The following is a 50,620-nucleotide window of genomic DNA, read 5'->3' as shown; positions in this document are numbered from 1 at the left end:
CCCTCACTCTCGGACTGTGGGCGGGGCCGCTCCTGGCCTCGCTGATGCACTACGAGAGTGACCGGATCACTGGATACCTGGACTCGCGGGCCGTTGAGGCCGACGGAACGAACGAGGGGACGAACTGATGGTGCAGCTCCGGGTGATGACCGACGACAAGCAGCGCGGGGAGGAGGTCCTGGCGGTGCTGCTGCCGCTGCTCAACGCGTGCACGGCCCTGCAGGCGAGCGAGCCGACCAAGCTCTCGCACCGGGGCGGCGGGCTCCGCGTCGTCCTGGACGTGCAGCTCGCCGGCGCGCCGACCGTGACGGTCGAGCGGGACGACGTCCCCCGGTCGAGTGGTCCGCGATCCCGTACGGGGGGAGCTCCGGCTCGTCGTCAACGGCGGCGTCTGGAGCTTCCGCCGGCAGGATGACACGGAGCCGTCGCGGGCGTTGTCGTCCTCGACAGGGGGGAGCCTCGGTACCGTTCCTCGGTGTGGGGCGTCCCCGTCATATCAGCGGATCGTCACGCGCCCGCCGGAGGCAGACCCGGCGGGCGCGTCTTCGTACAGCCACAACCCCGTTGACGACAAGGGAGATCCAATCGTGGCCAGTTCCGACGTTACAGTCCCCCGCCAGCAACCGGTTCCAGACGGTCCGGAGGGCGACGAAGGCGACGTCACGGTGATGGCCTGCCTCAAGGGCGGCTCCACCAAGACGACCACCACCAACTACCTCGCCTTCGTCCGGGCCCTGCGGCGTAAGCGGAAGACGGGTCAGGGCCGGCCGGTCAAGGTCCTCGATGCGGACACGGTTAGTCAGACCACCTTCCGCTGGGCGAAGAAGTTCAAGGACGAGCAGGCCGCGAAGGGAACCAAGCTGGAGTATCCGCTCGACGTCGAGCGGTACCCCTTCGAGGACCTGGACGACTACATCGCAGAGCTGCAGGCGGACGGGTACGACGTGTTCGCCGACATCGGCGGCGGCAACGTGGCGCTGTTCCACAAGGCGCTCAAGCACGCGAACCGCTTGATCGTCCCGCTCTCCCCCAGTGGGCTCGACGTCGACCGGGTGGCGCCCACGTTCACGGAGGCCGCCAAGATCTACGGCGACAACTCCCGGGGCGGCTTCGAGACGTACGTGCTGCTGTCCCGCAAGATCAGCGACAAGCAGTCGCGTGAGGCCCGGGTGGAGCTGGCCCCGCTGATCTTCCTGGGCAAGCCGGTCCGTGTCCTGGACACCGAGGTCGAGCAGCTCATCGAGTACACGCGCCAGCTCGGCAAGGTTCCGACGAACCTGGATGAGTACACCGACGTCTGGGACGAGATGATGCGGTCCGAGGCCCGGAAGCGTGCCGGCTTGACGGAGGTGTACCGATGACAACGGCAGAGGTGGCAGTGCCCGCTCAGGCGGGTGAGCTGACCTCGGTTGACCAGCTCGCCCCGGAGGAAGAGGCTGCGGTCCGGCTGCGCCGGGTGGAACGGGTCATGAAGAAGCCGCGGCGGCTGGCCAGGCTCGAACCGGCCCAGCAGCTGGAGGAATGCCTCAAGGTGCTGCAGGCGGCCGAGGCCAAGCGGGAGGGCACGGTCAAGGAGGCCCAGCTCCGGGCGGGCGCGGTGTTCTTCGACACGGCCGGGCCATACCTGATGTGGGTGAGGGACAACTCGCTGTACTGCCTGGACGACCCGACCCGGACGTTCGAGCGGTGGCTGGACATGATCTGGGGCTACAGCCCTAGCCAGTGCTACCTGTTCATGGACGCGGTGCGGGTCCGCATCGCTCTCGGCCTGGCGGGCAGTGACGAGTACGTATACAGGGGGACGGTCCTCACCACGAAGCACATCCGGGCCCTGGCGCCGGCGGTGAACGCGGAGCTGCCCGCTGCGGAGGTAGAGCGGCTGTGGGTAGACACCGAAGCACGCGACGGCAAGGCCACCGAGGAGGGCCTGCGGGAGACCTACCGCCAGCTCACAGCACCCGAACCGGCCTCGGCGCCCAGCGCGGCCGAGACCCCGGCGGGGACATCAGCCACCGACTCGAACACCTCGTTCGATTCCTCCGACCGGTCGGAGGAATCGAACACGTCTTCGGACTTGGAGCGGCTGGAACGCTGGGAGATCAACGAGAAGCTGCGCGGAATCCGGGCGGATCTTGAGGCCCTACAGGTCCGGTACAGCCAGCTCACGGACGGTGGGCTCGCCCCGCTCGACGCGGCGGACGCGGTTCGGGAGGCCAAGCACGTACGGGCGCTGGGACGGTGGTTCGACCGGCACGGCACCGTTCCCGTGGACTCCGTCGTCGAGGCGGAGATCGTCGAGGGCTGACCTCGACACAGCGAAGCGCCCGTCCCTGGGTCTCCCCTGGGGCGGGCGCTTCGGCTTGGGCTCAGCGTCGCGCGGCGTCGACCTGGTGGTGGCGGGCGTCGGTGACGATCTCGGCGTGGTCGAACGCCAGGGCCCCCGGCTCGGTCAGGGGGACCCACTGCACGGCGGCCGCGTCGTCTCCGGCCTGGGCGACGGTGCCCTCGGCTACGGTGACGGCGTAGGCGACGCTCACGTACCGGCCGCGAGGATCGCGGTCCGGGCGGTCGTAGACGCCGATCAGGTCGAGGTCCTCGGCGGCGACGCGGACGCCGGTCTCCTCCAGCAGCTCCCGCGCGGCGGCGGTGCGGGAGGTCTCTCCGGGATCGACGTGCCCGCCGGGCAGGGCCAGCTCGCCCTCGTGCGGCGGCCAGCCGCGCCGGATCAGGAGGACGTCGTCGCCGCGCAGGCAGACCACATCGGCGGTGTAGCGGATGGTCTCAAGGGTTTCGGTCATCAGGTCTCTCTCGTGGGTGTGTCGGGTTGGGAAGGGCTCAGCCGATGCCGGGGAACGGCTCCGTGCCCTTCATCAGGGCGGCGTCCATGACCTGGCCAGTGGGTGTGTCGGGTTGGGAAGGGCTCAGCCGATGCCGGGGAACGGCTCCGTGCCCTTCATCAGGGCGGCGTCCATGACCTGGCCAGTGGGTGTGTCGGGTTGGGAAGGGCTCAGCCGATGCCGGGGAACGGCTCCGTGCCCTTCATCAGGGCGGCGTCCATGACCTGGCCGACGAGCTTGGGGTCGGCCTGGGGCAGGGTGCCCGGCTCCTCGGCCGGGGCCGGGGCCGGCGCCTCGTCGCCGAGGACCTCGCCGGGCTTCCGGGTGTCCGTGATGACTCGCAGGATCAGGCCCATAGGGCTGTTGTGGTCCTCCGGGGTCAGCCGCTCCTCCCACGTCTCCAGCACGCGCAGGGCCAGTTCCTTGCGGAAGTCGGCGCCGGTGACGGGGTGTTCCGCGCGGTGGATCAGGTCGGTGAGCATCTCCGCGACGGGCTCGCTCGCCTCACGGAGCTGGCGGGAGAACTCGGCCTGCTGGCCGTCGAGCTGGGCCTGGAGCTCGCGCAGCTCGACCGTGAGCTGCGCGGTCCGCTCACGCTCCTGGTCGCGCTGCTGCTGATAGTCCTCGGCCTGGGCCTTCCACATGGCCGCGTCGCCCTCGGCCTCCTTGAGCCGGTACTCCAGCCCCGGGACCTTCCCGGCCTCCTCGACCTTGTCCTCGTAGTACCGGTGCGTGGTGCCGGTGATGATGCGAATCACTTCTCGGTCTCCTCGACCTCGGGGTGGGTGTAGCGGACGGGCTTGTTCAACCGGCGGGCGTACTCGATCTCGGCGCGGGTGCTGTCGCCGACGTAGTCGCCCACGACGAGTACCTCGTCGGCGGCGCGGATCTTCGCGCGGTGCAGGGCGTCGAGCCGGGGCTTGAGCGCCTCGACGGCGGCCGGGTCGGCCCACAACGGGTGGGACGTCTTGAGGTCGCACCCGGGGGCGAGCACGATGCGACCGGCGGCGGTCTCCTGGGCGTTGGCCTCGGTCATCTCGGCCATGAACCGGGTACTGCCGCACAGGACGACCACCTTGGGCTCCTCGGCGAGCAGCGCGAACACCCGGTCGTCGTACGCCCCGGCGGGCTCCTCGCCGGTCCGCGGGTTGGCCTGCAGGAAGTCGGCTAGCTCCTCGCCGCGCTCGGCGACGAGACGCTCGGTGTCGGCCCTGATGGTCTCCATGTCCTGTGCGGTGAGGTCCCACGGGGCCGGGTCGCCGTGGGCGGCGTCGAACTGGCGGCCCGCGGCCCGGCTGCACCACTCGCGCACCTGCTCCTCGACGGTGGGCTCGTACGGCGGCGCCTCCGGGATGAGGCCGGCGGTCTCGGCGGCCGGGACGATGTTGTTGTCCCACTCGCACTCGGCGTACTCGGGATCGGCCGCGTCGGCGATGTACCGGGCGCGGGCCTCGGCACCGTACCCGGCGGCGTCGAGGGCGTCCTCGTACTCTTGGCGGGGCGTGGTGGCCGCAGGGGCCGTGCTGGTCGCCCACGGGTCGTCAGTGGCCATGCTGGGGGTGCTCCTTGTCGGTATCGGGGTGGGCGGCCGGGCGCTGGGGGAGAGGCTGGCTGCGGCGGTAGGCGAACAGAGAGTCCAGCTCGACGAGCCGGACCCTGCCCTCGTACTGCACGTGCAGGACGCCGGATTCGATGAGCCGGTGTACTCGCTTGCGGTCGACGCCGAGAAAGTCGGCGGCCACACGCGGTGTGACGGTCCAGTCCGGGCCGAACGTCACCTCCGGCGGATCCTGGTCGCTGCGCTTCGAGCTCATCGCTCCCCCTTTCCTCGCCCGGCCATCCTCACGGGTAGTCACGGGTGGTGTCAGGCGCGGACGATCAGTTCCCCCACTCGTTCGAGGGCGTGTAGGTGTCGCCGTACGCCTCGATGCACCACTCGTCGGCCATGTCCTGGCGCCACTGCTCATCCGTCGTGGTGGTCTCGTCGTCCTGGGGCGTCGTGTCGGCCATGAATTACTCCTTGGTGTTGGCGGTGAGGGGAAGCTGGGGCAGTCCGGCATGTTCGATGGCGGCCGGGTCGTACGTGTGCGGGTCGAGGCGTCGGCGCTGCTCGACGGCCTCCGCGAACATCAGGCCGTAGGCAAGGGCCTGAGCCCGGGTGTCGTGCTCGATAACGGTGGTGGCCACAGTGGTGGCGCTGCTGAGCCGAACGAGCATCAGCTCGTGTTCGCGGTCCTCACGCAGCTGACGGGCGGCCCGCCAGTGCCGGGAGGACACGACGTAGACGAGCACGGTGCTGACGAACCAGAGGACTCCGGCCAGGGCCCACGATTCGGTGTAGGCCGCGGGGCCGATGACGGCGAACATTCCGGATGCGGTGAACGCCACGGCGGTTGTGACGGCGTCGCTATTGCGGTGTGCGGCGGAGACGCATCCGGCGGCGAACGACCCGGTCGACAGGGCGATCATCAGCACCATGTCGCCGATGCTGTGGGCGGCACCCTGCTCATGCCAGATTCGGGCCAGGGCAAGGGCGGTCGAGGTGGTGATGACCGGCACGATCCGACCGGAGTAGGCCGCGAGGAGGGTGAGGCCGGTGTGCTGGGGCGGCGGCGCGCTGGTCAGCAGGTGCTGGCTGTACCAGGCGGGGAGCTGGTCGGGGCGGGGCGTCACGGCTGGGGCTCCGTCCGGGACGTGTCGTCGGTGTCGGTGGTGGGGGGGGGTGTCGCCCGGGGCCGGGCCCGCCGTGGTGGCGGGCCCGGACTCGGTGTCCTCGGAGAACGGCTGGCGGGGTGTCACGGCTGGTCCGACCGGTGCCAGTAGTCGAGCTGGTAGGCGTTGAGGGTCGGCAGCGGGAGCACGGCGGACCCGGTCGCCCCGTCCTCGACCACCAAGTGGTCGCGGTCGAGCCAGTGGGTCAGGTACAGGACCTCCGGGAGGCCGGACTCGGCGGCCTCGGGCCTGCGGGTCCACACCTGGCCCAGCTCCGCGAGGATCGACGGGTCGTGCTCCTCGACGGCGGCCTCGACGAGCCGGTACGCGTCCTGCGGGGCAACGCGCCTCCACAGCACGAGTCCGCGGGCGCGGCTCTCCATCCAGCGGTTGGCCTCGGTCTCGCTGCCGAGGGCGTCGGCGAGCGTCGTCACGCGAACACCCCCTTCGAGGTCGAGGTGCGGCGGTCGCGCAGCAGCTGCCACCCGGAGTAGGCCCCGGCGGCGAGCACCCACACGGCGAACGCGGCGGTGAACGCGGCGTACTTGACGCTGGTCACCACCGACTCGCCGAGCGGGGCCTGCAGCGGGCCCGTGAAGGCCAGGGCGCCCCCGTAGGCGAGCCCGGAGACCAGGGCGACTCCCTGCGGGCCGAGGCCGTGCTGCAGGGCCCACAGGGCGCCGAGCAGGGCCGCGAGCAGGGCGATGACGGCGGTGGCCTGGATACGGTCGTCGGTCGTCACAGCGTCGTCTCCTTCTCCGGCATCGGGGTGTAGAGGCCGGACGGGGAGTCCGGGGCTTGCGTCTCCCGGGCGGCGAGCACGAGCCCGTTGCACAGGTAGACACAGGCGTCGTCGGCCCAGACCTCGACGGCCTTCATCCGGTCCGGCGCGGCGGCCGGCGGACATGCCGGGAGGTGGGTGCAGCCCCGGCGGGCCTCGGCCAGCGCGGTGTTGCGTGCCGAGGCGGCCAGCTGCTCGTTGTCGGTCTTGGTCAGGCGGTGGCTGCGGACGGTGGCGACGGCGTCCTCGACGACGCCGATCGCGCCGAGGGTGACGCCGAACGCGTGGCTCACCCGGCCGATCAGGGGGCGCAGGGGGTTCCTCATCGGGCGCCCCCCGGCTTCTGCATCAGCAGCTCGATCGTGAGCTCGTCGGCGACGAGCGCGCGGCTGACCTCGGCGTCGCTGTAGCCGTCGAGGTGCAGCTCGTGCGCCGTGCGGGCCATCTCGGCGGGCACCGAGGCGACCTCGTCGCGTCCGTCGCGCTCGTGGGCGGTCGGGCGCATGGGCAGGTCGCTCATCCCTGACCCCTCGGCCTGGTGATGGCGGCGCCGGCCTGGCCGTGGTGCTGCAGGTCCTCCAGCGCCTTGCGGGTCCGCTCCTCGGCCGCCTTGACCTGCGCGTCGCGCTCGGCGGCGGCCTGCTCCTGGGGGCTCACGCGGCACGCCCCTGGGTGACGAGCAGGTCCTCGGCCTCGTAGCCGTGCCCGTCGTCCTGACGCTCGACGTCGTCCATGACGTCGTCGAGGCCGGCGGCCGGGGAGGGGACGCACTCCGAGCAGTGGATCGTGACCAACCGTCCGTCGATCACGACCTTCACAGCCTTGAAGTCGTCGCAGTTCTCGCAGGTCGGGCGGACGAACCGGCCCACGACCAGCACGCGCTTGGGCGCGGGGGTCGTGTCGGTGTTGACCTGCGTGGTCAGGACACGGGTGGTCCTGGGAAGATGACGCATGGAGATCCCTCTCTGGACGAGATGCACAGGGGTTTCCGCTGGTCGGAGCTGGAACTCCGGCCTGAGAGGGGGGCCTGGGCCGGTACGCCTTGGCCCCTCTCGCCATTCCAGTAAGCCCCATCGGAGCTACGTTGTCAACAATCTAGTTTCATGACTTCCTAGCTTGTTAGCTGTATGCTCGTGCCAAGCCACCGGCCAGCGACAGGAGGGGAAGATGGTGCTCGACGTGTTGGAACGACCACCGAGGAGCAGCAAAGTGCCCGATGAGCAGGCAGAACAGGACCCGAAGGCGGAGGACAAAGTCCTCATCAGCGGGCGGGTCCGCGCCTCGGTTCGGAAACGGATGAAGGTCTACGCGGCCGAGCACGACGTGAACCTGCAGGACCTCCTCGACGCGGCGCTCGACGAGTACCTGGCCAAGAGAAAAGCCTGATCAGAACGAAGAACGGCCCCAGCGGTGTAGGGACCGCCGAGGCCACGACGCAGAGATATGGAGGTCTGTATGCGTCTGTCCCAGACTACGGCCGGAATGCATCCGTCCTGGTCACAGGCGGCAGGAACCAGTCAGGGATTTGACTGGTCGTCGACTCTTGACCGTGCGGTGTCCGGCACCCCGGCCTGGGTCCTCACGGTTAGTGTGGCGGTCCTGGTCCTGGCGTGGCTGGGCATGGTCGCCCTGGCGGCTCGTACCGTCTGGCGCGCGACGGAGCGGAACCGCAAGCGGGCGGCCGAGGAGCGGAAGGCTGCGGTCGAGGCCGGCCGGAAGCCGGAGAGCGTCGGGCGCCCCTCGTTGCCCAAGCGGTTGTACGTCATGGCGCTGTGCTCAATGTCCGTCTCGCTGTACGGGATGTGGGGCTTCGCACGGGAGACGGCCAAGCTCCCCGAGCCGTTCGCGGTCGGGTTCCTCGCGGCGTTCGACCTGACGGAGCTGGTGTTGTTCACCCTGCTCTACAAGCGCGCTGACAAGGGCTGGACCACTCAGCTCCGGCTGATGCACAACCTGGCCTGGTGCCTGGTCGCCGTGTCCGCCACGGCCAACTTCATCCACGCACCGAACGCGGCCAGCGCCCCGTTCATGGCGATCATGCCCGTCGTCGCGGCGGTCGTGATCGAGCTGGAGTTCCGCGCGGTGATGAAGGGGGCGGAGCTCCCCGACACCGAGGCGAAGCCCGGTCCGGGCAAGCTCATCGGGCTGCTGTGGACCAAGGGATGGGCGGCCCTGTTCGCGGGTCTGGACATCGACCCCGCCAGCAAGGGCGGGCAGGTCTACCGGGCGGCGCTGGCGAAGAAGGCCGGCAGGAAGCTCTTCCGGCTGCGGACCCTGCTGGAGACGCAGGCGAAGCACATCACAGAGGGGCGGCAGGCGAAGCGGCGGCGCCTCGCTGCGGAGGTCAAGGAGCTGCAGCAGGCCCGGAAGGCGGCCACGACCTCCATGGCCCGTGCCGACTTCGCCGTGGACAGCAACCAGGCGCTCGCCGTGCTGCGGGAGCTGGGCGGCTGGAGCGAGGTGGACGACGTCGCGGTGGTGGACTTCAAGAACCCCGTGGAAGTCACGGAGCTGATGGAGCGCGTGGCCATCATGCCGGCGGCCCAGCGGATCGAGGCGGCCGAGCGCGCGGCGGAAGCGAACCAGGAAGCCGAGCGCGCGGAAGCTGCTCGGATCGAGGCCGAGGCCGCGCGGGTCGAGGCCGAGGCCGCGCGGGAGCGCGCGGAAGAGGAGCAGCGCGCGGCAGTCGAGGAGAAGGTGGCGGCCCTCGCCGCGCGGCAGGAAGCCGAGGAGGCTCTCACCAAGGCGGCCGAGGAGACCGAGGCGGCCAAGGCTGAGGCTGCCCGCGCGGAGGACGCTCGGCAGCGCGCGGAAGCTGCGCGAGAGCGCGCGGAATCCGAAATGACCGAAGAAGCGCAGAATGTTGCTCGCCTCGCCGAGAGGGCCGAGGAGGAGCAGAAGAAGCTCTCCGACGCGGCGAACGAGCTCGCCCGGGTACAGGACCGGATCGCCGACGAGACCGACCGGCGCAACAAGGCGGCGGCCGAGATGACCTCGATCCGTGAGGAGCTGCAGCGCCTGGTGAACGAGCGGGAGTCCGTGAAGGACACAACCCGCGCCAGCGCCGCGGAGGCCGAACGGGCGGCCGAAGAGGTCCAGCGCCTGCAGGCGGCTCTCACCAAGGCGCAGGACACGGTGCGCGAGCACACCAAGGCGGCCGAAAGGGCTGCTGACATGCGGCGTCAGGCCGAGAAGAACCAGCGCCTGGCGGCCGAGGCTGCGGCCCGTACGAAGGCTGAGGCGGCCGAGGCGCAGGCCCTGCTCGACTCGATCCGCCCGCAGCTGGCGGACCGGCTCGGAGGGCAGGCCGAGGCGGCGGCCCTCGCGGCGGCGCCGGCCTTCCGCAGTGAGGCGAAGCAGACCGGATGGGAGCTCTACCTGGAGGCGGTGACGGCGGGCCAGGAGCCCCCGACCGCCGCGCAGCTCGCCCAGACCTGCGGGGTCGCCGAGGGCAACGCACGCAACTGGATCATCGACTTCAAGGAGAAGCGGGCCGCGATGATCGCCAACGGCGGCGCGCGGCAGGCTGACGGCACAACCGAGCGCGCGGAAAGCTCCCGCGCGGCGGCGAGCAGTGCGCGGCAGGAACCGAGCGCCTACCGCGCGGACGGGCACGAGCGGGCCGAGGATGCCGCGCAGGCTCGGCCGATCAACGGCCAGCGTCAGCCGGTGTGACCTTCCCGCCGGACGGGCCCGCTCGAAATTGACGGCCCGTCAGGCGGGAGCGCGCGCAAAATATCCACAGGCCCGGCCTTGCAGACTGCGAACGCGGAGATCATCCGATCGCCTCACGCCGGGAACCGCGCGCTGCCGAGCGGCGCCCACCAATAAACGAGCAGAGGGGTGTCCGACCCCCCGCATACGGTGCGAAGCAGGTCACCGGACCAGTCGGACAACGCCCCCGGGGGGCGATGGCAGCGCTGATCCCCGGGGGCCCCGAGACACGACAACGGAGGGACCCCGCATGATGTCTCACGCGCAGATTACGGCCATGGAGCTGGCGGCCTCGTCACCCGCGCCCGGCCTCCCGGGCAGCGACACGGCCCCGGACCCGGCCATCTTCGAGTACCTGAACACCTTCAACGACTTCGTCATGGGACCCGGCGGGATCGCGGTCGGCGTCGCCGCGGTGGCGGCCCTCGGCGGCCTGGGTGCCGTCTGGAAGGCGTACGCGCCCCGGCCCGGCTTCGCCTCCAAGCGGGAGATCCGCGACGAGATGAGCGCACGTCACGCCCGGGAGATGGTCAAGCAGACCCGTCCCAGCCTGGAAGGGCGCGAGAAGAAGGTGCCCACCACGGCGTACGCCGTTCCCCTGGGGCGCCTGCGCTCCGGCGGCCTGCCCGTCGGCATCTGGGGCACGCCCGAGAACAACTACCTGATCCTCGCCCCGTCGAGGCAGGGCAAGTCCATCATCCTGAACTCGATGATCTACCGGTGGGACGGCGCGGTCGTGCACACGTCATCCAAGGTCAACGACCACCTGGCCACCAAGGCGATGCGCGAGCAGCTCGGGCCGGTCTGGGTCTGGGACCCGCTGGGCCTGTCGGGCGGGAAGAACACGTTCCGCTGGGACCCGATCCGCGGCTGTGAGGTGCGCGAGGTGGCCATCCAGCGGGCCGCGTACCTGCTGTACGGCTCCCGTAGCGGCGGCGACGCGGGCACGGGCGTGGACGCGTTCTTCAAGTCAACGGCCTGTGAGGTCCTCTCGCGCTTCATGCACGCGGCCGCCCTCGGCGGGAAGACGATGATGGACGTCTACGCGTGGTCGCAGAACCGCGGTGACCAGACGGCGGCGAACATCCTGCTCGCGGCCGGTGCGCAGGACTGGGCGAACCTCCTGGTCCAGCGGCAGACGGTCGTACAGGGCACGGGTGACGGCATCTTCACCACGCTCTCCACCGCGCTCGGCTGGATGGCGAACCCCCGGGTCGCCGAGACGGTCCTGCCGGGCCCCGGCGAGCACTTCGACGCCGAGACCTTCCTGCTCAACAAGGGCACCCTCTACATGATCGGCAACGACAAACCGGGCTCCACGGTCGCCCCGCTGTTCGTGATGTTCGCCGACTACCTGCGCAGCGTGACCATCGAGCTCGGCAACAAGAACGGCGCCGGCCGGATGGACCCGCCCACGCTGTGGGCCCTGGACGAGATCGCCAACCTGATCCCGCTGCCGGTCGACAAGTGGATGCCGGACTCAGGCGGCCGGGGAATCACCCTGGTCATCGTCATCCAGAGCAGGGCCCAGCTGTTCGACGTGTGGGGCGAGCAGCGCGGCCGGATCATCTGGGACGACGCCAATATCCGCATCTTCCTGCGGGGCATCGGCGACACGCAGGTCCGCAAGGACATCAGCGACATGTGCGGCACCTACGAGAAGCAGCGCAAAACCACCACCACCAGGAACGGGGAGAGCTCGATCTCGATGGTTACCGAGGAGAAGCCGGTCATTACCCCGGGGCAGATCTTCAAGTTGGGCAAGCGCCAGTCCCTGATCATCTTCGCCGGTTGCAGCCCGGTCATCACCCACATCAAGCCCCTGTGGAAGCGCCGCGACGTCAAGAAGCTGTCCAAGGCGGCCAACGTGCCCGGCCAGCGCAAGGATGACGGCACGGGCGCCGGCGTCTCGATGACGAAGGAAAGCCGCTGATGGCGGGGGAGATCGGCGGCGGCCTCGCCGGACAGGTCTTCGCCCTGGCCAAGGACCTGGCCAGGGTCGAGAAGGACATCGAGACCCTGAGCGAGCGCAACGGCGACGTGCACACCGCGCTCGCCCAGCTCGGGAACGTGCAGGACGCGCTCGACCACCTGGAGGAGCGGACCGGCGGCCTGCAGGAGCAGGTGCAGGCCCTGGCCCCGCTCCGCTCGGGCCTCGACGCCCTGACCAAGACGGTCAAGCAGATCGGGGAGGACCTCAAGGCCCTGGCGGCCGGACCGGCCGAGGAGAAGTTTGCGGTCTGGAACTGGTCCCTCGACCAGGGCATGGACCGTGAGCAGGCCGCGGAAGCCTGGGGCATCCTGATCAACTGGGTCCGCCACGAGCTGCAGTACGGATACGGCTGGGTCGGCTGGAAGGCGGGAGCGTTCGCCAGCAACAACCCGGTGCCCGGCTCTCCGACCGAGGCCGAGCGCATCCCGCCGTGCTGGTACCGGCACCGTGAGGCGGTGCGGGAGCTGAGCTGGCTGTGCCAGGAGTGGATCAAGATTTATCGGACCTCGTACGGCGCCCCGAACAAGGCGGGGGACTGGCACGACCGGTACGCGCCCGGCGTCAAGCGTCGCCTGATCAGCGCGCTGAGCAAGTGCATCGCGGCCGGCACCCACCAGGACGACCCCTGGGAGAACAACTGGAACCTGCCCACGGCTCCGCGTGCGGTCGACGACGACGAGCTCCTGTCCTCCTTCGTGGGCCAGGAGCTCGGATACCGCCGTGAGGCGCCCGCTCCCGGCCCTGTGGCGGCCTCGTAGCCACACGGACGACGAAGCCCCGACACGTACGTGTCGGGGCTTCGTGCTGCCTCTACGGCCTTCTGGGCTACCGGTCTTGGGGCCAGGGCCAGTCAGCCGGTACGGCCAGGCCCTCGTCGCCCCCGGCGGCCCACGCGAGCGTGTGCTCGACGGCGAGCGTGTAGTCCTGGCCGTTGTCCTGGGTGACCTTCCACAGGGCGGGGTCGCTCGTGGCGTAGAGGGCCTCGTACGCCCGGCTGCGCTCGTTACTGGCGTCCATGCCCTCGACCGGCCGGCCCAGCCGTGTCCCGGTGATCGGGGACACGGAGTTCTCGCCGGTCACCCAGTTCAGCGCGGTGACGATACCGCGCACGTACATCTGGCTCGTGGTGCCGTACCCGTGCTCGGTGACGTATGCGGTCATGGCCTTGAGCTCGTCCAACGGCCGTAGCGTGGGCGGTTTCCACCCCTGTGCGGTCAACTCGGCACCTCCTGGTTGATGACACCCGGCCAGCATGCACGGGCTACGGGCGACCCGGTATCAGTAGCTGATCGTCGGGCCCTGGTCCTGCTGGATCTGCGGAGCAGCCTCGGCCTCCGCCTGGCGGCTGCGCTGGACCTCGGCCTGCTCCGCGCGGACCGCCTCCTCGGCCTCGGCTGCCACCCGGTTGCTCTCCGCCATGCGGACCGCAATTTCGGTGAGCGCGGCGTGGGCCTTGTCGAGATCTTCCTGCAGGTCGGCCAGGTGAGCCGGGAGCTGCTCGGCCTGCTGCTGGGGACCCCGCCCCGCCTCGGCCTCCGACGCCTCGACCGAGGCCGCACGGACCCGCGCGGCCTTGGCGGAGTCCTCCGCATACTGCTGCTCGTAGTGCTCGCGCAGCTCGTCCTCGGCCGTGCGCCCGGCGACCGCCGGTGCCTGCTCCCGCTCTCGCGTCTGCTCCGGGTGCAGTTCCTCCTCGACCGTCTCCTCCGCGTCTGCTTCGGCGGCGGCCTCGACCTGCTCGGAGCGCTCGGGGCGCTCCGTGAACGTCTCTCCCTCGATCTCCCAGTTGATTTCCGGGGCATGGTCGAGGTCGTACTCGCGCTCTGCGTCGCGGGCGACAGCCTGTTCGCGCATGTGCTGCTCGTACGCGGCGAGTGCAGCGTCCACCACCGGGCTCGGCCGGACGACGGCGGGAGCCCCCGCCTCGGCGGTCTGCAGCTCGACGTCCTGGTCGACGCGCTCCCTGGTCTGCAGGGTCTCGCCCTCGACCTCCCAGTCGATGGCCGGGGCCTGCTCGGCCTCGATCCGCCGGTCCTCGTGGTACGCGGCGGCCTCGGCAGCGAGCCTCTCCTGGAGGCTCTGCTGTTCGTCCTGCTCGGCCAGCTGCCCCCCGACGCCGGCACGGTCTACCGTGGCAGTCGGCGACGCCGTGAGGGTCTCGCCCTCCACCGCCCAGTCGATGGCCGGGGCCTGCTCGGCGGTGAGCGTCGACTCACCGGTGACGGCCCGGTACCTCGCTTCGTACGCGGCAAGCACCTGGTCGAGCTCCTCCTGTTCCTCGTGGGTGAGATCAGGCAGGCGCAGCTTGGCGGCCTCCTCGCGCACGTCAGGGGCCTGATCGAGGGTCTCTCCCTCGATCTCCCAGCTGATCTCCGGGGCCTGGTCGAGGTCGTACTCGGGCACCTGCTCCTCGTCGAGCTCCTGGCCCTCGGCCTGCGCGTCCTCCTGGACCTGGTCGTCGGCCCCCCGGCGGGCCAGCTCCTCGCGGGCGGCCTCGGCAGCTTCCCGCGCCGGCGCGGTCTCCTCGTACCAGGCAGTGCGGGCCGCGTCGATCCGCTCCATGGCCTCGACGCGCTCGGAGAGAGAGGCCACCAGATCCTCGTAGCCGCGGGCCTGTTCCTCAAGTTCGGCTCGCTCGGCGGCGTCCTCGCACATGTCGGCGTCGGCCTGCGCGAGGATCGCCTTCTCCTCGTAGCGGATGACCATCTGGCGGGCCTCGGACAGCTCCTCGCCCATGTAGGTCGGCGCCCACGACTTCTCGCGCTCGTAGCGGTTGACCATCTCGCGCAGGGCGGCGTCGGACGTCCGCACGAGGGTCTCCTGGTCCTCGGTCCGGCCCAGCGCGGAGTGCGCGGCCTCCCACGCGGCGCGCTGCTCGACCGCGCCCTTCGCGGGCAGACGGCCGATCGCCGTGTTCGGCGCGTCGATGCCGTACAGCTCGCGGTAGCCCTCGACGGTTCCGGCCCTGCGGCACCACTCGGCGCGTTCGAGCACGTCGTCCGGGACGGGGCCGATCTGACGGATAGCCCACTCCGGGGGATCCTCCGCCAGGCGTTCGCCCAGCACATCGCGCCGGGCGTCCATGGCGGCGGCCATCTCCCGGGCGACCTCGCCCTCGATGCCGGGGATCTCCGGCGTGCGGTCGCTCCAACTCGGCCCGGCCGGCTCGTTCTCCGGCTGGCGGTCCTCCAAGACCATGTCGATACGCCAGTTGACCAGCGCCGGGACGTTGTCCGGCACGGGGTAGGTCATCGGGCGCATCGCGATGGCGCTGGCCAGCACGCTCTTGCCCTCGTGCCCGGCCAGCTCGGCCTCCCTCAACTTCCGGTAGACCGTACCGGGGTCGCCCTGGCGCAGCTTGTTGTAGTGGTCCTCGGACAGCAGCTGCCGCAGCATCGGCTCGTACTGGTTGCGGGTGTGCTCGGTGACGTAGTCCCGCCAACGGGGCTCGATGGCCGGGATCGACTCGGCCCAGTCCTGCGATTCCCGCAGCTCCTGCAGCGCGGACAGCTCGCCACCGTCGCGCTCAACGGCGGCCTGCAGCATGGACATCGCGTCCTGGTCGAGCGACTGGAGCCGGTGCTCGTCGGCCGGAACCTGGCACGCGGCGAAAGCGCGGTTGTACCGCTGGGCACGGGTGAGGCCCGGATAGACCTGCTGGCGGTTCATCCCCTCCTCGACCAGGAGGTATCCGCCGTAGCCGACCGTGCGGCCCTGCACGGCGTTGACGGTGCCCGCGTACGCGAGCGACACGTTCGCCGCGACGTACTCCGAGGGCAGGGTGACCGTACCGGCGAGCCGCTCGGTACCGTCGGCGTCGCGGCCGGCGACCCGGCGCACGACGAGCTGCCCGTCCTCGCCGACCCCGGTCACCCGGTACACCCGGCGGTTAAGGACCAACCGGCCCTCGCTGTCCTTGAGCTTGGCGTCGTTCTCGCGGGTCTGGATGAGGTCGCCGACACCCGCACGGTTGTCGTCGACGAGCGCCAGGCCCTCCTCCTCGACGAGCCCGTACCTGACGAGCTGGGCCCGGATCTCCCTGCTCAGCTCGGTGGCGCGGGCGTTGGTGGCGGTCATGACGACGGACTCGCGCTCGGCGATGGTGTCCGCGACGAACGCCCGGACCACCTCGTCCTTCATCTCCTCCAGCGTGCCGCCCTGGATACGGCCCTGCAGCTCGTACTCGTCGAGCGCGCGGACGTTGCCGCGGCGCAGGTCGAGGCTCGCCTTGGCCTCCCAGTCGCGCACCGTGCCGTCCGCCTCCCGGAACCGGCGGACGTTGCTAAGGCTGTAGTGGGGGCCCTCCTCGACCATCGTGCGCAGCAGTCCGCCAGCCTCCGGAGACTGCAGCTGCTGCTGGTCGCCGATGAGCACGAGCTTGGCCCCGGCCTCCTCACACAGCTGCGAGACACGGGCGATGTGGTCGGTCGAGGCCATACCGGCCTCGTCGAGGACCACCAGGTCGCCCGCGCGGACGCGGAATTTCTCCTGCATCTCGGCGCTGCCCATGCCGTCCGCGTACATCAGGAAGCGGGTGGTGTTCTCCCGGATCTCGATGCCTTCCTCGCCGAGGACTTCGGCGGCGACGGCGGAGGGACCGAGGCCGATGACCCGGCCTGACGTGTGCTCCTGCCAGGCTTCGGCGATGACGCCGGTCGCGTAGCTCTTGCCCGCGCCGGCGGGGCCCTCGATGACACTGACCTTCCGGCTGTCGCCGAGGACACCGCGCACCACGTCGGCCTGGTCGGCCGTCACGCCGGACTGCTTCACCACCTGGTCGACCGTGGGCGGCGACAGGCAGGGGGCGCCGGTCTGGTGGGCGCGGGCGGCGACCCGGCCCTCGCTGGTGAGGTGCTCTTCCAGCGCGAACTTCTCCGACGCCATGGCGCTCGGGGAGAACACCGAGCGGCCGTCACTGGCGCGGATGCGGGACGGCGCGTCCTCGATGATGGTCAGGCCGGCGGTCTGCACGACCCCGTACCGGCCGGACTTCAGGGCCTCATCGGCCAGTTCCTTGGCGAGCGGCGCAAGCGGCACGTCCCGGGGCAGATCATCACCGAGCGTGGTGTTCAGCTGCTGGATCAACTCGCTGCGGTCCCACGTCGCGCGTTTCGTCTGCAGGGCCTCCAACGCCTCCGTGATGACCTGCTCGCGGTCGAACTCGGGGACGTCGACCTCGGCGAGCCGGGTCTCGACGCCGACCTGCTCGACCCTGTCCAGCGCACCGAGCAGACCCCCGTCGACGCACTCCTCGGCGATCCGGGTAGCCCGCTCGATCCTCGCCTCGGCGCTCTGGTGCTCATTCCGCTTCGGGTCGCGCGTGTCCAGCGTGGCCATCTCCCGGAGCCGAGCCCGGGTGTACGGGGAGGGCTCACGACCGTGGTCCTGGACGTACTGCTCGCACAGCTCCTCGTACCGCTGGTCCACCTGGAAGGAACGGGTCGACATGCCGTCGAGCAGCTCCTGCTCGAACCCCTTGATCTCGCGGGCCAGACCGTCCGGCCTCATTTCGAACACGACGGGCGCGACGTTCTCGATCTCCTGCTCAAGCGTGCGCTCGAAGATGGCGGCCGCGGCCTCGCGGGCCTTGTGCATCGCACGGGAATCGAGGGTCACCCAGTGCTCGTTGCCGTCCTGGTCGTGGACCTTGATTTTGTTGAGACCCGCCACATGGGCGTGCAGCTGGGGGTCACCCTCGCGCGAGACTTCGTGGGTGAAAATGGCGGCCGTGTAGCCGGTCGAGTCGGCGTACCGGCCGGTCGACGGCCTGCCGTTCTTCGCGTTGCCGTGGTACCCGATTCGGCCGAACCCGGCCTCCTCCTCGAACACCTTCTCGCCGGCCTTGATGGCCGTGACGAACGCGGCCCGCACCTTCGCGGCGTCCTCGTGACGGCCCGCGGCCTCCAGCGCAGTGAGGTAGACAGACACCGACTTTTGCACCGAGTACGTCCGGTCGAAGTACATGGCGGGGGAGCGCTGGCCCTTGTCCCGCTCCTCCCTCCGGATCTCCGCGACGCGCTCCGGATCAGCGTTCGGTTCCTTCGCCAGGCGGTCATCGATCCGCTGGTCGATCGTGCGGTACTCGTACGGCTTCCGGCCGCGCCGGGCACTCGCCTCGGCGTCGTTCATGATCTTCTCGGCGGCGGTGCCGGTGATGCCGTTCGCGTCGATGTACGCCTTCGCTTCGCCGATCGCCTGGCGGTACTCCTCGGGGTGAGCGTGCTTCCCGAAGACCGCGCGAATGTCACTCTCCGTGGCATTGGCGTCCGCGGTGAGGCCCCACTCTGAGAGGCCCTCACCCACCCAGATGGCGAGCGGAGTTCCGTGCTGCGTGCCCTTCGCGAAGTAGCCCTCCGGGCCGTCGAGTGTGACCTCGGCATCATGCTCGTGCCCGCCGGCGCAACCCGACCCGGAGAGCAGGTAGTTGAGCCCTGCCTCTCCTCCGGAGATCGCGGTAATGCGCAGCATGGTCACTGAGGATACGCGATCAAGCGCGGCAGCGACACCGACAAATTAAGAATGCCTAGGTGTGTTATGTAGTAGAGGTTGTAGCAGTAGGGCAGAGAGGGAGTTGGAGAGGGGTTGATCGGTAAGGGAGGGGAGGTCGAGAGATGCTGATGAGAGGCGGCGTGCGGGTGCTGTTGGGGTGAGGTGCGGAAGGGTTCGGCCGGTGCTGTGAGGCGGGGCCTGGAGAGCGCGAGAGGGCGGCGGAGCGCCTCTCGCAAGGACAGGTGCTCGACGGGCCTGCACAGGCCCTGTACGCTCGCCAGAGACGACATGAGGGCCGACCCCGGACGCGGGGGCGGCCCTCGACTGTTACCACGAGTGATTTTCGGCGGCGGCCGATTCCGCCGCGCGCTTCGCGCGCCGGCGCCGTGCTACGCCCCATGCACATGGGGAAACGCGCGGCCCCACACACGCCCGGGGCCGCGCACGCGGCGGGCCCCGGCAGGCGGGTCAACGCCCCATGTGCATGGGGTAATCCTCGGGCTCGTCGGCCTCGGCCGGGCGGGGTCGAGGGAGTACGGCGGCTGGCTCGACGGCGGGGGAGTCGGGTTCCGGTTCGGCGTCCGGCCCGGCGTCGGCGGCGTCGTCCTGGTCCTCGTCGGCGGGGAGGGTGAACGGCTCGCCGCACAGTCCGCAGATGATCGGCCCCTCCGCCAGGACCTTCGGGGTCACGGGGAATGCCCGCGGGTCCGGCTGGCATCCGCACGTCACCTTGACCCGCTTGCCGTTCGTCGATCCGGGAGTCTCCGGCGCGGTCGGGTCCTCCTCCTCGGTGCCCTCCTGGTCGTCTCCGCCGAGGCCGGGGAGGGCGGCCCCGTCGATCTGCCGGATGACGGCCGCGTACTTCTTGCGGGTCTTGTCGGTGAGGGTGCAGTTGGAGAAACCCAACGGTTTCTCCGACTTCCGGGGAGGCTCCAGTCCGGTCTCCCGTGCCAGCTGCGCGAACTCCTTGCGGTGCCAGCGGGGGTCACCCCGGGAGACGTCGGTGATCTTTCGAACATGGGCGAGCGCGTGGGCGGCCTCGTGCAACAGGGTCTTGAGGACCTCCTCCCCTCCGTCGCGGACGGTCTCGCCCGCGACGAACAGCTCCGCCAGGCGCTGCTCCTCCTCGGCCACGGCCCATCGGTCGGCCCAGTGATGCCCGCGGGTGACGTAGTGCCGGCGCTTGGGTGCGTCGGTCGACTTCCGCGGCTTCTCGGTCTGACGGCGTGGGATTCCGGTTCCGGTGATGAACAGGACGGGCGGGAGGTCGGGGTGGTGCTTCTGGATCTGCGTCCAGCACTTCTCCAGCGCGGCGATCAGGCGGGTGCCCTCGCGGCCGGGGTCGGTCTTCGTGTCGGCCATACGGGTCTCCTTTCCCCATGTGCATGGGGTTTGATCATCGGCGGGCGGGTGCCAACTGTTACCGGGCTGGGATCAGAAGAGGGCGTCCTGGACGGCGCCGCTGGGGTTACCCGCTGCAATCGCGGCGGCGATGGCAGCCTCGACGTCGGCGCCGGTCGCCTGGGCGGTGAGGATCGCGTCGCGGATGGCGACGGCCCGTCCGTCCGGGCCGCGTACGTCGCTGAGCGCGTGCCCGGCCCGGTGTGACCTCGCGTAGTAGTCGCGGATGTTGTCGAGCCGTTCGCCGGCGACCCAATGGGCGGCCAGCTGACAGCTCGACTCGTCGCAGGTGTGGCGGACGACGTGGCCCGCGGGGAGGGCGGCGGCGCCGTGGGCGATGACGTAGCCGAGGACGTGGGCGGTGACCACGCGGGAGGTGCCGGCCTTCCTCGACCCGGCCCGCAGCTTGCCGTGCCCGGAGCTGCTGATCGCGCCGAGGAAGTAGGCGCACCGGTCCGGGCCGCGGTCGTAGACCTTGGCCCGGTAGCGCTCGACGGTCGCGGCGTCGGCTGCCAGGGCGGCCCACGGCACGGGCGCCTGCTCCGTCGTCATCTCCGGTTCCTCCTCGTGGTCCTGGTGCTCGTCGTCGGCTACCGGCTGCGGGTCCGGCCGGTGCCGGCGCAGTGCCCGCACTGACCGGTCCCGTCCGAGTGCGCGTTACGGCAGGTGGCCAGCTCGGCCATGACCGTGCTGGTCAGCCACCCGAGGTGGCCGGGCTGCACGAGCGCCTGGTGCTGCTCGCCGGTCGCCGGGTCGGTGACCGTGACGGCCACGGTAGCGGTGTCCTCCGGGTCGACGGGGTAGGTCTCGGCCAGCTCCTGCAGCGCGGCCGCGAACAGGACGACGGGCTGCTCCACGGTGGGGTCGACGGTGGTCATGGTCACCACCCCCAGTGGTCGTATTCCTGGCGGACGTACGGGCGGTGGGAGGGGTCCCACTCGATCGCTCCGGGTCCGTGCGGGCCGCCGTGGGTGTCGTGCTCGCGGTCGAACTCGGCGAGCCGATGGGCCAGCTGGGCGGCATCGGTCACGAAGTCCTCGACGTCCGGGTACGCGATCGACAGCCGGTCGGCCAGGGCCGCGCGACGGAGCAGGTAGAGACGCTCCTGGTGCTCGTCGGGCTCGTACGGCTCGCCCGCGATGGACGCGGTGGACGCCCTCCTCGTCCTCGCCGCCGCCACCCATGTCACCGAGCTGGGAGACACCTCCGCGCAGGACACGTTGGCCTCGACCTGCAGGCGCTCGGAGATCCGGGCGAGCTCGGCGGCCTCGTGCAGCATGTCCGGGGCGCTCATGTACGCGACCTCGGGGGACGGCGCGTCGAACCCCTCGCCGGTGATCGGGTCAGGCACGGGCGGGCTCCTCCTCGGCGGCGGGCGCGTCGTCGAGCGGCTCGCGCAGCTTGTTCACGGCCTGACGGGTCATCTGGGCGAGCCTGCCCAGTTCGGCGTCGCTCGTCTCGGGGCTGCCCTCCCACGCGAACGCGCGGTACAGGCGGGAGTAGATGCCGGCGCGGGCGGCCTTCACGGCCTTCTCGGCCTCGACGCGGGCCTGGCCGAGGGCGGCCAGCTCGTCGAGGACCTGCTGCCGGAGCGCGGTCCGGCGCTCGTACGCGGCGGCCTGGCTCGTGTACCCGGCCTCTCGGCCCACGCCGAGCAGCACGATGCCCTCGGCTGCCGCGGCCGCGCGGGCGGTCTCGGGGAAGGCGTCGAGTTCGTCGTCGGTGGTCTCGGTGGTGATGGCCGTGGGGTGCTTGTCGAGCCACTGCTCGACGGGCACGAGCGGGCGGCCGGCGGCCTGGTCGAGGCGGTACTGGTAGAGGAACGCGCGGGTGCCGATCAGGCCAGCGTGGAAGCGGTCGGCGTCCTTCTCCTCGATGCCGTAGTGCGCGGCCAGGTCGGGCCAGAAACCGCCCTGGCGCCGGAGTCCCATGCGGACCATGTGCTCCGCCTCGTTGTCGACGGTCGCGTTGCGGCCGGTGGCGACGTAGTCCTGGACGATCTGGGGGAAGTGGCGGGCGGCGTCACTGACCTCGACGAGCCAGGGGCGGCGGCCCTCGGGGCCCAAGCGGTCGCGGCCGCACGCACGGCTGATGTCGAGGCCGGCGGACGCGGCGACGGCGGACCAGTCGAGGTCCTCGGTGCCGGGGACGGGGACCAGGTGGTCGAGCAGGGTCTGGGCGAGCGGGGTGACCTCGTGCGCGAACGCGTTGCCCTCGGCCACGTCGTGGTACGGGCGCTCGTCCACCCCGGAGTCGATGACCCAGTACAGGACCTCCGGCACGCCCTGCCAGTGGCTGGGGGCGAACAGGTGGCCGGGGTAGTAGCCCTCCTCCTTGTTGCTGCGGCGGTAGTCCGAGCAGTGGAAGGCGAGTTCACCGGTCCGGGTGTTCAGCACGATGTGCTGGTAGTGCCCGGCGTCGGCGCCGAGCGGCATCTCGCCGGCGCCGTTGCGGGCGAACCAGGCGCGGGCGGCTTCCTTGTCGGGGACCGGGGGAACCTCGGCTTCGGTGATCTCACGGACGGTCACGGTGGGTGCCTTGCGTGTCATGTCAACCAGGTTGACGCCTGACCTGACGTGGCGTCAACCCGGTTGACAAGGTTGGCCGGATGACGGCCCGGTGGCCGGTTCTACTTCTTCCGGCCCTGCAGCTCCTGCAGCTGGCGGAGGGCCTCGCGGAGCTCCTCCTCGGCGTCGCGGGCGCGGTTCTCCTGGGCGCGGACCTCGTCGTACAGCTCGCCGTTCTTCGTCTCCAGCGCGGTGATGCGGCCGCCGGCGGTCTTGGCGTCCTCGCGGAGCCGGGCGGCCTCGGCCCGCAGCTCGTCGACCACGGACTGGGCGGCATCGACCTTGGCCTGGGCGTCGGTGGCGGCCTGGCGGGCGGCCCGCTGGGCGTCCTCGACCTTGCCGTTCGCCTCAACCACACGGCCGTTGGCGGCCTCGACGTCCGCCAGGGCCTTGGCCTTCACGTCGCGGGCGCTGGCCTGCTCCTGCTCGACGGTCGTCTCCATCTCCTTCACCCGGCGGTCGGCCTCGACCGTTGCCTTCCCGGCTTTCTCCTCGGCGGCCGCGACCTCCCGGGCGGTGCGCTCCTCGACCTCGGCGACCTTCGCCGCGGCGTCGGCGGCGGCCTGGGCGACCTGCTCCTCCTTCTGCCGCTCGGCCTCGGCGACGGCGGCGTCCGCCTCCTCCTGGATGCGGGTGACCTCGGCCTCGAACCTGGCCTTCGCGTCCTCCAGTTCGCGCATCGCCTCGTCCGCCGCTTCGTCGGCGTCGGCCTTGGCCTGCTCGGCGTTCTTCGCCCGGCGTTCGGCGGTCTCGCGGCGGCCGCGCTCGGCGACGAGCTCCTCCTGGGCGGCGGCGATGGCGGCGTCCGCCCGGGTCTCGGCGGCGGCGACCTGGGCCTCGGCGGCCTCCGGGTCGGCGACCCGCTCCATGAGCTCGACGTACCGGGGGAGTTCGTTCGTCAGGTCCTTGACGGCGGTGAGGACGGACTCGCGCACGAGCATGGCGGTGGCGGCCGCGCCGGTCACCGGTCGGTCAGTGTCCTCCTCGGCGGCCTGGGCGGCGGCCGCGGGGCCGGCGGCGCCCCGGCGCTTCGCCCGGTACGCGGTCATCGCATTGTGGTCCGGGTCGTCGCAGTACTTCGGAGCCTGCCCGCGCACCGTGCGGTCCTTCGGCACCCGCGGGCGGTGGCAGTCGGGGAACGCGCACTCATCGACGGCGGTCTGCTCGGTCTGCTGCTCGGTCATCTTCGGTGCTCCTAGTCGGCGGTGGGGAGATCGCTGCGGCGGACGACGTACTCCGGGTAAACGTGCCAACCGGTGTCCTGGCCACGGTCGAGCAGGTCGGCGTAGCCGGTGCCCTCGTCGTCGCCCTCCCAGGTGAGGACGGCGTCGGCGACGTCGTCGGGGTGCTCATCCTCGCGGTACTTCGCCTCGGCGTACGCACGGGCGACCGCCTCGTCCACGGCCGGGATGGCGCCGGGGTCGGTGCCGCGGGCGACGAGCCAGACGGCGGGCTGCGGGTCGCGCCAGGCGGCGTACTCCTGGCGGACGTACGCGCGCAGGTCGGCGGCGGGGGAGTGCGGGCTGAGTGCCTGTGGCGGCACGGGGCCGGCGGCCGTGCCGTGGGCCTGGTCGTGGGTGGCCAGCTTGAGCGCGGCGCTGCGGACGTCCTGGCTCGCCTTGCCGTCCGCCTCGGGCACGTCGAGCGTGCTGCGGTCAGCGAGCGCGGCCCGGCGCACGAGCCGCTCGCGGATCGGGAGCTGGGCCATCGTCCGCACGAGCTCCTGGTGCTCCTCGTACAGGTCCGGGGCGGTGTCGTACGCGGCCGGCCGTTCGGTCATCTCGTCCTCCTCGTCGCCTTCACGGTCCCTCCAGTCTAATGCATTGCATTGCATTTCGTCAATGCAATGCATAACCGCGATGCAATGAAATGCAATGCATTAGGGGGGGCGGAAGATCACCCGGGCCACGACCGTGGTCGCCACGACGGCCTTGGGGCGAGGGCTGCCCCCCGGTGCCAGCCCCCCGGTGACGACACGCTCCTCGGCCACGACGCGCCCGCACCGACGCGGAGCGACCACACCGGCCGCGACCGCATCGCGGCAGCAGCTGCTCCCCCTCGACCACGGCCGGCGGTGCGGTCTCCTCACGCGCCCGTCATGCGCGACGGCGGGAGTACGGCGGCCCGCCCAACTCCGGCCGGGCAGACGGTGACCGGTCCGCCACCGCCCCCCCTCCCTCCGCCGCTAGCCCGTCTTTCACACTCCGAAGCACCTGCAGCCGCGCACGCTGCAGGCCACGGAGGATTACGGATCTTGGGCGCTCCACAGACAAGCCGCGGCCCGCTCGACGGCCTGCTCGGCAGCGCTCCGCAGGGGGTAACAGTCCGCTCGACGGGGGGTGCTCTGACCTGGGGAAGTTCTAAAAATCCGACCTTAAATGAGGGCCCGAAGGGGGGTGCCAAGGTTCGTCCTCGACCGAGGCCAGTGCGCTGGCCGGGGGATGCCGCTGGCCTGGACTGCTCCGCCCCGCCCCGGACCTACCTGGGTCATTCAAGAATCTCGGACCACCGTTTTCTGACATGATCCAGGGCCATGAGTGACCTTCCGGCCCCGTCCGGCCATCCCGAACTCCTCGTCGCCGAGCCGCTCGTCCGCACCGAGATCAAGATCGGGTACGCCCGGGCGTCGACCGGCGGCCAGAAGCTCGAACGGCAGATCGACGCCCTCACCGCCGCCGGATGCCGCAAGATCTTCGCGGACAAGAAGTCCGGCAAGACCGACCTGCGCCCGGAGCTGAAGGCGTGCCACGCCTTCCTCGACGTCGGCGACACCCTCGTGGTCCCCTCGCTCGACAGTTACGGCCGCAGCCTCCAGGACCTCATCAACATGGTCGCCGCACTGCGCGAGCGCGGCATCGGCTTCACCTCGCTGCACGAGAACCTGGACACCACCACCCCCGGCGGCCGGCTCGTCTTCCACGTCTTCGCTGCCCTGGCCGAGTTCATCCGCGAACTCATTGTCCAGGGCACTCGCGAGGGCCTGGCCGCCGCCCGCGCCCGCGGCCGGGTCGGCGGACGCCCCACCGTCGCCACCGAGGAAGTCATCAAGGCCGCCCGCGACCTGCTGCCCGACCCCGGCCGCTCGATCACCTCGATCGCCAAGCTCCTCGGCGTCTCCCCGGGCACCCTCTACAACCACATCCCCGACCTCCGGGAACTGCGGACCGGAGCCGTCCCCCACCAACTGGAGGCCAGCAAGTGACAGAGAACCACGAGACGACCGACGTCCAGCAACTGACCGTCGAACTGCGGCAGCGGGAGTATCACCTCCGGCTGGCCGGAGGCGGCCCCCAGTCCCGGGTCTGGCTCCTTCGAGAGCGATACGGGCGCCACAGCGCACACGGGACGGAGCGTTTCCTCCAGTTGCTGTACGGAGCCGCACTCTGGACAGACCCCGGGCTCCTGCCGGACGAGGAGGAGATCGCCGCCGCTGTTGAGAACGTCGACCTGGGCGCGATCGACGTCGCGTATCTCCCGCTGGACCGGGCCGCCCTCGACATCCTCCACCGCCCGACGTGGCAGGACGGGGTGGAGCCGTACATCACCCACCTGATGCAGAACGAGAAGATGTCCCGCCAGCCACTGCATCAAGGCAATGCCGCCTACTGGCGTGAAGCCCACCGCACCTACCGCGACATCGACGGCTACCACACCAGCCGGGGGTTCCCTTTCCTCGCGACCCAGGCCCTCCTGGAAGCGGCCGTTATCTCGGTCACCGGCGGCTACCCGCCCAAGTCCAGGGTGAGGCTGCACGACGGCCGTACGGCCGTCATCGACTCAGCCCGATGGGCACGGGACGGTGCCCCCGACCACTACCTCGGCCGCTTCCCCGGCGACGCAGCCGAGCACACGATCGGCGCCAACGAGATCGCAGGACCGGACGAGCCCCGCTGAGGACGAGCGCGAAGCAACAGGGGCAGAGGGCCGACGGCTACTTTGCACCGTGGGTCAGAGATAGGACGCCGGGGCCGTGTACGAGGGGCCGCAGCCGGGCCTGCGCGTCGAGCCGGGGGCGCCGGAAACCTAGCTGGCAGGGCCCCGGTCGTGGGCCCTGCCGGAAAGGATGCGTCAGGCTCAGGTGAGCTGCTCCGGCTCCGGCTCCTGGCGGCGGCGCTCGACCCACCGGTCGATGCGGGCGAGCGTCGCACCGGCCCGCTCGGCGGCCTCGCCCGTGAACCGGACGCGCCTCCGCCCACCGCACGCCCAGCAGTCGGGGCCGCAGTCGAGCACGGGGCAGGGCATCGTGAGCTGGTCCATGGGGTTCCTCCTCGGTCGGGGCCGTCGTCCTGATGGGCTCTGCCCGCCGCGGTTCTGGGAGGGGCGCAAGGCTCGCCGCTTGCGGCGACCGCCGTAGGCGGCTTGGCCTTGTGCCCCTCCCAGGTTCGTGGCGCCCTCGGGCATCAGGACGACGGTCACGACCGAGGAGCCCCACCTCAGCCACACCTACCCGGCTTCACCACCGCGCCGGTGAGCGCTCGACGGCGACCGGCCACCACGCGGCAGCACACCGCCCCGCACCACGACGACGGCACCAGCCCTCACCGACGGCCACCGGGTGACGACACGCTCCTCGGCCCCGACGCGCCCGCACCGACGCGGAGCGACCACACCGGCCGCAACCAGCATCGCGGCAGCAGCAGCTCCCCCTCCGCCTGGGAGTCACCCGGACCGGATGCCCGAGCTGAATGTTCACGAGAACGGACAGCGCTGGGGAGCGTTGATCCCGGTCAGTCCAAGTCGGCGGAGGCCAGGGCGACCGCGAGCATGATGTGGGGGACAGCCCCCAGGCAGAGCTCGGCTGCCGTGCTCGGGTCCGAGGCGGTACGCGCCTCCTGTAGCGCCAGCAGAGCTGTCAGCACCGTGGCGTCGACCGCCTCGTCGAGGATCTCCTCTACAGCGAGCTCGCCGCCGGCCGCCAGCTCGTACACCAGAGCGGCCGCCTGCTCCGGATCGCTCCGCCAGCGGGCGGCGACCTCGGTGCCGGCGCTCACCAGCTCCATCGCGGCGGCTTGCTCTAGCGTCGGCAGCGGCACTTCGTCCTGACCAGGCGGGTCGTCCTGGTCAACAAACTCCTCGGCCTGCGCCACGGCACACCGCGCCGCATAGGTCCGTTGGGCCTGCGCCTGCTCCCACGCCAGAGCAGCCGGCCACCGGGCGTTGTCTTCGGCGCGGGCCCGGTCCAGCAAGTCGGCAGCCGTGAGAGTGACCTGGACGCACGGCAGGACATTCACCTCGATGGCCTCCTGGCCGGGCGAGGCGGCAGCGATCGGCCGGTACACCGCGCCAGCCGCCTCGGCGCAGGCTCCAATCAGCGTGGTCAGGGCGGCGATCAGCCGGGCGTGGCGGCGACGACGTGCGGGCAGGTCCACGCGGTTTGTGGCAGTCATCCTTGCAGCATCCCGCGCCGCGACCCCCGGTGCTGCTCGTTCTCGTGAACATCGACCTGGCCCCTCACCACGTGCCTCCCAAAGTCATGACGAACTGACTTCACAACTCGTGAACAAAGCCAGACCTCCGATGAGGGAGGCCGAAAGGGAAGTCGCCTGGGTACTCTCTCTCCTACCTGATTCGGCCTCAGCCCACGAAAGTCAGCCACGACGATCCCGGCGGCCGAACTCGCAGGCGCGCGTGGGTACAGCAACCCGCTCCTGGATCAGCCACGCTTCTTCGCCTGGAAAGTAAATGCGGGCCGCGGCCGCCGACGGTGGCGAGCCACCCCGGCGGGGCACCGCAGGCCCCCCGGGGCCGAGGAGCTGCCGACCTGCGCGCGTATGTGGGCCCGCTGGTCGTCCGCCTGGACGGCAGCTTCTACAGCACCCCGATCATGGCGTTCTCCTCCCACCCCTCGCCGTCCTCGAAGTACCCCTCCATCACCCGGCTGTTGGGGGCCCAGCCGCCCTGGGCGGCGATGACCTTGCGGTCGTTGCCCGCGCGGCGGGAGGCTTCAGCGGCGCCGCGGCGGGGTGAGTGCCCGGTTGGCCGGATGGGGAGGTCGGCGTCCGCGCCCATCTGCGTGATGATGGCGCCGATGGTCTCGGGGTCGAGGCCGCCGTCCATCGGGGTGTGCCAGCGGTTGTGCAGGGGCTTGAACGCGAAGTCGTCGGGGTCGGTCAGACCGGCGCCGGTCTTCCATGCGCGCCAGGCGCGGACCGGGCACAGCGAGGGACGGCTGGCGTAGGGGACCTTGCTCTTGCGGGGCTTGACCTTGGAGACCCGCACGTCCACGTCCAGGCCCTCGACGACCTCCACGATGTGGCGCAGGCGCAGGTAGGCGACCTCGTGCTCGCGGCCCATGATCCCGTAATGGACCAGGGCGATGGCGCGGTTGCGGATGCCGAGCAGGGTGTCGGGGGCGGCCTGGACGGCGGCGCGCAGGTGGGGGACGAGCAGGGCGGGCGCGGATCCGCGGCCGCGGGTCTCGTCCGTCTTCTCCATCTGCTTGACCTTGGCCTTGAGCACACGGCGGGCGCGGGCGCCCACCGTGCGGTCGAGGACCAGGCCGTACTCGGTGCGGCCGGTGACGACGACGCCGGACAGGCGGCGGTCGATGGTGGTGGGCGCGGTGCACGTGCCGGGGCGCCATCCGGGCTGCCACCACAGCCACTCCACGAACGCGGTGAGCGAGCCGGGGGTGATGGCGGTGGGCGGCAGGTCGAGCAGCGTGCAGAACTGTTCCCACACCTTCCAGTCGGCGGCGTAGGCGTCGGTGGTGTTCTCGGGGCGGAGGTCCTGCTCGTGCTTCTTGGAGCGCTCCTCCATCTGCTCCAGGCGGGCGAGGACGTCGGGGGCGAAGGTGGCGCCGGGCACCGGGGAGGTGCCGGCGTCGGCGGGGAGGATGAGCGAGGGGCTCACCACGTGCAGCGCATGTGGCTGCTGCTCGTGCACGGGGCCCCCTACTTCGCGGCGTCGGGGGCGGCGGCGACCTTCAGGCAGGCCGCGGGGAGGTCCACGAACGGGTCGAAGTCGCTGAGCTGCAACCCGTGCCGGGCGGCGGTGGCCATGAGGTCGTCGAGCAGGTAGTAGGCGGTCACCTTCTGGGCCGCGCTGGCGGGGCCGGCGGCCTCCTCGATGCGGGTGATGGTGTGCATGCCGGTGCGGGCGTCGTGCATGTCGGCTACTCCCGAGCTGTTCGGTGGGCACGCAGATTGCGTCTCTGTTTCCCTTATTACCTGTCTGCCTGTCAGGCACCTTTTTCCGTACCATGCTTTGTCGCATCTGGTACTGGGATATGTGAGCTTATCCCAGCCCCATGAGACCCCGGAGACGACGAAGGGCCCTTCCCACCCGGGCGGGCGGAAAGGACCCTCGATCATGCGCCCCGGGTCACCAAGGGTCGATCGGCTGGCCGTTCTCGTCGTGCGACCTTACCGGCTGCCGCTCCGGCTCCGCCGCCGGGACCGGAGGCTGCGGGCAGTCCGCCAGCAGCTCCGCCATGTACTGCCGCCACGCGTGCGCCCGCTCCGCCGCACCGTCCTGATCCTGACTCATGCCTGCTCTCCTTCGCTGGTGTCGTCCTCGACCGGGCAGATCCGGGCTACCGGCTTCCCGTAGCGCGTCAGCGTGACCACGGCCCCCGTGTACCGGACCTCGTCCACCAAGTCCCCCAGGATCTTCCGCGCGTCTTCGATGCCGATCTCCCGCTCACTCACAAGCACACCTTAAGGTCCTTAAGATGTTTCGGCAAAGGGTCCCCGGCGAAAGAGTCCTCCTACCAACGGAAAAGGGGTCTTCCCTCCGCCGTGAAGGCGGAGGGAAGACCCCTTCCGTGCCATCGTCCCGTGATGCGTACCGCCTCCGCCGGGATGTCGCTCGAAAGCGGGGCCTCGCCGGGACCATGGCACCGTCCGGACGCGGGCGCCGGAAGTGCGGAGGACTTCACTCTCCCCAACGAGCGTGAGCAGCGTGGGTCACGCCCACCGCTTCGGGCGGATCCGCCCGAAGCGGTGGGCGGCCTCACCAGCAGGCGGCGCGGTGTTCCGCGTACTCGGTGACCAGGGCGGCGACGCGCTCGGTCCCGGTGGCGCGGCCGGTGTACCCGCACCGGCAGGCGCAGGCGGCGGTGGGCCGGGAGGCCGGCTCCAGCATCCAGCGCGCCCGGTCGTCGTGGTTGCGGTAGATGGGGGCGGCGGAGATGCGGATGCCAGGCTCGGCCTGGGTGGGGTCCGGGCTCGGCGGCGGTGCCCACGCACGGGGCCTGCGGGTGGAAGCGTTCATGGGACCCTCCGGGCGGGGGTGGCGTCCTGACGGGCTCTGCCCGGCCGCGCGGTGGCGGGGGTGTCCAGGTGGAGCGCCCCACTGGACGTACGACCTGGACACCCCCGGCGCCGAGCGGCCCCCCTCGGGCGTCAGGGCGCCACCCCCGCCCGGAGCACCCGCCCTCGATGGCCCCCGTCCCGGACCGGGGCTGATGTACTGGAAGAACCGGTCACCACGAGATCGATACGCTGCCGGTCATGACGATGCATCAGGACGACGCCCTCGACGAGACTGACAACAGGTCCGCCACGGCCCGGATGATCAATGCAGCGCTCAGGGCTCTCCATATGGACCCCGACGGAGGCGGTGCCATCGGCAGCCCGGCCGTCGCGGCCGGCCGGCTCGTCGCGGCCGCCGAGATCCTCGCCCGTGCGCTCCTGTCGGTCCCCGACGACCCTGACGGCGCCCGGAACATGGACGACCTGATGCACGGCTTCTACGAGACCGTGGTCGCCTTCAGCAACGGAATGCCCGAGGGCACCTCGTCGGCCCTGCGCGGCGCGCTCCTGGAGGACCGGCTCCGCCGCGCCGACCGGCAGGCCGACCTGGCCGGTGAGGAGACCGAACAATTGCGCACCGCGCTGAACTTCGCAGTCCGGGAGGCCCGGAGGCTCCGGACAAAGGGCGGCATTCTCTGAGCAGGGCCACTTATCGTGGGCGGCATGAGAAGGAGGGGCCCCGTCCTAGCGGATGGGGCCCCTCGTCTCCCGCTCCTACAGCTGCGGTGCCGCGCCGAACCGTCCGTCCGAGTCCTCGGGCGTGGGCCCGTCCGACTGGCTGTAGGCGGCCAGCCGCCAGCCGTAGTTCGTCCAGTGGAGCGTCACCCGCGCGGTGAGCCACGCCTGCTTCAGCGGGACGTCTTTGCCGTGGGTGCCGGTGAGGCCGAAGAGCGTCGCGCACCAGTAGTCGATCACGGCGGTCGTGCCGGTGTAGGTGCGGACGGTCACGCCGGCGGGCGCCGCCCTGGACGTGAACTGCCCGCCCGGCGGCGGGTTTCCCTCGGCATCGAGGCCGAGTCTCTTGGTGAACGGCCCGTACGCGGCGTCGTACGTGCGGGTCATCTGCGCCAGCTGGTCCGGCTCGGTGATGCTGCGCAGCAGCTCGTGCCGCTGGGCGGGCACGAACATGGCCTCGCTGCCGAAGGCCAGGGCGACCTTGAGGCCGGTGGTCTCCGCCCCCTGCCTGCTGTGGGTCATCTGCGGGGCGGCGACCCGGCCGGCTATGACGGGCACTTGCCCGGAGTCGGCGCCGCCGCGGGCGGTCAGGGCTATGACGGCGACGAGGGCAACCGGCGCTGCCACCGCGGCGGCGAGCCTGCGGCGCCGGCGGCTGCTCCCCCGCTCCTTGCTGAGGGGCCTCCATATGACCTGCTGGCTGCTCGTGGTCATCCCCGCACTTCCCCGTCTCGTGATCACTGGTGTGCCGACCGTATCCGGGACGGCTGAGGCGGTGGCAAGCGGTGTCACCGGTAGGGATGACATGGGAGCCTAGAACTTCCTTGAAGCACCTGGGGGTTGTGTGTCCACGCGTGTGCGTACTGCGGTTCGTCAAGTGATCATTGTTGTGGTCGGTCTGCTGATGGCTCTGCTGGTCGGGGCACCAGCCGCGCACGCCGACCCATCGCCGACACCAACCTCGTCGGCATCGGCGCCGACGTCACCCTCGCCGACCCAGTCGAGCGACCGGTGCAAGTACGTCATCGGGGATGCCAAGCAGTACTGCAAGCGGGGCGAGGACTCGTCGGCTGCGAAGGACGCATGCTCGAAGCTCAGCGACAAGGACCCCGCGAAAGAGATCTGCGAGCAGAACCAGGGCGGCGGCTCCCTGACCGACCCGACGTCCGCGCTCGATCCCATGTCGTCGCTGGCAAAGGCGTTTGCTGAGGGGGCGGCCTGGGTCGTCAACCGGCTCTCGGACGCGGTCACGGCCACCTCCGCGGTCGATTTCACCAATCAGAACTTCCTGACGACGTACGCCACCGTCTTTGCCGCGAGCACCTTCCTCGTCCTGCTGATCTGGCTGTGGGCGGTGGCGAAGCGCGCGGTGCGCGGGGTGCCGCTGACCACGGCCATTGGGGAAGCAGTCGGCCTGCTCTGGCTCACGGTGCTGGCCTCGGCCTTCACTCCGCTGATCCTCTACACCGTGGTCTCCGCCGTGGACGGCATCACGCAGGCGCTCTCCGGCGGCTCGGATCACGCGAGCTTCTTCGCCTCGTTCAGCAAGGCGCTGACCGACAACGATGACGGCGGTCCGATCGTCAAGATCGTCCTGTCCGTCGTGTGCATGGCCGCGGCCGGCGTGCTCTGGATCGAAATGGCCATCCGGGCCGCCCTGCTGTACGCGGGTGCGGCGCTCGGGACCGTGGTCTACTCGGGCCTGGTCGACCGCGAGCTGTGGTCCCGGGTCCGGCGCTGGGTGGGCATCATGGCCGCGATCATCCTGGTGAAACCGATCGTCGCCGTCGTGCTGCTGCTCTCGTCCGCACTCAGCAGCGGTGGTGGCCCCTCCGACAGCGTGTCAGCGATCATCTCCGGCCTGGCCATCATCCTGCTCACCATCATCGCGTCGGCGATGATTTTCAGGATGGTCCCCGGTATGGGGGACGAGATCGTCGCTGCGAGGCGGGACAGCTATGACCCGGCCTCCCGCCAGGCTGCGGCTGTCGTGACCCGGCCGGTGAGCGGTATCACGCAGGGCATCAACACCCATGCGACGCGGGACTCTGTGTCGAGGGGGCCCGCCAGCGGCCAGACCTCGTCCGGCACGGTGGTGGCCAACGCGAGCAGCGGCATCGCCGCGCACTCGACGCGGCCGACGACTCCGCCACCGCCTCGCCCGGCGCGGTCCGACGTGCCGAACCAGGACAACCGGGGAGGCGGCCCCTCGGCCTGATCCTGATCAGGGCCCGGGCTGCGACGGGTGGGCCATGCCGATCAGCACACCGATCACGATGATGGCGAGCAGTAAATAGAATTTGCCCTTCAGGCTCACGGGCATCCCCTCTCTGGACGGCTCCGCACACGTTACTGCCCGGGGCCCGGCCGTAACTCACGGTCGGACCCCGGGCAGTTGTGTGACCTGGGGCATCTACGGCCCGGACGCGGTACGGCCCGGTGGAATCTGCAGGCCCCTGTACCCGGGGCCGAGGCCACGCCGCTTCGGCCGGGGGATCGGAGTTGGCGGGACGACGGCCTGGTCGTGGTCCTCGTCGCCGGTGGTAAGGCCGAGGTCACGGCGGAGCCGGACCAGGACCTGGGCAATGGTGTCCATCGCCACGGCGGTGGCCGGGTGTGCGCTGTGCAGGGCGAGCGCGGTGGTCTCCATCGCCTCGACCGCGTCCTCGGCGGCGGCCGCGCTCCAGCTGGCCGGAGTGCTGGCGGCGTCGTGCAGCTCGCACGCGGCATCAGCCAGGGCCTCGGCCCGCTCGGCGACACCCGGCGCCGCGATGATGGGCAACGACTTCACGTCCTGGTCAACGACGTCAGGCAACGGGAGGAACGGAGGGCGCGGCCGGGTAGTCCGGGTGGTGCTTCCACTCGTCGGCCATCTCGTACAGCTCCTGCAGGGCGCGCTCGGCCTCGACGGTGTCCTCGGACGCCACGGCGTTGGCGTGGTCCTGGCTGAGGCCGGCGGCCTTGCGCCAGGCGTCCACATACTCCTCGTGGCCGTGGGGGTGCTGCTCGTCGCGCTGGCCGTCGAGGCGGTCGCGTACGAACTGGTAGATCCGTACGCCGGTCTGCAGGGTCACGGTGCTGGGCTCCTTCGTCGGCCTCGTCCGGTCGGACGCCGGGGGCCTCTCCCCTTATATACGGGGACGGCCCCGCCGGCGGCGGGCAGCATCGGCCGGACGTCGCCCGCGCCGCCGGGGGCGCCGGTCCCAGTCTCCCCTAGGCTGCGGCCTCGCCCGCGCCGGCGGGCAGCAGCTTCTCGTCGAGGTCGCGGTGCACGGCCTGGACGCGGAGTTCGTCGAGGTGGTCCATGTGGGCGGCGGCCCGGGAGGCAAGAACAGGTGCTCGGTGCCGACCTCCCCCGCACCCGACCGCGATGGTCACGGTGGCGTCGTCGTCGGCCTGGGCGAGCAGCTGGTACGCCGCGGTGACCATCGCGGCGAGCAGGGCCTGGGCGCCGGGCGTGCGCATCACGGCCCGCTGTACGCGGGGGTCGCGGGCGTCGAGGTCGCGCAGGGCGGGGTCGAGGTACGGGTCGGTGAGGTGACGGGCGTCGAACATCAGGGCACAGGTCGGCCGGGGCTTCCTGTGCCCGTAGCCGAAGCTCACGATTCGCAACTGGGGCATGGCCCTACGGTCGGGCCAACTCGGCTCCGGCGCTACGGACTTCACGGTGTTGCCCGTTGCCTCTTTGCCGGGCGCCGGATCCGAGAGACTGGTCCTCTCAGGACAGTCCGAAGTCCGCGGGGCGTCCGGCCGCGACCCGGGCGCCGACCAGTTGGCCGCGTACGGCGGCGCCCGCGAGGAGGGCGAGCTGCTGGTCCTGGTCGTCGTCGTGGCTGCCCGCGACGTCGCCACCGAGCAGCAACACCCGGCGGCGGCCGAGGACGGCTTTGATCCAGCCGACCGGCGGGCGGGCGACGGTGCCGTGAAAGAAGCGCTCCGCGGTCGGCGTCAGGATGATGAGCTGGAGACTTCGGCCGTGGTGCTGGAAGACGGCGATCCACTGGTCCAGCGGCGCAGCGTCCAAGCCGGCGGTGACGAGACGGAAGCCGCTCTCCACCAGGGCCTGCATGAACACGTTGGTCGGCGCAGCGCCGGAGCCGGGATCCGTATACGGGGTCATCACCATCCGGGCGATGAGTGCCGGGGCTCCCTCGACCATGACAGCGGTCATCGTCATGTCGAGGCCGCCCTTGGGCTGGATCACGGCGGCCTCGGCCTCGGCGGTCAACTCGACGACCGCCGACGGCGCGCAGCGATCGTGCACGAGCCGGACGCTCCCGGACCCGAGAGGCCCGATCGCCAGGACCACGTTGACCGGACCGGCGTCGAGCGGCTGGCGACACTCGATGCATGTCCCCTCGGTGATGCTGCGGACCTGCTGGGCCATCTGCGAGCCGAGGGCCTCCTCGACCTCCGGGCTCATCAGTACGGCCAGCGGCATGGCCTGCTCCCCTCCGTGGTGCCGGTGGCCTGGGCGGCGCCGGTCTCCCGCCACCGTACCGGCGTGGTCCTGGTGCTCATCGCTGCCAGGGAGGCGGCTCATCGGATCCGCGCCGACGGGTGCGCTTCTCGGCGCGGGCACGAGCGACGGCGGATTGCCAACTGACCTCTGAGGACGCCCGGTAGCGCGGGGCGTCGAGGGCCCGCCGCACTTCCATCTGGGCCTCGTGAACCTCCTCGGGCTCCCGGGCCGACCAACGCCGAGTCGGGCTCTGCGCGGCGTACCGGTCGAGGCTCCACCTTCCGGTGAGCTCGCGGCGTCTGGCCTCCTCGGCTGCCTGCTTCGCCTGGGCGGCCAGCTCGGCCTCGGCGGCCAGGCGGGCGGCCTCACGGCGGCGCTCCTGTTCCCGCAGGTCCTCCAGTAGGTCCAGGCCCGGGAGCTCCCCGACGGTATGAGCGCGGGCTCGGCGGCGGGCGAGGTCGGCCGGGGTCATGTTGTCCCACGCCTCAACGTGGGCTGCGTGCCTGATCTCGCAGCGGCGACCGTAGCCGTGGGCGTTCTTCCGCGAGTTGATGAGCCGCCACAGACGCCATCCGGCAAGACGGCCAAGGTTCTCCGCCTGGTAGGTGATTTCACCCCATTCGTTCCGGCGGATGACGTTCCTGGTCAGCAGCTCGACGAGTTCGGACTCAGTCGCCCGGCGCAGCGCGATCTCCACGGCATGGTGCAGGTCGTTCCATGCGTCGCCCGTGATTGACCGGCTGAGCTCCTCGGGAGTGCCGGAGGGCAAGAACACCACCCCGTGGCCGAGTTGGGCCCTCCAGGAGTGCCACACGCGGCGTACGACCTTCCTGGCGACGGCGCTGAGGTCATCCCCGAACGCCTGGCCAGCCCTTTTCCTAGTCGCCGCCGAAGGCGTCGCTTTTGTCTTTTCCATTCCGTCTGTTGAAGGGCTCATCAGCTCCCCACTACGGTCGGTTGAAAAACCATCTAGTTGTGAGAACCCCCTCGCGTATAGAGGGGACGCTTTGCCATTAGATCCGAGCAGCATCAACCGGTGGACTCGGGCGGTCATCTCGGCGGCACGGTCGCGGTCGGCAACGGCGATGCACCGGAGGTCAGGGGCCGGGATCGGCTTCGCCAGGGAGAGGGCCAGGGTGGCCTTGGGCTCCCCAACAGGCTCCCAGCCAGGCCAGGAGTCAGCAGCGCGCTGGGCGGCACGTGCAGCGCGCACCCACTCCTTCCTGATGGCCTGGGCGACCGCGGCAGCGGAGCTGTCGGCCGGGTGTTCCCACCGGGGTGTGACGGCCAGCGTGGTGATGAGCTCCTGTGTTTCCCGGTTCGAGCCGCGCACGACGACCGGCTCAACGGCAGGGGCCGGCCGGGCCGACATGCGGCCGAAGGCGGCGTCTTCGTACGGGTCCTCGGGCTCAGGGAGGTCCCAGACACGCAGCTCGTGCATGAGGTCCTCGGGGAGGTCGGAGGGGATAGCATCCGCACGGAGGCACAGCGCGTACACCGCGCGGCGGCCGGGCGCCGGCTTCTGGACCTGCTCCGCGAAGCCGAGGCGGTACAGGCCCTTGAGGTCGTCCCAGTACCGGTCCGTGCCGACCTCGTACACGTACGCGTAGCGCTCGGACAGGGCGATTCCCCCGTCCAACTGCTCGGTGCCGTACCGGCCCTCCACCCGACCCGTCATCCGGTCGAGGCGCTGGGCGTTTAGGAATTTCGCCAGGCGGAACTTGGTCTCCGGCAGCGTTCCGCGGTGCCGCGCGATCTCCGCGATCCGGTACCAGGTGGTGAGTCGGAGCACGGGGGCTCGCAGGACGAGCACAGGGCTGTCCTGGGGCTCTGCATCCGTACGCGACACGCCGGGCGCGGCCAAGTCGGTGGACACACCGGCACTTGGGCGCACTGGGCTGACACCGCAGCTGTCCGCTACGATGGGGGCACCACCCTCTGGGGTCTATAAAGCAACAAAAACGGGACCCTCCAGCGGAGGGCCTGAAGCAGCTAGGGCCGGGAAACCGGTGCTGAGCTGGGCTTTTAGGTTCTTGAGTGGCCTCCTGTTCTTCGGGAGCAGATCGAGCGCCAACTCGGTCTGTCCCTGGGGTCGGGTTCTGGGATGGGCGGCTGATTGGGAAGTCAGCCGGTTTTTTGGTGATGTAGGTAGAGCTGGGACTCAGACCGACGATGGGGATCTGAGGTCGAGTCCCTCGACGAGCGTCAAGTGCCTCGGCCGTGGCCGGGGCCTTCTGCTTGTCTGGGGGCCTAGCTGGCCTCCTGGAGCCGGTTGCCCGGCAACTTCTGTTCGTGCAACGCGACGAGCGCCTCGCGGAGTACCTCGGCGCCGGATACGCCCATTAGGACCACCAGTTCCTCGTACATGCGCCGCACGGGCTCGCCAGGCTGAAGAACGACGGCGGCGCGCACCGACTTGTCGGCGGGGAATTCCGTCGACTTGGGGTGTGGACGTCCGCGTGCTCCAGCCATGGGGATGATCTTAGCCGCAAGTGGGGGACTTGGTTCAACATCAGCCGCGTGTCGCTCCGCGATTTCCCGTCCGGCGGGACGCCAACAAGCCGATGCCTCGTCAGGCGAGCCCCTGCTCAAGGGTGCTGTGCCGTCAGGTGGGCAGGCTGTTGAGCCGCTCGACCTTCTTCTGGATGGCATCGAGGGCGGCGCGTTGACGGCCGGGGACTCGGCGGCGCAGGCTGACGAGCTGCGGGGCCAGGGAGCGGGCCTGGGCAGCGTCGCGGATGCGGTCCCACTGGTAGTGGGCCCGGTCAACGGCGTTCTCGACGTCGCGGGCGTCGGGGGCCTGCTGCAGCGTGTCGAGGCGGGTCTGCGCGGCCTGGAGCCACAACTGGCATGAGGCGCCCGGGTCCTGGGCGACGGAAACCAAGAAGGCCCGGACCTCGATCCAGTGGACGGCGGCGAACGTGTCGGCGCCGAGGCTCTGCACGACGCGCTGTTCGACGGCGGCCGCCAGGGCGACGGCCTCCTGGTGGCGGCCGGCCCTCGACAGGGCGGTGATCTGCTCGTGCGGGTCCTGCTCGACGGGCACCACAGCGGAGCTCGGCTCGTAGACCGGCGAGACGGTGCGCTGCGTCCTCAGCAGCGGGGGCGGGAGCTGCTGCGGTGCGGCTGCCGGCACCGGGGCCGGGGCGGCCTGCTGCTGAGGCGGGGCCTGTCGTACGGCGGGGGCGGGTTGAGCGGCGCGCGGGGTGAACACGGGCGGCGGCTGGAACGCCGGGGCGCCGATCGGCCGCTGTGCGGCGGGCTGCGGGGCCGGGACCGGTGCCGGGTCCTGCACGACGGGAACCATCGGGGCTGGGACCTGCGGCGGCGTGGCGGCCGGGACGGGGGCCAGGGCCTCCGGTGCCGAACGCGCGGGCGGGAGCTGGGTGTTCACCGAGGCCGTGGGGCGCTCCGGGCCGAGGACGAGCGCGCCCTCGGCGACGACGGCGCGGCGGAGAGCCGCGTGGTGCAGCTGGTCCGGGACCAAGCGCTGCCCGGTGCGCAGGATCTGGGCCAGGGCGTGGGTGTAGGCGGGGTGGACGATGTGCCGGCGGCCGGGCGGCGGGGCGATGACACCGAACGTGCGGGCTCCGCTGGGGAAGTCGAGCGGCTCCTCGTCGAGCAGCTGCCAGACCTCGGCGTCGGCGACCATGTCCACGTAGAGGGTGGTCGTGTCCGGGCGGCGCTGCCGGAGCTCGGAGACGAGCCAGGCCCACGGCAGGGCGGTGTAGCGGATCGTCGAGGGCGTGGTGCGGGCGAGCGCCAGGTGCACGCCCTGCTGTCGCCGGTCGAGCTGCAGCTGGCCGATGAGCACGACGGTGAGCGGGCCCTCGGTCGAGGCGGCACCCCGTACTCGAGTAAGGACGGCCTGCGGGTCGGTGGGGTCTGCCAGCTCGATGAGCGTGGCGGCCGCAGTGCCCGCGAGCGCGGCCGGCGGTACGGCGGCGAGCACGGGAAGAACGCTTCCCGCGTCAGTCAGCTTGCCCTTGCCGGTGGGCGCGGCCGCCAGTAGCAGCGCGGTCCCCGGTCGTTCTTGCGCCCCGTTGATCTGCACCTACGCACCGTATCCGCTGGCCTGCGGCGGGGTCCGTCGACTTCGGCGGACGGCCCTGGGTCCTCTGCGGCGCCTGCCGTACGGGACTCCGTGAGCGGGGTGGTTCCCTCCTCGATCGGGCAGCGCTTGCGCAGGTCAGAGCGTGTCGGGGGGCAAGGTGGAGCGCCCGGAGCGAAGCGAGGACGTACGACCTTGCGGCCCGGCGCGGGCTGGCCTCCCCTCGGGTGCCTGGTCGAGGAGGGGCCGTACCGCGACCCGCTCCCACCCCTGCCACCCACTCACCGCAAGATCGCCACCGTGCCCCTCCCCCTCCGAGGAGGGCCGGGTGTGGGCGGAGCCCGCGTCTTCCCTGACCTGAGATTTCCCCATGTGCATGGAGTTTTCACGCCGGGTGTCTCCCGTGGGAGACGGTTGTCCGGGCAGGTCAGACGACTGAGGGCAGGGCGTCGATGGCGGCCTGCCACGGGTAGGCGTCGAGGTCTCCGTGCCGGGGGCGGTGCGGGACGAACCCCTTGTCGCCGAGCAGGACGGTGACGCCGGCGTCGCGCAGACTCTGGACGCTGCGACCCACGGCGGGGTGTGCGTCCTGGGCGTTGTTCCAGTGCGGCAACGCCACGATCGGCAGACCGAGGCCGATCCCCTCGGTGATCAGGCCGAGGGCCAGGGTGTCGCTGATGCCTGCGGCCCACTTGTTCACCGTGTTCGAGGTGAGCGGGGCGACGAGCAGCGCGTCCGGCGCGGGGAGCACGTCGGGCTGCGAGGGGAGCTTGTACTCCCAGCGCACGGGGTGCCCGGTGAGCTGCTCTAGGGCCTCGATCTCGCCCTCGGCGTCCTCGCTCGCCCACCGGTAGGCGGGCGGCGTCAGGATGGTGCAGACGTCCCAACCGGCCTGCTGGGCAGCGCGGATGGGGATTTCGAGGCGTCGCGCGGGCGGTGCCGCGCACGAGATCAGGTACAGGGTTCGGGTCGTCACCGGGGCAGTCCACAGCGATCAGCGAGCAAGCGCAACCGGCCCTCGGCGGATCCGGCGCCGAGCAGGCGCAGGTTCTCGACCGTGGTCTTCGTGCGGGGTCGGCACTGGACCTCTTCGGGGGCCAGTTCCTCGGCGGCGAGCAGGGTGTCGACGGCTGTCTCACGCTGCCCGGCCTGCAGTTCGCCGAGGGCGCGGTCGGCGAGCAGGTGCGCCCGGCGCTCCTTGGGCAGGCTGGCGAACGCGGGGGCCGTGATGTCGGCGGCGGCCGCGATGGCGTCGGCGCCCTCGCTGAGCTGGACGTGTGCGGCGACCCTGTAGCACTTGACGTTGGTCGGCCCGAACGACGTCCACAGGAGGTTGTCGTCGTGGCCGAGGCGGTCGGCGTGCTCGTCGGCCTGGTCGAGGTGCTCGGGAACCCGGCGGGCGTGGGCTTCGGGGTTGTCGTCGTCGGCCTCGGCGGCGGCCGCGGACGCCATGGCGGCCTTGAGGTAGAGCATCCCCAGCACGCTGAACCCCTCCGGGCCGGTGCGCAGGAGCTCGGCCTGCAGGCGCTGGGCCGAGGCGAGCACGAACTGGATGGCGGCGTCGGCCTGGCCGTGGTTGGTCATCGCGTCGCCGAGGTGCCGGGCCGCGCTGGCCATGATGACGGGGTTCTCGCTGCGTTCGGCGGCGGCGACGGCCCGGTGCCCGGCGATGAGCGCCAACTCGGTATCGCCCCACTTGATGGCGGCGGCCTCGGTCAACTCCAAGCTGAGGGAGAGCAGCTCGTACGCGGTGAGCTGGTCGTCGCCGCGGTGATGCTGTGTGGCCCGGGTCGCGTCGACAAGCAGGGCGGGGATCGCGCTGCCCAGCTGGGCGAAGTGCCCGGCCTGGAAGCCGGTCCTGGCGTAGGTGAGGGAGCGCTGCAGCTGCTCGACGGGGAGCGGCTCGTCGGACGAGTCGTCGCTCGCGCCCGTGATGACGTCGTGCCGGTGCAGCGCGCGGCGTACGGCGTCGATCTCGCTCTCCTCTACGCACTCGGTGTCGATGACGTCGGCGATCAGCCGTTCCAGCGTGATGCCGAGCCGTAAGGCGGCGAGCCGCATCACGGACAGCTGCGGGTCGGCCTGGCGGCGGCCGCCTTCGAGCTCCTCGACCCACCGGAGCGACTTGCCCATGAGGTAGGCGAACTCCTGGCGCGACATGCGTCGGCGGGTGCGCCAGTAGTTGACGCGACGGCCGAACTGGAAGGAGTCCATGGCTTCCCCGGGTTGTGAAGCACGACCCACACACATCGTGTGGTCTAACCCCGGTATACCGCCCCTACCGTCCGGACATGGCCAAGTCCCAGAACCCCGTCACCCCAACGTGGGGGGACCTCCTCAACCCCGACGACACCACCCTCGGCCGCCTGCGCTCCGGCGGCCCCGGCTCGACCCGCCTGGTCCTGTGCGGCGGCGGCCGGGACGCGGTCGTGATCTCGCCCCTGCAGCGCGGCCTGGCGGCCCTCGACGCCCTCGAACTGCCCGTCGAGGACGGGTACTCGGTCCTCGCCGACCACTCCCGCCAGGAGCTGATCGTGGTGGTGGACGACGGCTGGGCGCACCTGTGGGAGGACACCCCCGGCGTCCGCGTCCTCTCCATCGGCTCATGGCTGCTGATGCCCTCACCGGGCGGTGAGGGCGCCTTCGCCGCCCGCTGGCTGAGCCGCCCGGCCCGGGACCTCCCCTCCCTCTGGCCTAAGGGAGAACCGGCGCTCGGGCTCATGTCCGCCCGGATCGACCCGCGCCAGCTGCTCGACGCGCTGGACGCGATCGACCGGCCTGTGACGGCATCGGCGACGACGTCATGACCTCGTACACCGTGCTGCACGACCCGGACGGTCTCCTCGGCGCGGAGCTCCCCCTCGACCGCGAGCCGCACATGGCGCTGGTCAAGGAGGTGCTGGCCTGGCCGGACATGGCCGACGTGGCGTCGGGCGACTGCCTGCAGATCGCCCTGCAGCTCACCGGGCACGGGCGCGCGGTCGCCGACGACGTCCGCCGCCTCAGCGCCGAACTCCCCGAGGACCACGAGATCCGCGCCCTGGCCGACGTCGTCCTACGGGAGGCCGACCGCCGGCTGTCGGCCCGCCGGATGGGCACCGTGCACTGCGTGCAGCAGCGGGCCCGCATGGTCCGCGCGCTGTACGAGCGTCTCGACCGCATCAACTCCGCCCGCTCCATCGCCTCCTCGCCCCGTACGGCCGTGTCCCCGAACTGACCGGCCCCTCGACCGCCCGGCGCCCCTCCCCCGAGGCGCGGGCGCACAGAAGCCCCCCGCCGGCTCGTCCACCCGACCCGGCCGGGGGCTTCTCCATGTGCTCCTGGTGGCGGGCCGCGCAGCGGCGCGGCGGCCCGGCCGCAGACGACAACGCACAGAACCCTTCAACCGCCTGATTCGACCTCAGCCCACGAAAGTCAGCCACGACGGACCCGCACCCGACCGAGCAGGCGCGCGTGTGCCTCCAGCAACCACTCCCCGGTCGCAACCACGCCTCCCTTCTTGAAGGCCACGACGGGGCCCGCGGCCGCCCGCGTCGCCCGGCCGCCCCGGCGGGGCACCGCAGGGCCCGCCAGGGGCCGAGGAGCCGCCGACCCCGCGCGCCTCGACCACCGGAAGAGGGGAAAAATCGGGCATCGCGCCCTAGATGAATGGATCTCCATTAAGCTAGCCCTATGCAGAAGACTTCGATCACCGTGATGATCTACGCCTACCAGGCAGGCCGATTGGAGCTGCTGAAAAAGCAGCAGGTGCTAGAGGAAATGGCGACAGTAAACGCGCTGGTAAACCAGGGGAATACCCGGAAGCAGGCACGGATCATCGTGGCCCGGATGCGGCCCACGGAGTGGCCCAGCTTGGAGACGGTCGTCGGCCAGGCGGTCGAGCAGCGCCTGGCCGAGCCGGACCTGGCCGGCCCTTGGGAGTCGCTGACCGAGGCCGAGGCCGAGCAGCTCGCGCTGTCGGGCCGCTGGCCCGGTCCGAGCCTGGGGGTCTCCATGTCCCAGCGGAACTACAGCCTCCCGTCAGAGCTGGTCACACGGCTGCGTACGGCGGCCTGGCGGGTGTCCGAGGGGCCGATGCGGGAGCTGGAGGCGCGCGGCCTGGTCGGCGCCGGCCTCGTGCTGACCGAGACGCAGAAGAGGGAGCGCGACGAGCTCGCCGCACGGCTGTACCCGGTGCCGAGGATCGTCCGGGAGGCCCTGGCCCGGTACGGCCCGGCGTCGTCGTCCGATGCGGCAGACGAGTGAAGATCCGCGCCTTAGTAATGGATATCCATTTAATAAAGCGTCTACGCGCACGCGAGTAATAGCAGCCTAATTTCACCCTCTGGCTGATTCTGGGGGAATGTTTGAACGATGGCGGAATGGGGTTTATAGCTGCTACGGTTTTGATTCCCTCGACGCTCTTTCGGGAGGCATGAGTGAGCACCACCACGGCGACGGCGGCGGAGCAGATCCCGTCCAGCCGGACCGAGGCGGACCCGGCCCGGGTCGCCAGGGGCAAGCCCTTGAGCCACAGGGCCGGCGTCCCCGTCTACAGCTGGGGGCAGGCACCGCCCTACCTGCGAACCAAGACTCAACTGGCCGCAGAACGACTGAACGTGACCGAGGAGCAGGAGAAGGCCCCCCTGGCGTACGTCAGTACCCGCGACTACGGCGACGTGCCGCTGCACGACCCGGCGGCCGCGGTGAAGATGCGGCCGCTGCCCTCGTCGACCAAGGCCAGGATGGCGGCCCGGCGTACCTGCCCGGAGTGCGGCAAGGTCCGCAAGGTGATCCTGCGCGGGCCGTGCTCGGTGTGCCGGGAGCGGGCGGAGAAGGAGCGCCAGCGGCTACTCGCGCGAACCTGCGCGGGCTGCAGCACCGTGCGGGAGCGGCCGTACCCCAAGGAACACCGCCGGTGTACGGGGTGCCGACAGGAGCAGCTGGAGAAGAAGCGCGCCCGGGTCGAGACGTGGCTGGTCGAGGTGACGGTGTGCGCCGGCGACGGCTGCACGAAGCGGCGCGGGTCCAAGAAGGCGGCGCGGGCCTGGCTCAAGGCGCACGAGTGGCTGCTGCGTCCGGAGCGTCCGGACCTGCCGAGTTCGAGCTGCTGGCCCGACTGGGCGCGGCGGTGTCCGCCGTGCCAGAAGACGTACGACGTCGAGCAGGCGCGGCGCCAGGCGGAGAACCAGGCCCGGTACGAGCGGGAGGCCCGGGAGCGCCGGGAGGCCGAGGAGCGGGCGGCCGAGGAACGGTGTCGGTGGGCCGCGGCCGCGCTCGTCGACCCCGACGTCCTGGTCCTCGACACCGAAACGACGGGACTCGGCGAAGACGCGCGGATCGTCGAGCTGGCCGTGCTGAACGCACGCGGGGAGGTCCTCCTCGACACTCTCCTGGACCCGGGCGTGCCCGTGCCGGGCGACGCGGCGGCCATCCACGGGATCACGACCGAGGCCCTCGTCGGGGCGCCCACCTTCTCGGACGTCCTGGTGCAGCTCACCGGACTGCTCGACGGCAAGCGGTGCTTGATCTACAACCAGTGGTACGACGTCGGCCGGCTCCGGCACGAGCTGACGCTGCACTACCTCGACCGCGCCGCGCGGGAAGCGGCCGAGGAGACGGTGCGCACGGGCACGGTGCCGGAAGACGTCCGGGAGCGGGCGGTCGCCGAGGCGGCGAAGCAGGCGGCGGCCTGGCTCGACGCCATGCACTTCGAGGACGTGATGATCCCGTACTCGGACTGGGTGGGCGACTGGTCCGAGTACCACGGCAACAACCGCTGGCAGCCGCTCAACGGCGGCCACAGGGCGGCGGGGGACTGCCGTGCGGTCCTCGACTGCCTCCGGCAGATGGGGCGGCGCGCAGCCGCGTACACAGAGGAACTGGAGATGGAGACGCATGTCTGAGACCACCGTCGAACCGCGTCCGGGGGGCGTCGCCCTTTCGCTGATCAGGACGATCGCGTTGGACGAAGCGGCCCACTCTGCGGCTGGGAGCCGGGAGCAGGCTCCTCCCAACTGGTCGATGTACCGCGACCTGACGGAAAGGCTGGAGACCTGGAAGGCAGCCGGAACGCTGCGCGAGAAGGGGCTGCTGACGGTCGAGTGGCTGGCCGTCGACCTGATCGCGTACAGGTTCCAGGCCCTCGGCGAGAACAAGGGGAAGCTCGACCAGTGGCTGAACGACTTCGGTGACCAGGTGTGCCGGAGCCAACGGCACGCGCACCCGGCCGGCCCCACGGCGATGACCCTGCTGTCGGTCGTCGCGGAAGACGTCGGCCCGGGTCTTCGGGGGAACGACGCGGTGCGGGTTGCGCAGCTGGCGGTGCCCTACCAGGGCTACGTTCGCCCGGGTCAGGAGGTGGAGGACGTACGGGAGCTTGCCCTCACTCTCGGACTGTGGGCGGGGCCGCTCCTGGCCTCGCTGATGCACTACGAGAGTGACCGGATCACTGGATACCTGGACTCGCGGGCCGTTGAGGCCGACGGAACGAACGAGGGGACGAACTGATGGTGCAGCTCCGGGTGATGACCGACGACAAGCAGCGCGGGGAGGAGGTCCTGGCGGTGCTGCTGCCGCTGCTCAACGCGTGCACGGCCCTGCAGGCGAGCGAGCCGACCAAGCTCTCGCACCGGGGCGGCGGGCTCCGCGTCGTCCTGGACGTGCAGCTCGCCGGCGCGCCGACCGTGACGGTCGAGCGGGACGACGTCCCCCGGTCGAGTGGTCCGCGATCCCGTACGGGGGGAGCTCCGGCTCGTCGTCAACGGCGGCGTCTGGAGCTTCCGCCGGCAGGATGACACGGAGCCGTCGCGGGCGTTGTCGTCCTCGACAGGGGGGAGCCTCGGTACCGTTCCTCGGTGTGGGGCGTCCCCGTCATATCAGCGGATCGTCACGCGCCCGCCGGAGGCAGACCCGGCGGGCGCGTCTTCGTACAGCCACAACCCCGTTGACGACAAGGGAGATCCAATCGTGGCCAGTTCCGACGTTACAGTCCCCCGCCAGCAACCGGTTCCAGACGGTCCGGAGGGCGACGAAGGCGACGTCACGGTGATGGCCTGCCTCAAGGGCGGCTCCACCAAGACGACCACCACCAACTACCTCGCCTTCGTCCGGGCCCTGCGGCGTAAGCGGAAGACGGGTCAGGGCCGGCCGGTCAAGGTCCTCGATGCGGACACGGTTAGTCAGACCACCTTCCGCTGGGCGAAGAAGTTCAAGGACGAGCAGGCCGCGAAGGGAACCAAGCTGGAGTATCCGCTCGACGTCGAGCGGTACCCCTTCGAGGACCTGGACGACTACATCGCAGAGCTGCAGGCGGACGGGTACGACGTGTTCGCCGACATCGGCGGCGGCAACGTGGCGCTGTTCCACAAGGCGCTCAAGCACGCGAACCGCTTGATCGTCCCGCTCTCCCCCAGTGGGCTCGACGTCGACCGGGTGGCGCCCACGTTCACGGAGGCCGCCAAGATCTACGGCGACAACTCCCGGGGCGGCTTCGAGACGTACGTGCTGCTGTCCCGCAAGATCAGCGACAAGCAGTCGCGTGAGGCCCGGGTGGAGCTGGCCCCGCTGATCTTCCTGGGCAAGCCGGTCCGTGTCCTGGACACCGAGGTCGAGCAGCTCATCGAGTACACGCGCCAGCTCGGCAAGGTTCCGACGAACCTGGATGAGTACACCGACGTCTGGGACGAGATGATGCGGTCCGAGGCCCGGAAGCGTGCCGGCTTGACGGAGGTGTACCGATGACAACGGCAGAGGTGGCAGTGCCCGCTCAGGCGGGTGAGCTGACCTCGGTTGACCAGCTCGCCCCGGAGGAAGAGGCTGCGGTCCGGCTGCGCCGGGTGGAACGGGTCATGAAGAAGCCGCGGCGGCTGGCCAGGCTCGAACCGGCCCAGCAGCTGGAGGAATGCCTCAAGGTGCTGCAGGCGGCCGAGGCCAAGCGGGAGGGCACGGTCAAGGAGGCCCAGCTCCGGGCGGGCGCGGTGTTCTTCGACACGGCCGGGCCATACCTGATGTGGGTGAGGGACAACTCGCTGTACTGCCTGGACGACCCGACCCGGACGTTCGAGCGGTGGCTGGACATGATCTGGGGCTACAGCCCTAGCCAGTGCTACCTGTTCATGGACGCGGTGCGGGTCCGCATCGCTCTCGGCCTGGCGGGCAGTGACGAGTACGTATACAGGGGGACGGTCCTCACCACGAAGCACATCCGGGCCCTGGCGCCGGCGGTGAACGCGGAGCTGCCCGCTGCGGAGGTAGAGCGGCTGTGGGTAGACACCGAAGCACGCGACGGCAAGGCCACCGAGGAGGGCCTGCGGGAGACCTACCGCCAGCTCACAGCACCCGAACCGGCCTCGGCGCCCAGCGCGGCCGAGACCCCGGCGGGGACATCAGCCACCGACTCGAACACCTCGTTCGATTCCTCCGACCGGTCGGAGGAATCGAACACGTCTTCGGACTTGGAGCGGCTGGAACGCTGGGAGATCAACGAGAAGCTGCGCGGAATCCGGGCGGATCTTGAGGCCCTACAGGTCCGGTACAGCCAGCTCACGGACGGTGGGCTCGCCCCGCTCGACGCGGCGGACGCGGTTCGGGAGGCCAAGCACGTACGGGCGCTGGGACGGTGGTTCGACCGGCACGGCACCGTTCCCGTGGACTCCGTCGTCGAGGCGGAGATCGTCGAGGGCTGACCTCGACACAGCGAAGCGCCCGTCCCTGGGTCTCCCCTGGGGCGGGCGCTTCGGCTTGGGCTCAGCGTCGCGCGGCGTCGACCTGGTGGTGGCGGGCGTCGGTGACGATCTCGGCGTGGTCGAACGCCAGGGCCCCCGGCTCGGTCAGGGGGACCCACTGCACGGCGGCCGCGTCGTCTCCGGCCTGGGCGACGGTGCCCTCGGCTACGGTGACGGCGTAGGCGACGCTCACGTACCGGCCGCGAGGATCGCGGTCCGGGCGGTCGTAGACGCCGATCAGGTCGAGGTCCTCGGCGGCGACGCGGACGCCGGTCTCCTCCAGCAGCTCCCGCGCGGCGGCGGTGCGGGAGGTCTCTCCGGGATCGACGTGCCCGCCGGGCAGGGCCAGCTCGCCCTCGTGCGGCGGCCAGCCGCGCCGGATCAGGAGGACGTCGTCGCCGCGCAGGCAGACCACATCGGCGGTGTAGCGGATGGTCTCAAGGGTTTCGGTCATCAGGTCTCTCTCGTGGGTGTGTCGGGTTGGGAAGGGCTCAGCCGATGCCGGGGAACGGCTCCGTGCCCTTCATCAGGGCGGCGTCCATGACCTGGCCAGTGGGTGTGTCGGGTTGGGAAGGGCTCAGCCGATGCCGGGGAACGGCTCCGTGCCCTTCATCAGGGCGGCGTCCATGACCTGGCCAGTGGGTGTGTCGGGTTGGGAAGGGCTCAGCCGATGCCGGGGAACGGCTCCGTGCCCTTCATCAGGGCGGCGTCCATGACCTGGCCGACGAGCTTGGGGTCGGCCTGGGGCAGGGTGCCCGGCTCCTCGGCCGGGGCCGGGGCCGGCGCCTCGTCGCCGAGGACCTCGCCGGGCTTCCGGGTGTCCGTGATGACTCGCAGGATCAGGCCCATAGGGCTGTTGTGGTCCTCCGGGGTCAGCCGCTCCTCCCACGTCTCCAGCACGCGCAGGGCCAGTTCCTTGCGGAAGTCGGCGCCGGTGACGGGGTGTTCCGCGCGGTGGATCAGGTCGGTGAGCATCTCCGCGACGGGCTCGCTCGCCTCACGGAGCTGGCGGGAGAACTCGGCCTGCTGGCCGTCGAGCTGGGCCTGGAGCTCGCGCAGCTCGACCGTGAGCTGCGCGGTCCGCTCACGCTCCTGGTCGCGCTGCTGCTGATAGTCCTCGGCCTGGGCCTTCCACATGGCCGCGTCGCCCTCGGCCTCCTTGAGCCGGTACTCCAGCCCCGGGACCTTCCCGGCCTCCTCGACCTTGTCCTCGTAGTACCGGTGCGTGGTGCCGGTGATGATGCGAATCACTTCTCGGTCTCCTCGACCTCGGGGTGGGTGTAGCGGACGGGCTTGTTCAACCGGCGGGCGTACTCGATCTCGGCGCGGGTGCTGTCGCCGACGTAGTCGCCCACGACGAGTACCTCGTCGGCGGCGCGGATCTTCGCGCGGTGCAGGGCGTCGAGCCGGGGCTTGAGCGCCTCGACGGCGGCCGGGTCGGCCCACAACGGGTGGGACGTCTTGAGGTCGCACCCGGGGGCGAGCACGATGCGACCGGCGGCGGTCTCCTGGGCGTTGGCCTCGGTCATCTCGGCCATGAACCGGGTACTGCCGCACAGGACGACCACCTTGGGCTCCTCGGCGAGCAGCGCGAACACCCGGTCGTCGTACGCCCCGGCGGGCTCCTCGCCGGTCCGCGGGTTGGCCTGCAGGAAGTCGGCTAGCTCCTCGCCGCGCTCGGCGACGAGACGCTCGGTGTCGGCCCTGATGGTCTCCATGTCCTGTGCGGTGAGGTCCCACGGGGCCGGGTCGCCGTGGGCGGCGTCGAACTGGCGGCCCGCGGCCCGGCTGCACCACTCGCGCACCTGCTCCTCGACGGTGGGCTCGTACGGCGGCGCCTCCGGGATGAGGCCGGCGGTCTCGGCGGCCGGGACGATGTTGTTGTCCCACTCGCACTCGGCGTACTCGGGATCGGCCGCGTCGGCGATGTACCGGGCGCGGGCCTCGGCACCGTACCCGGCGGCGTCGAGGGCGTCCT

The 50,620-nt window shown here is 70.9% G+C and carries 60 protein-coding genes; 19 read left to right on the top strand and 41 right to left on the bottom strand.

Features of this window, described 5'->3' with window-relative positions; genetic code table 11:
- Positions 1-127 precede the first annotated feature (127 nt).
- From ACE4Q9_RS35720 to ACE4Q9_RS35710, 3 genes are all read left to right on the top strand, one after another.
- Positions 128-415, top strand: coding sequence for a hypothetical protein (locus ACE4Q9_RS35720; RefSeq protein ID WP_397988906.1), 288 nt, complete (start codon positions 128-130; stop codon positions 413-415).
- A gap of 172 nt (positions 416-587) precedes the next feature.
- On the top strand, positions 588-1,361 hold the full coding sequence (locus ACE4Q9_RS35715; RefSeq protein WP_397988905.1) for a division plane positioning ATPase MipZ: 774 nt from the start codon (positions 588-590) through the stop codon (positions 1,359-1,361).
- The gene (locus ACE4Q9_RS35710) at positions 1,358-2,305 is read left to right on the top strand and encodes a hypothetical protein (RefSeq protein ID WP_397988903.1); all 948 of its coding nucleotides are present in this window, start codon (positions 1,358-1,360) and stop codon (positions 2,303-2,305) included. Before ACE4Q9_RS35715 ends, ACE4Q9_RS35710 begins: the two co-directional genes overlap by 4 nt.
- A 61-nt stretch (positions 2,306-2,366) precedes the next feature.
- Here the strand turns inward: ACE4Q9_RS35710 and ACE4Q9_RS35705 are convergent, their stop codons facing one another.
- The 12 genes from ACE4Q9_RS35705 to ACE4Q9_RS35650 all read right to left on the bottom strand — a co-directional run bounded on the left by ACE4Q9_RS35705 (position 2,367) and on the right by ACE4Q9_RS35650 (position 7,283).
- The gene (locus tag ACE4Q9_RS35705) at positions 2,367-2,798 is read right to left on the bottom strand and encodes an NUDIX domain-containing protein (RefSeq protein ID WP_397988901.1); all 432 of its coding nucleotides are present in this window, start codon (positions 2,796-2,798) and stop codon (positions 2,367-2,369) included.
- Positions 2,799-3,007: 209 nt separating this feature from the next.
- The gene (locus ACE4Q9_RS35700) at positions 3,008-3,595 is read right to left on the bottom strand and encodes a hypothetical protein (RefSeq protein WP_397988900.1); all 588 of its coding nucleotides are present in this window, start codon (positions 3,593-3,595) and stop codon (positions 3,008-3,010) included.
- Positions 3,592-3,942 carry a hypothetical protein gene (locus ACE4Q9_RS35695; RefSeq protein WP_397988989.1) on the bottom strand — a complete coding sequence of 117 codons (351 nt, stop codon included), beginning with the start codon at positions 3,940-3,942 and terminating at the stop codon, positions 3,592-3,594. Before ACE4Q9_RS35695 ends, ACE4Q9_RS35700 begins: the two co-directional genes overlap by 4 nt.
- Before the next feature lie 436 nt (positions 3,943-4,378).
- Complete coding sequence (locus ACE4Q9_RS35690; RefSeq protein ID WP_397988987.1) at positions 4,379-4,651, bottom strand: helix-turn-helix domain-containing protein; 273 nt, start codon at positions 4,649-4,651, stop codon at positions 4,379-4,381.
- A 64-nt stretch (positions 4,652-4,715) separates the two neighbouring features.
- Positions 4,716-4,847 (bottom strand): hypothetical protein, encoded by a 132-nt coding sequence (locus tag ACE4Q9_RS35685; RefSeq protein ID WP_397988985.1) that lies wholly within the window; start codon positions 4,845-4,847, stop codon positions 4,716-4,718.
- Positions 4,848-4,850: 3 nt separating this feature from the next.
- Positions 4,851-5,510 carry a hypothetical protein gene (locus ACE4Q9_RS35680; RefSeq protein WP_397988983.1) on the bottom strand — a complete coding sequence of 220 codons (660 nt, stop codon included), beginning with the start codon at positions 5,508-5,510 and terminating at the stop codon, positions 4,851-4,853.
- A 122-nt stretch (positions 5,511-5,632) separates the two neighbouring features.
- Positions 5,633-5,983, bottom strand: coding sequence for a hypothetical protein (locus ACE4Q9_RS35675; protein ID WP_397988981.1), 351 nt, complete (start codon positions 5,981-5,983; stop codon positions 5,633-5,635).
- On the bottom strand, positions 5,980-6,291 hold the full coding sequence (locus ACE4Q9_RS35670; protein ID WP_397988979.1) for a hypothetical protein: 312 nt from the start codon (positions 6,289-6,291) through the stop codon (positions 5,980-5,982). Before ACE4Q9_RS35670 ends, ACE4Q9_RS35675 begins: the two co-directional genes overlap by 4 nt.
- A complete protein-coding gene (locus ACE4Q9_RS35665; protein ID WP_397988977.1) occupies positions 6,288-6,656 on the bottom strand; it encodes a hypothetical protein in 369 nt (122 codons plus the stop codon). Before ACE4Q9_RS35665 ends, ACE4Q9_RS35670 begins: the two co-directional genes overlap by 4 nt.
- Entirely contained in the window at positions 6,653-6,850 is a 198-nt protein-coding gene (locus tag ACE4Q9_RS35660; RefSeq protein WP_389171791.1) for a hypothetical protein, read from the bottom strand. The genes ACE4Q9_RS35665 and ACE4Q9_RS35660 overlap by 4 nt, the downstream gene beginning before the upstream one ends.
- The gene (locus ACE4Q9_RS35655) at positions 6,847-6,987 is read right to left on the bottom strand and encodes a hypothetical protein (protein WP_397988975.1); all 141 of its coding nucleotides are present in this window, start codon (positions 6,985-6,987) and stop codon (positions 6,847-6,849) included. Before ACE4Q9_RS35655 ends, ACE4Q9_RS35660 begins: the two co-directional genes overlap by 4 nt.
- Complete coding sequence (locus ACE4Q9_RS35650; protein WP_397988973.1) at positions 6,984-7,283, bottom strand: hypothetical protein; 300 nt, start codon at positions 7,281-7,283, stop codon at positions 6,984-6,986. The genes ACE4Q9_RS35655 and ACE4Q9_RS35650 overlap by 4 nt, the downstream gene beginning before the upstream one ends.
- A gap of 214 nt (positions 7,284-7,497) precedes the next feature.
- Between ACE4Q9_RS35650 and ACE4Q9_RS35645 the strand changes: the two genes are divergently transcribed.
- The 4 genes from ACE4Q9_RS35645 to ACE4Q9_RS35630 all read left to right on the top strand — a co-directional run bounded on the left by ACE4Q9_RS35645 (position 7,498) and on the right by ACE4Q9_RS35630 (position 12,795).
- A complete protein-coding gene (locus tag ACE4Q9_RS35645; RefSeq protein WP_397988971.1) occupies positions 7,498-7,716 on the top strand; it encodes a hypothetical protein in 219 nt (72 codons plus the stop codon).
- 168 nt (positions 7,717-7,884) lie between these two features.
- Positions 7,885-10,005: a hypothetical protein gene (locus ACE4Q9_RS35640; RefSeq protein WP_397988969.1), complete on the top strand. Its 2,121-nt coding sequence runs from the start codon at positions 7,885-7,887 to the stop codon at positions 10,003-10,005.
- Between the two features lie 289 nt (positions 10,006-10,294).
- Positions 10,295-11,977 (top strand): type IV secretory system conjugative DNA transfer family protein, encoded by a 1,683-nt coding sequence (locus tag ACE4Q9_RS35635; RefSeq protein WP_397988967.1) that lies wholly within the window; start codon positions 10,295-10,297, stop codon positions 11,975-11,977.
- Positions 11,977-12,795: a hypothetical protein gene (locus tag ACE4Q9_RS35630; RefSeq protein ID WP_397988966.1), complete on the top strand. Its 819-nt coding sequence runs from the start codon at positions 11,977-11,979 to the stop codon at positions 12,793-12,795. Before ACE4Q9_RS35635 ends, ACE4Q9_RS35630 begins: the two co-directional genes overlap by 1 nt.
- A gap of 67 nt (positions 12,796-12,862) precedes the next feature.
- On the opposite strand, the gene ACE4Q9_RS35625 is transcribed toward ACE4Q9_RS35630, so the two are convergent.
- The 9 genes from ACE4Q9_RS35625 to ACE4Q9_RS35585 form a co-directional block, all read right to left on the bottom strand.
- Positions 12,863-13,216, bottom strand: a complete 354-nt coding sequence (locus ACE4Q9_RS35625; RefSeq protein WP_397988964.1) for a hypothetical protein — start codon at positions 13,214-13,216, stop codon at positions 12,863-12,865.
- 99 nt (positions 13,217-13,315) lie between these two features.
- Positions 13,316-18,505, bottom strand: coding sequence for a MobF family relaxase (gene mobF / locus ACE4Q9_RS35620; RefSeq protein ID WP_397988962.1), 5,190 nt, complete (start codon positions 18,503-18,505; stop codon positions 13,316-13,318).
- A gap of 489 nt (positions 18,506-18,994) precedes the next feature.
- A complete protein-coding gene (locus ACE4Q9_RS35615; RefSeq protein WP_397988960.1) occupies positions 18,995-19,888 on the bottom strand; it encodes a hypothetical protein in 894 nt (297 codons plus the stop codon).
- Between the two features lie 72 nt (positions 19,889-19,960).
- Complete coding sequence (locus ACE4Q9_RS35610; RefSeq protein ID WP_397988958.1) at positions 19,961-20,560, bottom strand: hypothetical protein; 600 nt, start codon at positions 20,558-20,560, stop codon at positions 19,961-19,963.
- Positions 20,518-20,805 carry a hypothetical protein gene (locus tag ACE4Q9_RS35605; RefSeq protein WP_397988956.1) on the bottom strand — a complete coding sequence of 96 codons (288 nt, stop codon included), beginning with the start codon at positions 20,803-20,805 and terminating at the stop codon, positions 20,518-20,520. The genes ACE4Q9_RS35610 and ACE4Q9_RS35605 overlap by 43 nt, the downstream gene beginning before the upstream one ends.
- A 2-nt stretch (positions 20,806-20,807) precedes the next feature.
- On the bottom strand, positions 20,808-21,278 hold the full coding sequence (locus ACE4Q9_RS35600; protein ID WP_397988954.1) for a hypothetical protein: 471 nt from the start codon (positions 21,276-21,278) through the stop codon (positions 20,808-20,810).
- Positions 21,271-22,476, bottom strand: a complete 1,206-nt coding sequence (locus ACE4Q9_RS35595; RefSeq protein WP_397988953.1) for a hypothetical protein — start codon at positions 22,474-22,476, stop codon at positions 21,271-21,273. Before ACE4Q9_RS35595 ends, ACE4Q9_RS35600 begins: the two co-directional genes overlap by 8 nt.
- Positions 22,477-22,556: 80 nt before the next feature.
- Positions 22,557-23,678 carry a hypothetical protein gene (locus ACE4Q9_RS35590; protein ID WP_397988951.1) on the bottom strand — a complete coding sequence of 374 codons (1,122 nt, stop codon included), beginning with the start codon at positions 23,676-23,678 and terminating at the stop codon, positions 22,557-22,559.
- A gap of 11 nt (positions 23,679-23,689) precedes the next feature.
- Positions 23,690-24,274 (bottom strand): hypothetical protein, encoded by a 585-nt coding sequence (locus ACE4Q9_RS35585; protein WP_397988949.1) that lies wholly within the window; start codon positions 24,272-24,274, stop codon positions 23,690-23,692.
- A 753-nt stretch (positions 24,275-25,027) separates the two neighbouring features.
- Here ACE4Q9_RS35585 and ACE4Q9_RS35580 point away from each other — a divergent pair.
- Positions 25,028-25,696 carry a recombinase family protein gene (locus tag ACE4Q9_RS35580; protein WP_397988947.1) on the top strand — a complete coding sequence of 223 codons (669 nt, stop codon included), beginning with the start codon at positions 25,028-25,030 and terminating at the stop codon, positions 25,694-25,696.
- On the top strand, positions 25,693-26,388 hold the full coding sequence (locus ACE4Q9_RS35575; protein WP_397988946.1) for a hypothetical protein: 696 nt from the start codon (positions 25,693-25,695) through the stop codon (positions 26,386-26,388). The genes ACE4Q9_RS35580 and ACE4Q9_RS35575 overlap by 4 nt, the downstream gene beginning before the upstream one ends.
- Before the next feature lie 180 nt (positions 26,389-26,568).
- On the opposite strand, the gene ACE4Q9_RS35570 is transcribed toward ACE4Q9_RS35575, so the two are convergent.
- From ACE4Q9_RS35570 to ACE4Q9_RS35540, 7 genes are all read right to left on the bottom strand, one after another.
- On the bottom strand, positions 26,569-26,751 hold the full coding sequence (locus ACE4Q9_RS35570; RefSeq protein ID WP_397988944.1) for a hypothetical protein: 183 nt from the start codon (positions 26,749-26,751) through the stop codon (positions 26,569-26,571).
- A 470-nt stretch (positions 26,752-27,221) separates the two neighbouring features.
- Complete coding sequence (locus ACE4Q9_RS35565) at positions 27,222-27,881, bottom strand: hypothetical protein (RefSeq protein WP_397988942.1); 660 nt, start codon at positions 27,879-27,881, stop codon at positions 27,222-27,224.
- A gap of 421 nt (positions 27,882-28,302) precedes the next feature.
- The gene (locus ACE4Q9_RS35560; protein ID WP_397988940.1) at positions 28,303-29,379 is read right to left on the bottom strand and encodes an integrase; all 1,077 of its coding nucleotides are present in this window, start codon (positions 29,377-29,379) and stop codon (positions 28,303-28,305) included.
- 8 nt (positions 29,380-29,387) lie between these two features.
- Positions 29,388-29,603 (bottom strand): hypothetical protein, encoded by a 216-nt coding sequence (locus ACE4Q9_RS35555; protein ID WP_397988938.1) that lies wholly within the window; start codon positions 29,601-29,603, stop codon positions 29,388-29,390.
- Positions 29,604-29,817: 214 nt separating this feature from the next.
- Complete coding sequence (locus ACE4Q9_RS35550; RefSeq protein ID WP_397988936.1) at positions 29,818-29,982, bottom strand: hypothetical protein; 165 nt, start codon at positions 29,980-29,982, stop codon at positions 29,818-29,820.
- Positions 29,979-30,143, bottom strand: a complete 165-nt coding sequence (locus tag ACE4Q9_RS35545; RefSeq protein ID WP_397988935.1) for a type II toxin-antitoxin system Phd/YefM family antitoxin — start codon at positions 30,141-30,143, stop codon at positions 29,979-29,981. The genes ACE4Q9_RS35550 and ACE4Q9_RS35545 overlap by 4 nt, the downstream gene beginning before the upstream one ends.
- Before the next feature lie 304 nt (positions 30,144-30,447).
- The gene (locus ACE4Q9_RS35540) at positions 30,448-30,708 is read right to left on the bottom strand and encodes a hypothetical protein (RefSeq protein WP_397988933.1); all 261 of its coding nucleotides are present in this window, start codon (positions 30,706-30,708) and stop codon (positions 30,448-30,450) included.
- Positions 30,709-30,947: 239 nt separating this feature from the next.
- Between ACE4Q9_RS35540 and ACE4Q9_RS35535 the strand changes: the two genes are divergently transcribed.
- A complete protein-coding gene (locus ACE4Q9_RS35535) occupies positions 30,948-31,388 on the top strand; it encodes a hypothetical protein (RefSeq protein WP_397988931.1) in 441 nt (146 codons plus the stop codon).
- Positions 31,389-31,463: 75 nt separating this feature from the next.
- Here ACE4Q9_RS35535 and ACE4Q9_RS35530 read toward each other — a convergent pair whose 3' ends face one another.
- Positions 31,464-32,138, bottom strand: coding sequence for a hypothetical protein (locus ACE4Q9_RS35530; RefSeq protein ID WP_397988929.1), 675 nt, complete (start codon positions 32,136-32,138; stop codon positions 31,464-31,466).
- Between the two features lie 190 nt (positions 32,139-32,328).
- On the opposite strand from ACE4Q9_RS35530, the gene ACE4Q9_RS35525 reads away from it, so the two are divergent.
- Positions 32,329-33,642, top strand: coding sequence for a hypothetical protein (locus ACE4Q9_RS35525; RefSeq protein ID WP_397988991.1), 1,314 nt, complete (start codon positions 32,329-32,331; stop codon positions 33,640-33,642).
- Positions 33,643-33,837: 195 nt separating this feature from the next.
- On the opposite strand, the gene ACE4Q9_RS35520 is transcribed toward ACE4Q9_RS35525, so the two are convergent.
- The 9 genes from ACE4Q9_RS35520 to ACE4Q9_RS35480 form a co-directional block, all read right to left on the bottom strand.
- On the bottom strand, positions 33,838-34,239 hold the full coding sequence (locus ACE4Q9_RS35520) for a hypothetical protein (RefSeq protein ID WP_397988927.1): 402 nt from the start codon (positions 34,237-34,239) through the stop codon (positions 33,838-33,840).
- Positions 34,232-34,498 (bottom strand): hypothetical protein, encoded by a 267-nt coding sequence (locus ACE4Q9_RS35515; protein WP_397988925.1) that lies wholly within the window; start codon positions 34,496-34,498, stop codon positions 34,232-34,234. Before ACE4Q9_RS35515 ends, ACE4Q9_RS35520 begins: the two co-directional genes overlap by 8 nt.
- A 139-nt stretch (positions 34,499-34,637) precedes the next feature.
- Positions 34,638-35,045, bottom strand: a complete 408-nt coding sequence (locus tag ACE4Q9_RS35510) for an ATPase (RefSeq protein ID WP_397988923.1) — start codon at positions 35,043-35,045, stop codon at positions 34,638-34,640.
- Positions 35,046-35,142: 97 nt separating this feature from the next.
- On the bottom strand, positions 35,143-35,865 hold the full coding sequence (locus ACE4Q9_RS35505) for a hypothetical protein (protein WP_397988922.1): 723 nt from the start codon (positions 35,863-35,865) through the stop codon (positions 35,143-35,145).
- A gap of 76 nt (positions 35,866-35,941) precedes the next feature.
- Complete coding sequence (locus ACE4Q9_RS35500) at positions 35,942-37,762, bottom strand: hypothetical protein (protein ID WP_397988920.1); 1,821 nt, start codon at positions 37,760-37,762, stop codon at positions 35,942-35,944.
- 374 nt (positions 37,763-38,136) lie between these two features.
- A complete protein-coding gene (locus ACE4Q9_RS35495) occupies positions 38,137-38,358 on the bottom strand; it encodes a hypothetical protein (RefSeq protein ID WP_397988918.1) in 222 nt (73 codons plus the stop codon).
- Between the two features lie 133 nt (positions 38,359-38,491).
- Complete coding sequence (locus ACE4Q9_RS35490; RefSeq protein WP_397988916.1) at positions 38,492-39,940, bottom strand: hypothetical protein; 1,449 nt, start codon at positions 39,938-39,940, stop codon at positions 38,492-38,494.
- A gap of 424 nt (positions 39,941-40,364) precedes the next feature.
- Positions 40,365-40,913 (bottom strand): flavoprotein, encoded by a 549-nt coding sequence (locus tag ACE4Q9_RS35485; RefSeq protein ID WP_397988915.1) that lies wholly within the window; start codon positions 40,911-40,913, stop codon positions 40,365-40,367.
- Positions 40,910-42,151 carry a helix-turn-helix domain-containing protein gene (locus tag ACE4Q9_RS35480; RefSeq protein WP_397988913.1) on the bottom strand — a complete coding sequence of 414 codons (1,242 nt, stop codon included), beginning with the start codon at positions 42,149-42,151 and terminating at the stop codon, positions 40,910-40,912. Before ACE4Q9_RS35480 ends, ACE4Q9_RS35485 begins: the two co-directional genes overlap by 4 nt.
- Before the next feature lie 77 nt (positions 42,152-42,228).
- Here ACE4Q9_RS35480 and ACE4Q9_RS35475 point away from each other — a divergent pair, with 77 nt between their 5' ends.
- From ACE4Q9_RS35475 to ACE4Q9_RS35440, 8 genes are all read left to right on the top strand, one after another.
- Positions 42,229-42,744 (top strand): hypothetical protein, encoded by a 516-nt coding sequence (locus ACE4Q9_RS35475; protein ID WP_397988912.1) that lies wholly within the window; start codon positions 42,229-42,231, stop codon positions 42,742-42,744.
- Positions 42,741-43,154 carry a DUF6415 family natural product biosynthesis protein gene (locus tag ACE4Q9_RS35470; protein WP_397988911.1) on the top strand — a complete coding sequence of 138 codons (414 nt, stop codon included), beginning with the start codon at positions 42,741-42,743 and terminating at the stop codon, positions 43,152-43,154. Before ACE4Q9_RS35475 ends, ACE4Q9_RS35470 begins: the two co-directional genes overlap by 4 nt.
- A gap of 455 nt (positions 43,155-43,609) precedes the next feature.
- Positions 43,610-44,182 (top strand): hypothetical protein, encoded by a 573-nt coding sequence (locus ACE4Q9_RS35465; RefSeq protein WP_397988910.1) that lies wholly within the window; start codon positions 43,610-43,612, stop codon positions 44,180-44,182.
- 173 nt (positions 44,183-44,355) lie between these two features.
- Positions 44,356-45,822, top strand: a complete 1,467-nt coding sequence (locus tag ACE4Q9_RS35460; RefSeq protein WP_397988909.1) for an exonuclease domain-containing protein — start codon at positions 44,356-44,358, stop codon at positions 45,820-45,822.
- Positions 45,815-46,426 (top strand): hypothetical protein, encoded by a 612-nt coding sequence (locus ACE4Q9_RS35455; RefSeq protein WP_397988907.1) that lies wholly within the window; start codon positions 45,815-45,817, stop codon positions 46,424-46,426. Before ACE4Q9_RS35460 ends, ACE4Q9_RS35455 begins: the two co-directional genes overlap by 8 nt.
- Positions 46,426-46,713, top strand: coding sequence for a hypothetical protein (locus ACE4Q9_RS35450; protein WP_397988906.1), 288 nt, complete (start codon positions 46,426-46,428; stop codon positions 46,711-46,713). The genes ACE4Q9_RS35455 and ACE4Q9_RS35450 overlap by 1 nt, the downstream gene beginning before the upstream one ends.
- A 172-nt stretch (positions 46,714-46,885) precedes the next feature.
- Positions 46,886-47,659: a division plane positioning ATPase MipZ gene (locus ACE4Q9_RS35445; RefSeq protein WP_397988905.1), complete on the top strand. Its 774-nt coding sequence runs from the start codon at positions 46,886-46,888 to the stop codon at positions 47,657-47,659.
- Entirely contained in the window at positions 47,656-48,603 is a 948-nt protein-coding gene (locus tag ACE4Q9_RS35440) for a hypothetical protein (protein ID WP_397988903.1), read from the top strand. Before ACE4Q9_RS35445 ends, ACE4Q9_RS35440 begins: the two co-directional genes overlap by 4 nt.
- Before the next feature lie 61 nt (positions 48,604-48,664).
- Here the strand turns inward: ACE4Q9_RS35440 and ACE4Q9_RS35435 are convergent, their stop codons facing one another.
- The 3 genes from ACE4Q9_RS35435 to ACE4Q9_RS35425 form a co-directional block, all read right to left on the bottom strand.
- Positions 48,665-49,096: an NUDIX domain-containing protein gene (locus ACE4Q9_RS35435; RefSeq protein ID WP_397988901.1), complete on the bottom strand. Its 432-nt coding sequence runs from the start codon at positions 49,094-49,096 to the stop codon at positions 48,665-48,667.
- 209 nt (positions 49,097-49,305) lie between these two features.
- Positions 49,306-49,893, bottom strand: a complete 588-nt coding sequence (locus ACE4Q9_RS35430; RefSeq protein WP_397988900.1) for a hypothetical protein — start codon at positions 49,891-49,893, stop codon at positions 49,306-49,308.
- Positions 49,890-50,240 carry a hypothetical protein gene (locus ACE4Q9_RS35425; protein ID WP_397988989.1) on the bottom strand — a complete coding sequence of 117 codons (351 nt, stop codon included), beginning with the start codon at positions 50,238-50,240 and terminating at the stop codon, positions 49,890-49,892. Before ACE4Q9_RS35425 ends, ACE4Q9_RS35430 begins: the two co-directional genes overlap by 4 nt.
- Positions 50,241-50,620 lie beyond the last annotated feature (380 nt).

It is taken from the genome of Streptomyces sp. AM6-12, assembly GCF_044327085.1.
Lineage (GTDB): Bacteria > Actinomycetota > Actinomycetes > Streptomycetales > Streptomycetaceae > Streptomyces.
The sequence above is the reverse complement of the archived record's forward strand: the minus strand, read 5'-3'. Positions and strand labels throughout refer to the sequence as shown.

Coding starts and splice junctions, on each gene's coding strand:
- ACE4Q9_RS35665 (WP_397988977.1), bottom strand. CDS start 6,656: ATGAGGAACCCCCTGCGCCCCCTGATCGGCCGGGTGAGCCACGCGTTC.
- ACE4Q9_RS35595 (WP_397988953.1), bottom strand. CDS start 22,476: ATGACACGCAAGGCACCCACCGTGACCGTCCGTGAGATCACCGAAGCC.
- ACE4Q9_RS35440 (WP_397988903.1), top strand. CDS start 47,656: ATGACAACGGCAGAGGTGGCAGTGCCCGCTCAGGCGGGTGAGCTGACC.
- ACE4Q9_RS35690 (WP_397988987.1), bottom strand. CDS start 4,651: ATGAGCTCGAAGCGCAGCGACCAGGATCCGCCGGAGGTGACGTTCGGC.
- ACE4Q9_RS35555 (WP_397988938.1), bottom strand. CDS start 29,603: ATGCACGACGCCCGCACCGGCATGCACACCATCACCCGCATCGAGGAG.
- ACE4Q9_RS35450 (WP_397988906.1), top strand. CDS start 46,426: ATGGTGCAGCTCCGGGTGATGACCGACGACAAGCAGCGCGGGGAGGAG.
- ACE4Q9_RS35540 (WP_397988933.1), bottom strand. CDS start 30,708: ATGAACGCTTCCACCCGCAGGCCCCGTGCGTGGGCACCGCCGCCGAGC.
- ACE4Q9_RS35645 (WP_397988971.1), top strand. CDS start 7,498: ATGGTGCTCGACGTGTTGGAACGACCACCGAGGAGCAGCAAAGTGCCC.
- ACE4Q9_RS35685 (WP_397988985.1), bottom strand. CDS start 4,847: ATGGCCGACACGACGCCCCAGGACGACGAGACCACCACGACGGATGAG.
- ACE4Q9_RS35505 (WP_397988922.1), bottom strand. CDS start 35,865: ATGCCGCTGGCCGTACTGATGAGCCCGGAGGTCGAGGAGGCCCTCGGC.
- ACE4Q9_RS35565 (WP_397988942.1), bottom strand. CDS start 27,881: ATGACTGCCACAAACCGCGTGGACCTGCCCGCACGTCGTCGCCGCCAC.
- ACE4Q9_RS35720 (WP_397988906.1), top strand. CDS start 128: ATGGTGCAGCTCCGGGTGATGACCGACGACAAGCAGCGCGGGGAGGAG.
- ACE4Q9_RS35510 (WP_397988923.1), bottom strand. CDS start 35,045: ATGCCCCAGTTGCGAATCGTGAGCTTCGGCTACGGGCACAGGAAGCCC.
- ACE4Q9_RS35705 (WP_397988901.1), bottom strand. CDS start 2,798: ATGACCGAAACCCTTGAGACCATCCGCTACACCGCCGATGTGGTCTGC.
- ACE4Q9_RS35525 (WP_397988991.1), top strand. CDS start 32,329: ATGGCTCTGCTGGTCGGGGCACCAGCCGCGCACGCCGACCCATCGCCG.
- ACE4Q9_RS35660 (WP_389171791.1), bottom strand. CDS start 6,850: ATGAGCGACCTGCCCATGCGCCCGACCGCCCACGAGCGCGACGGACGC.
- ACE4Q9_RS35630 (WP_397988966.1), top strand. CDS start 11,977: ATGGCGGGGGAGATCGGCGGCGGCCTCGCCGGACAGGTCTTCGCCCTG.
- ACE4Q9_RS35455 (WP_397988907.1), top strand. CDS start 45,815: ATGTCTGAGACCACCGTCGAACCGCGTCCGGGGGGCGTCGCCCTTTCG.
- ACE4Q9_RS35585 (WP_397988949.1), bottom strand. CDS start 24,274: ATGACCGAACGGCCGGCCGCGTACGACACCGCCCCGGACCTGTACGAG.
- ACE4Q9_RS35570 (WP_397988944.1), bottom strand. CDS start 26,751: ATGGACCAGCTCACGATGCCCTGCCCCGTGCTCGACTGCGGCCCCGAC.
- ACE4Q9_RS35710 (WP_397988903.1), top strand. CDS start 1,358: ATGACAACGGCAGAGGTGGCAGTGCCCGCTCAGGCGGGTGAGCTGACC.
- ACE4Q9_RS35435 (WP_397988901.1), bottom strand. CDS start 49,096: ATGACCGAAACCCTTGAGACCATCCGCTACACCGCCGATGTGGTCTGC.
- ACE4Q9_RS35550 (WP_397988936.1), bottom strand. CDS start 29,982: ATGAGTCAGGATCAGGACGGTGCGGCGGAGCGGGCGCACGCGTGGCGG.
- ACE4Q9_RS35470 (WP_397988911.1), top strand. CDS start 42,741: ATGACCTCGTACACCGTGCTGCACGACCCGGACGGTCTCCTCGGCGCG.
- ACE4Q9_RS35635 (WP_397988967.1), top strand. CDS start 10,295: ATGATGTCTCACGCGCAGATTACGGCCATGGAGCTGGCGGCCTCGTCA.
- ACE4Q9_RS35650 (WP_397988973.1), bottom strand. CDS start 7,283: ATGCGTCATCTTCCCAGGACCACCCGTGTCCTGACCACGCAGGTCAAC.
- ACE4Q9_RS35615 (WP_397988960.1), bottom strand. CDS start 19,888: ATGGCCGACACGAAGACCGACCCCGGCCGCGAGGGCACCCGCCTGATC.
- ACE4Q9_RS35535 (WP_397988931.1), top strand. CDS start 30,948: ATGACGATGCATCAGGACGACGCCCTCGACGAGACTGACAACAGGTCC.
- ACE4Q9_RS35580 (WP_397988947.1), top strand. CDS start 25,028: ATGAGTGACCTTCCGGCCCCGTCCGGCCATCCCGAACTCCTCGTCGCC.
- ACE4Q9_RS35495 (WP_397988918.1), bottom strand. CDS start 38,358: ATGGCTGGAGCACGCGGACGTCCACACCCCAAGTCGACGGAATTCCCC.
- ACE4Q9_RS35590 (WP_397988951.1), bottom strand. CDS start 23,678: ATGACCGAGCAGCAGACCGAGCAGACCGCCGTCGATGAGTGCGCGTTC.
- ACE4Q9_RS35530 (WP_397988929.1), bottom strand. CDS start 32,138: ATGACCACGAGCAGCCAGCAGGTCATATGGAGGCCCCTCAGCAAGGAG.
- ACE4Q9_RS35465 (WP_397988910.1), top strand. CDS start 43,610: ATGCAGAAGACTTCGATCACCGTGATGATCTACGCCTACCAGGCAGGC.
- ACE4Q9_RS35475 (WP_397988912.1), top strand. CDS start 42,229: ATGGCCAAGTCCCAGAACCCCGTCACCCCAACGTGGGGGGACCTCCTC.
- mobF (WP_397988962.1), bottom strand. CDS start 18,505: ATGCTGCGCATTACCGCGATCTCCGGAGGAGAGGCAGGGCTCAACTAC.
- ACE4Q9_RS35605 (WP_397988956.1), bottom strand. CDS start 20,805: ATGACCACCGTCGACCCCACCGTGGAGCAGCCCGTCGTCCTGTTCGCG.
- ACE4Q9_RS35480 (WP_397988913.1), bottom strand. CDS start 42,151: ATGGACTCCTTCCAGTTCGGCCGTCGCGTCAACTACTGGCGCACCCGC.